Genomic DNA, 54,773 nt, shown 5'->3' on the forward strand with positions numbered 1-54,773 from the left:
TTTTGTTCCCGGCCGGGTGCCGCCTTTTACACGGCGTCCGATGCCGTGCTGCTGGTTCCGCGGACCGGCGAGTTCGTCGTCACCTTCTACGACGACACTTACCCGGGCGACTTCCGCGTCTACGTCGACCTGGCCACCGGCCACGAGTGGCGCAGGATCCAGCAGGATGTCACTGAATTCCACGTTATCGACATGGACCTCGACGTGATCCGCTCGGTGAAGCGCGGCGTCTTCGTCGACGACGAGGACGAGTTCGCCGAGCACCGGCTCCGCATGAAGTACCCTGAGACGCTGGTGCACACCATGCAGGCCGAGTGCGACGCCCTGTTCCTTACCGTCAAGGGCCAGGATGCTCCGTTTGACGGTACCGACACCAGCTGGTTTATGAAAGGACGGGCATGCGCGGAATTATCCGGGTCTACAAGCGCGACGACGAAGGAGCGCTGCTGTTCCGGGAAGCCTGGTACGACGAGGACTACAGCCAGTTCGTCATGAACCATGGCGCCGTGGGTCACCAGAGCAAGACCCAGGAAACCGACGTGCCGGACGCCGAGGCTGCCGAGCGCCTGATGGACGCCTTCGGGGCGGCCTGCGCCGAGGACGGCTACGCCGAGATTCCGGACGAGGAGCAGTACTGGGTAGTGGCGCAGTACGCACTCAAGACCCGGGAGGGCACCAGCCGCGACCGCTACCTGGAGGAAAAGGCGAAGGACGCACTTGCCGGGCACCTGGCCTGGCGCGGGCTGGGCATTGTGGACCGCTCGGAATTCAGCGACGCCAAGCTCAACATCTTCTGCCTTTGCCCGGATGTGAACAAGGCCGTGAACGCGATCAAGGTCTGCATCCGTGGCGAGGACCTGGACTTCACCAAGCTGAGCATTGGAGCCGCCCCGTTCAGCGACCCCTCGGCCCTTAAGCTCAAGCATTCACCCAAGCAGGTGGCCGGCTTCACCCTCTAAAGCAGTTCAAGCACCTAACGCAGTCGAAGCACAAGGGAAGGCAGAACATCATGACAAAGAAGTCAGCTCGTACGGGCCGCACGCCGCTTCCGCGGGGCCTCGCCTCGCCCGACCGCAGGATCCTCGCCCACTCCGGTGTGGAGTCCCTTGAGCAGCTGGCTCAGTTCGGCCGGCGCCAGCTGGCGGCGCTCCCGGGCATATGCCCGCGGACCCTCGCCCAGCTCCAGGATGCCCTGGAGGAGCACGGTCTGGAGTTCGCCACCGCCTGAGGGGTACCTCCAGCAGAAGGCCGGAAAGGCGGGCCGCGAAAGCTGCCCGCCGGGGTCGTTATAGGGTGATTCCATGACTGAATACCGCCGTCTTGGAAAATCCGGACTGACCGTCTCCGTCGTGGGCCTCGGCTGCAACAACCTCGGCCGGGCCAACACGGTGACCGAATCGCAGGAGGGGACGGACGCCGTCGTGCATGCCGCCCTCGACGCCGGGGTGACGCTCTTCGACGTCGCCGACACCTACGGCCGTGAACCGGGGCTCAGCGAAACGATGCTCGGCAAGGCGCTGGGGGCCAGGCGGGACGACGTCGTGGTGGCCACCAAGTTCGGCATGGACATGCGCGGAGCCAACGGCGAGGACTTCGGCGCCCGCGGTTCGCGCCGCTATGTCATCCGCGCCGCGGAGGCCTCCCTGCGCCGGCTCGGCACCGACTACATCGACCTGTACCAGTTCCACACGCCCGACCCCCTGACGCCGATCGAGGAGACCCTCGACGCGCTGAACGACCTCGTCACCAGCGGCAAAGTGCGCTACATCGGCCACTCAAACCGCGCCGGCTGGCAGATCGCCGAGGCTGAATACGTGGCCCGCGCCCGCGGCGGGGCCCGGTTTGTCTCCGCGCAGAACCACTACAACCTCCTGGACCGTCGCGCCGAGCAGGAGGTCACCCCGGCTGCCGAGGCGTACGGGCTGGGCGTGCTGCCCTACTTCCCGCTGGCCAACGGTCTCCTGACCGGCAAGTACGCGCAGGGTCAGGCACCGGAAGGATCACGTCTCAGCCACACTCGGACCAACCTGGTGCACGACGCCGACTGGCAGCAGCTGAAGGCGTTCAGCGCCTTCGCCGCCGCCCGCGACCTGACTGAAGTGCAGGTGGCCTTCTCCTGGCTCGCGGCGCAGCCCTCGGTCAGCAGCGTGATTGCCGGCGCTACGCGTCCGGAGCAGGTCCGGCAGAATGCCGGGGCGGTGGCCTGGGTGCCGGACCGGGCCGAACTTGACGAACTGGATGTCATTTTCCCGCAGACCCCCAAGGTGGCCCTGTTCTGATGCCGTCCATCCTCATGGATGTTGACACCGGGATCGATGACGCCCTCGCGCTGGTCTATCTGCTGTCCCGGCCGGAGGTCCGGCTAGAGGCCATCACCTGCACGGCGGGCAATGTGGGCGCCCGCCAGGTGGCACTGAACAACCTCGCCCTGCTCGAACTCTGCGGCCGGGCCGGCATCGAAGTCGCCGTGGGCGCCGAGGTGCCCCTGGAGATTCCGCTGGTCACCACCGAGGAAACGCACGGCCCGCAGGGGATCGGCTATGCCGAGCTCCCGCCGCCGAAGCAGGGAATTTCATCGCGGCATGCCGTCGACGTCTGGGTGGAAACGGCCCGGGCACGCCCGGGTGAGGTCACCGGGCTCATCACCGGGCCGCTGACCAACTTCGCGCTGGCGCTGAGGGCGGAGCCGGACCTTCCCAAACTGCTCAAGGGATTGGTCATCATGGGCGGCTGCTTCAACTACCAGGGCAACACCACGCCGACGGCGGAGTGGAACGTTTCCGTGGACCCGCACGCGGCCGCGGAGGTCTTCGCCGCATACAGCGGCCTACCGGAGGGCCGCCTTCCGGTGGTGTGCGCCCTCGAGACCACGGAACGCATCGAGCTGCGGCCCGAGCACCTGCAGCGGCTCGCCGAGGCCGCCGGAGCCGAACCGGAACTCGTGCTGCCCGGACAGCCGGAAGGCCAGCGCAGCGGCTCGGGCAACCCGCTCGTGGCGTGCCTCTCGGACGCCATCCGCTTCTACATGGAGTTCCACCGGCTCTATGACCAGGGGTACATCGCGCACATGCATGACGCGTTCGCAGCAGCTGCGGCCATCGAACGCACCCCGTTCGGCACGCGGCCGGCTACCGTGCACGTCGAAACGGAGGCGCCCCGCCTGGTGGGGACCACCGTTGCCGACTTCCGGGGCATCTGGAAGGAGCCGTTCAATGCCAGGATCGTCACCTCAAACGATCCCGACCAGTGCTTCGACGAACTGATCTCCTCCGTGGGCAGGCTGGCGGCTGCAGTGGGGGAACGGCCCCTCTGACCGGAGCGTAGCTAGTCGCGCCCCCGGGTCGGTAGGATGGTAGCCGCGCCAAGGTGACATAGGCGCCTGCTTCCGCGCACGCGGGAGATCACGCCGCGGGTGCGGAACCCGCCGTTTTCAGCCTAAGGATCCACCATGTCACAGCAGTCGCTTACGCTTCCTCCCACGGACCGGAAAGCCGTCCGCCGTCGGAGGCTCCTCGAACTGCTCGGCGCCGCGTCCATCGCCGCCACCTTCATCTTCCTGGTCCTCACCCAGCCTGCCGACATTGCAGGCGGGCCCGGCAGCGTTTCCTCCCTCGTCGCACTGGGCGGCTTCCTTCTTGGCGCCCTGCTGCTGATCGTGGGCGTGCTCCCCACCCTGCCCACGTCCACCGTGGTGCTCATTCCGGTGGCCCTTGTCCTGAACATCGTGCTGGGACAGCTCATGGGCACCAGCGGCCTGCCGTTCTACCTCGACTCCATCGGCACCGTGCTCATCGCCGTCCTGGCCGGACCTGCGGCCGGCGCCGCCACCGGTGCCCTCAGCAGCATCGTATGGTCGTTCTTCAACCCCACGGTCCTGCCCTTCGCGGCCGGCGCCGCGCTGATCGGCTTCCTGGCCGGTGTCGCCGCACGGTACGGGCTGTTCCGCCGGTTCTACCTGGCCCCGGTTTCCGGCTTCGTCACCGGAATCGTCGCCGGCGTGGTGTCCGCGCCGATCGCGACGTTTGTCTTCGGCGGCACCTCAGGGGTGGGCACCGGCGCGATCGTCAGCGCCTTCCGGGCCATGGGCGACACGCTGCTGGCCGCCGTCACCAAACAGGCACTGATCTCCGATCCCATGGACAAGGCCATCGTCTTCGCCATTGCGGCCATGCTGGTCTACGCCCTGCCGCGGCGCACCACGTTCCAGTTCCCGTTCGTCCGCCGCTTCCGCGTCCTGGCCGGCAAGGAGCCGGCCGGGCGGAATTCCTGACCACCGGGGATTCCTGACCAGGTGGCCGCACGCCTCAATCCGCTGACCGCGCTGACGGCTGCCGCCGCAGTTCTGGTCATTACGACGGCGGCCTCCAGTTGGGCGGTATCCCTCACCGTGGCAGTCGGCGCAGTGCTGCTCGCCGCCGCCGCGGGCATCGTGCGGCGGGTTCTCCTGGCCGCGGCAGTCATCGTTGTCCCCTTCTGGCTTTCGCTGCTGGTGATCCACGGCCTTTTCTTCCCTGAAGGGCGCACGGCGCTGGCCAGCTGGGGCCCGGCCCGGGTCACGGCTGAGGGGCTGACCTTCGCCCTGGAAATGGGGCTCCGCACCGCCGCCTTCGTCCTGGTGCTGATGGTGTTCTCCTTCAGTGTCAGAATCCCCGAGCTGGTTGCCGCCCTGACTGCCCGCCGTGTCCCGCCGCAGGTCGGGTACGTGCTGGCCTCCACCCTGCTGCTTGCCCCGCTGGTCGCCGCGCGGCTGGACAAGGTCCGCCAGGCGCAGGAGTCGCGCGGACTCGTGGTGGGACGGGGAATTGGCAGCCGGCTTGCGGCCATCCGGCTGCAGATGGTTCCGCTGGTGCTGGGCCTGGTTCACGACGCCGGCATCCGGGCACAGTCCCTCGACGCGAGGGGGTTCAGGAGCACCGGCCCCCGGACCAGCTTCACGCAGGTCCGCGATTCAGCCGCGCAGGCAACCTTCCGCGTTTTCGCGATCCTGCTTGCCCTGGCGGCGGTGGGCTGGCGCATCGCTGAATCGCTACCGGCCGGGTCCCTGTCCGCGTGGTTCCTTTCAGGGGCTGGCGGCGGATGATCGCGGACAGGACTGCCGCAACCACGCTGCTGGCCTCCATCGCTTCGTTTTCTTACCACGGCGATCCCAGCCCCGCGCTTCGCGGAGTGGAGGTAGCCGCCTCGCCCGGCACGCTGACGGCGGTGCTGGGCGGATCCGGCAGCGGAAAATCCACGCTGGGACGGCTCCTTGGTGCCTGGCTGCTCGGCGGCCGGGACGGAACGCTGGCGGGAAGCCTGCAACTGGAGGTGGCCGGGCATCCGGCAGGCAGCGCTCCGTTGCGCTTTACCGGAGCGCCGGATGATCCGCGGATCGATCCGGGGGCGTGGGCCCGGCACGTCGGCTACGTGCCGCAGGATGCGGCGGCGATGCTGTCCGCGGTCCGCGGAACCGTGGAGGAGGAGCTCGCCTTCAGCCTGGAAAACCGCGGAGTTCCCCGCGCCGGCATGGTGCGGACCGTCGCCGATATTGCCCGCCGGACCGGACTCGACGGGCTCCTGCAGCGGGATCCGGCAACGCTGTCCGGCGGCGAGCTCCGCCGCTTGGCTGTTGGCTGCGCCGTGGTGGACGGTCCTGGCATCCTTGTCCTCGACGAGCCGCTTGAGTCCCTCGACCAGGCCGGTGTCCGGACCGTTGTGGAGCTGGTCCATGCCGAGCTGGCCCGGGGTACCGCGGTTGTGGTGCTGAGCCAGCACGCCGACGCGCTGATCCGCGCGGCGGAGCGCTGGCTGGTACTGAAGGGCGGGGAGGAGACGGCCGCGGGACCACCCGCCCGGATCCTGCAGGGAGGTGCGCCGGCTGAATCCGGCGTCGTCATTACGTCCCCTGAAGTCGTCATCCCGTCCGCTGACCGGGAGCCCGAGCCGGATCCGATGCCGGCGCCGCCTCCGGTGGTGACGCTACCCGTGGCGGGGGCTGCTGCCGTTAGAACTAAAGCGGCTTTGGAGTTGGCGGGTGTGGCCTTCGGGTTCGGGGGACGGTCCGGCAGTTCGGGTAAGGAGGGCAGCCTGCTTTTGGAGGACGTGGACCTGCAGGTGATGCCCGGGGAAATCCTGGCCATTACCGGGCCCAACGGTGCCGGCAAGTCCACGTTGCTCCGGCTCCTCAACGGCCTCCACCGGCCGCTGCGCGGTGACGTCCGCGTGGCGGACGAGTCCATTGCCGGTGTTCCCACAGGGCTGGTGGCCCGCCGCCTGGGGCTCCTCTTCCAGCACCCGCATGACCAGCTGTTCGAGCGCACGGTGCTCCGCGAGGTGCTGTTCGGGCTGGACCGCATCTTCGGCACCGGGGCGCCGGAACGCGCCCAAGCAGCCTTGGCCGCCGTCGGCCTTGGGGACAGCGGAAACGTGCACCCGCATGAGTTGCCGGCGTCCGGCCAGCGGCTACTTGCCCTCGCCACAGTCCTGGCGCGCGAACCGTCGGTGCTCGCGCTTGATGAACCCACAGTTGCGCTGGACGCCCACGGCCTGGAGCGGCTCACGGACGCCGTCTCAGCGGCAGCCGGCCGCGGCGCCGCCGTCGTGATGGTCACGCACGACCTCAGGTTCGCCAAGACGCATGCCCACCGGCTGCTCAGGCTAGACGGCGGCCGGCTCCGGCAGTTCTGACCGCGCCTGCGGCCCCGAGGCCGGTGTCAGAGAGATGGACGGACAAGCCAACGTTTCGGGCGGCTCTAATGCCGGTCAGGAACGGGATGCCACTCCCGGCGGCAGGAACCGGGTGCCGTTGACGCGCTCCGAGGCTCCCACCCTGTCGAGGTAGGGGGTGATTCCGCCCAGGAACATCGGCCAGCCGGCGCCCAGGATCATGCACAGGTCGATGTCCTCGGGCCCCGCCACCACGCCCTCCTCGAGCATCAGCCCGATCTCCTCGGCCAGGGCGTCCTGGGTCCGGCGCAGCACTTCCTCTGCGGTTGACGAAGTGTTGCCGAAGGACATCAGCGCAGAGGTGGCGGCAGGAATCTCCTGCCCGCCGTCCGCTGCCGTGGACCACAGGGATCTGACCTTGTTGTCGACCAGTTTCTGCAGGTTCTGGGAGACCGGGAAGCGGTCGCCGAAGGCCGCATGCAGAGATTCCTGTACGCTCTGGGCAACGGGCAATCCCACCATGGCGAGGAGGGTGAACGGGGTCATGGGGAGACCCATGGGGCGCAGCGCGGCATCCGCAACGTCGGCTGGCGTACCCTCGTCGAAGGCGGCTGTGACTTCGCCCATGAGCCGCAGCAGGATGCGGTTGACCACGAATGCGGGGGCGTCCTTGACCAGGACGGCGGTCTTTTTCAGGCCCCTGGCGAGTTCGAAGGCGGTGGCGAGCACCGCGTCGTCGGTCTTCGGTGCCCGGACAATTTCGAGCAGCGGCATGACGGCCACGGGATTGAAGAAGTGGAAGCCCACGAGCCGCTCGGGATACCGCAGGTCTGCGGCCATGGCTGTCACGGACAGTGAGGAGGTGTTCGTGGCCAGGATGCACTCCGGTGAGACGATGGCCTCGAGCTCGGCAAACACCTGCTTCTTGATGTTCAGTTCCTCGAACACGGCCTCAATGACGAAGTCGGCGTCCGCGAACGGTTCCTTGGAAACGGACCCTGTCACGAGCGCCTTGGCTGCAGTGGCGACGTCTGTGGCCAGCCGGCCCTTCGCCACCAGCTTGTCCACTTCGCTGTGGACGTAGCCAATGCCCTTGTCCACACGGTCCTGGTCGATGTCTGTCAGGACCACGGGAACCCCGAGCTGGCGCGCGAACAGCAGGGCAAGCTGGCTGGCCATGAGGCCGGCGCCCACCACGCCAATCTTTGTGACTGGTCTGGCGAGCTCGCGGCCGGGAGCGCCCGCGGGCCGCTTGGCCCGTTTCTGCACGAGATCCAGGAAAGCGTAGACGGTTGCACGGAACTCGTCGGTCTGTATTAGGCCTGCCAGCGTTTCGCATTCGAGCGCGGCAGACTCGGCCTGGGTCATGGTGCGGTTGGCTGCCATGATGTTCAGCACCTCGGCCGGCGCCGGGGAGGCATTGGACGTTTTGGTTTCGACGTAGGCGCGGCCGGCGGCCACGGCGTCCGCCCAGCGGGCGGCAACAGCGGGGTCGGCGGGATCGACGGCGGCGGGCCGTTCCGGTACTGCATGAGAAAGTGCGCCGCTAGCGACAATGCCAGCAGCCCAGGCGACGGACTGCGCCAGGAAATCCTCCGGCTCGAACAGCGCATCCGCAATGCCGAGCTTGAAGGCTTCGGGGCCGGACAGCGTGCGGTTGTTGTTCAGTGCGTTCTCGATCATCACTTTCACCGCGTTCTCCGGCCCGATCAGCCGCGGCAGAAGGTACACGCCGCCCCACCCGGGCACCAACCCTAGGAAGGCCTCGGGGAGTGCCAGCGCCCCGGCGCCGGCAGACACCGTGCGGTAGGTGGACTGCAGGGCGATCTCCAGTCCGCCGCCGAGAGCCACGCCGTTGATGAAGGCGAAGCTGGGAACGCCCAGGTTCGCCAGCATGGCGTAGACCTCGTGACCCAGCTGCGCCATCCACAGACCGTGCTCGCGCTCCTGCAGCTTCGTGACCGCGGACAGATCTGCCCCGGCAACGAAGAAGTTCGGCTTGCCCGTCACGGCTACCGCCGCGATCTCGCCCGCGGCCGCCCGCTCGCGCAGCCGTTCGAGGACGGTGCCGAGTTCAACGAGGGTATTGGGGCCAAGCGTCGTGGGCTTGGAAGGGCCCAGCCCGTTGTCCAGCGTGATCAAGGCCAAGACGCCCGGGCTGGCAAGGCCTTCTGCGGCAGGGAGTTCGATGTCCTGCACGGAGGAATGGGTGACCGCCTCATCCGGAAAGAGATCGGCAAGTTTGCGGAAATCTGCGGCGCTCATTCTGTTGGCTCCTCATTGAGACGGGGTATCGATGGAGCCAACGTTACTCGCGAGTAACATTGGCTGCAACCAGTAGAGGCCCCTACAGGGCGCGGACGGCGTGGATGATCGACGGCGGCGGCCCCGGACTCGAGCCCGCCCTTGAGGCAGACTACTCCTGTGGAAAGGGCGGTGGCCTTTTACGCTGCTGTGACTGATGCCCAGTGGGGCCATGGATCCACCGGCAGTGGTCCGTGCAGGTCGTGGTTTGGGCCAGTGGGGTGGTTCCCAGTCCTGTTGTTCGCTGGGGTAGGCCCGGCCTGTGGGTGAGATCCAGCCCGGTGGTGTGTGGCAGGTTGCCTCGGTGGGTCTCCACGCTGTGGAGTTTTCAGACCGTGGTGCTTGGGCAGGGTTGGCCGAGGTTGCTGATGCCGGTGGTCGCGCCGTCGGACCAGGCCAGAAAGTGGTACTGGTCCATCGGAAATGATGTGACAGCGCAGGAGAACCGCCAGGGGTGGGGGAGCAGCGTCATTAAGAGGCTGGGGGAGGATCTCCGTACTGAATTCCCAGAGATGAAGGGATTCTCGCCGAGGAACCTTCAGTACATGACGGCTTTTGCCAAGGCTGGGCGGTGGCACCAATTGCGCAACAGGCTGTTGCGCAGTTGCCATTGGGGGCACATAACGGTCTTGCTCGACAAGCTTTCCGAGCCTGAGGACAGAGAGTGGTACGTCTCTGCCGCTGTCGAGTACGGATGGTCCAGCAATGTGCTGATGAACATGATCATGAACAACACCATGGAGCGGACCGGCGCGGCTCCCTCCAATTTTGCGCAACGACTTGTTGCGCAGGATACCGAGCTCGCGCACAGGTCGCCGAAGACTCCTACAACTTTGAGTTTCTTGGCCTCTCCGGCGAAGTTGCCGAACGGGACCTGGAGAACGCGCTCACCAGCAGGATCACCGAAACCCTCCGAGAGCTAGGCCCCGGATTCGCTTTTGTTGGGCCTGATCCCCTTCCCGGGGTCAGGGCGGAGATGCGCCGATGTTCACCCACCTGATGGACCAACTGAAGATCAACCGTGCCGGTCCGGGCGGGCCACGAACCCGCCCGGACCGTGTCGGCGGTGACAAAGCCTACTCATCCCGTGCGATCCGGCCCCACCTCCGCGACCGCGGCATCGTGGCGGTCATCCCGCAAACCCTCCGATCAGATCGGCCACGGAAAACGACGCGGCTCCACCGGCGGCCGACCTCCGGCCTTCGACAAAGAGGACCTACAAGGGCCGCAACGTCGTCGAACGGAACTTCAGCATCTTCAAGCAGTGGCGCGCGTTGGCAACGCGCTACGACAAACTCGCACTCACCTACCGCGGCGGGGCCGTTCTGCGGGCAATCAGCATCTGGCTGACAGCTTCAGGAGACACACCTTAGGCGTCGATCACCAAGTCGGTTCGCGCGGTGGAGCAGCAGGGCAGGAACTTGCCTGCATCGATCTCCCGTTTCCGGATTCCGCCCTGGTGGTTCATCTCGATCTCGCCGGAAAGCTTGACGACCTTGCAGGAGCCGCACATGCCTTCCTTGCAGTTCGCGCCGATCCTGACGCCGGCACGCTGGGCCGCCCCGAGGATGTGTTCGTCGGGGTCGATCCGCACGTTGAGGCCGGTGCGGGTGAAGGAAAGGGTGAGGCTTCCTGTTCCGACGGTGTCGAAGCTCGAGGCGTCGGGGGTCCCGGCATCCGGCCCGACGTCCGGACGGCCGTCGGGGCGGGGGACGTCCGGGTCGACGGTTTCCAGCGGCAGCCCCGTGGCCTTCAGGGTCCCCTCGGCGTCGTAGCCTGGTTCGTAGAGCCCGAACGCGGTTGGCTGGCTTTCATAGTAGTCCTCGGCGGAATCGGCGATTTCCTCGGCGATTTCCTCTGCAATGTCCGCTGCAAGCGCGAGCTCTGCCTGGTATTCAAGGAGCGTTTGGCGGTCTCCCGTGAAGAATTCCATGTAGATGGAGGTGTCGTCGACGCCGACCTTCTTGAGGAGCTCGGTGGCGGTGTTCAGGTAACCCTCCGGGCCGCAGGCATAGACCTGGCGGCCGTTGGCATCGGGGGCAACCTCGTCGAGCATGGCCGCCGTCAGCCTTCCGCTGAGCCATTCCCACCCTTCAGGCTTGCTCCGGTCACCCAGGGAGTAGAAGACCTTGACGCGCGAGTCCACGGAGGCGATGTAGGCCAGCTCCTGGTGGAAGGCATATCCTCCGGCTTCCGCTCCGTGGTAGAGCACCACCACATCGGCCTGTCCGGGCAGGGAGTGGATGGTCCGCACCATCGACATGATGGGGGTGATGCCTGCGCCGGCGGCCAGCAAGAGGTACCGTGCCCGGCGGTCCGCGTCGGGGAGGTGGAATGCCCCGACCGGTCCGAGCATCTCGAGGACGGTGCCGGGTTTGACGTTTTCGTGCACCCAGGGTGAGACGAGTCCAGTGGGGTCGCGTTTGACTGTGATGTTGAAGGTCCACGGCTGGGTGGGCGAACTGGACAGCGAGTAGCTGCGGTCCACCGGATCCTGGTCCTCGCCGTTCACGGGAAAGGCGACGTTCACGTACTGGCCCGCACGGAACGCCAGCGGCGCACCATCGCAGCGGCGGAACACGAAGGTCATCATGCCGCCTGCCTCGGGAACGGTCTCGACGCATTCGGCCATGAACTCCTGCGGATGCCAGGGGCCCAATGCGTGGGCGGCGCGGGCGGGTCCCTCGGTGCTGCCCATCACCCTGTTCCACGGCATCTCAAGACCGCGAATGCGCTGTGGTTCCTGGATTGCCGTCTCGGTGCGGAGTTCAATCATGCCAAGTGCTCCTGCACTCGCTGCACGTACCAGTTGATGAATGCCTCGACCTGGTATTCGCTCTTCATGTAGGGGCCGGGCTGGTAGGCGGGGCTGCCGGCGCCCTTCTGGCACAGCTCCACGAAGGCCTTGTCCTGCAGATTGGTCTGCTTCCAGGTGTAGGTGAGTTTGTCCAGATCGTAGTCGACGCCTTCCTCGGCGTCGTCAGCTACCAGCCAGGTGGTGCGTACGAGGGTCTGGTGTTCGTTGATGGGAAAGACGCCGAATGTGATGACGTGGTCCCCCAGGAAGTGGAACCAGCTGTTGGGCTGCAGGTGCATCGAGCAGCGGCCAAGGCGGAAGTCCCGCAAGTCACCCAGCAGTTTCTTGGAAAGCCTGCGCCCATCAGGGGAGAACGATTCGCCTTCACCGTCGAGCGATTCCCGTGAGATCCGGATTCCCGCGATGCGCGTGTCAAGCTCCTCGACGACCTCGTAGGGAAGGCCATAGCGGCGGCAACGCTCCTCGAGCGAGGACTGTGCTTCCTTGTTGCGGTCCCACACTTCCTCGAGATGGGCCGGGACCAGGCCCTCGGTCAGGCCCCAGGTGGGGAATAGGGAGCAGGCGAGCTCAGGGTGGCCGTCGCAGTGGTAGCACTCACGGTTGTTCTCCATGACGAGCTTCCAGTTGCCCTCCTCGATGATGTTCTGCTGGTAGGCGATTTTCGTCTTCGCCAGATCGTGGGGCGCGAGGTAGGGCTCAAAGATCTTTGAGGTTTCGTCGAAGTCCGTCGGCGGCTGATCAGCAATGCAGACGAAGATAAGTCCGGCGACCTCGCGGCCGTGGGCGCGTTTGAGGCCGAAGCAACTCTTGTCGAACTTCGTTTCCCCCGGTGCCGAGGCATGGATCAGATCGCCGGTGGGGGAGTAGGTCCAGGAGTGGTAGCCGCATACCAGGTTTCCGGTTGATCCCGCGGATTCAGTCAGGACGCGGGCACCGCGGTGGCGGCATACGTTGTGCAGGACGTTCACGCCGCCGTCGTCGTTGCGCAGCACGATCAGGGAGTAGGGCCCATAGTCGACCGTGACGTAGTCGCCCGGCTCCGGCAGCTCAGCGGTGCTGGCGGCGAAGATCCAGTGCTGGCCAAAAATGGCCTCCATGTCGATTTTGAAAATCGTCGGGTCCGTGTAGAAGGGGGCGTCGAGGGAATATCCCGTGCGCCGGGACGCAAACAACTCAGTGATCTCTGCCAGCTGCTCTGCAGGCAATGATGAAGCGAGTTTTCCGCGTGAATTGAGGGGCACGTTCACTGAAGTAGTCATGTGTTTCCTCCCGGGGGGCTGGGTAGTGTGCAAATCGTGGCGATGACGGGTTTAGTGGGGCAACCGGCGTGTCGAGAACTTGTAGTCGTGCGATTAGAGGATCGATGTGCAAGCGCACGAACTAGGAAAAGCCATGGATAGCGGTAGCGACTCCCATATCTCCGTCCTCAAGTGCTTCCTACGCAACAGCAATCAGGATACGCAACAGAGTGACTCATGCCACGCCTGTTGTCAAGCTCTTAAAGATGCGGCGCAAGACGACAGAACAGCGCAGGTCATCGAGGTTGCCGGCCGGACGTCCACGCTGTGCACCACCACGGTGGCCCCCATCCCGAGCGAACCGCAATAACTCGGTCACTTCCGGTCTGGCCAGGTCCCTACCGGAGGCCTTGTCTGTGAGAGGTGACCAAATCCGTCAGTGTCATTGTGTGGATCCCGGCGGTCCTGCTTATTCCCGGTGTCCTGCTGGGCCGCAAGAAATTCCCGAATACAGCGGGCGCGCCTGGTGGACGATGCGGCAGAACTCGGCCCCAGGTTTTGGCATTGTCGGCGGGGCAATGACCTAACCCGAACCAAACGCTGCCAAGACCCATCCGGGACCTGAACCGTCCCGGGTTTGATGCCGCTATCTTCCGTGAGAAGGATAGTGATTATGCCCAAGCAGTTCCCGCCCAAAGTCCGTGACCGTGCAGTGCCGCCTAAGCGTCCTCACCAGTGGAGTCACGACCGCTCTCAGGGACGAGCGCGTCTTATATCCCTAGGGATTTGAGGCACAGAGGTTTTGAGACAGTGACTTGGATGGGAGTGCCGACTGGCGGATCTGACCTCGTCTTCTTGAGTCGCGGTTGTCCTACTGTTACCTGGCCTCCGGGAAGACGAGGACCGGGCGCTGGATTTGGTGGATTAGGGATATGGGAACAGAGCCTTCGAGGGTCCTGTCCAGCCAGGCCAGGGTTCCTGGGCGGCCGCCACCGACGATAAGCAGGGCTGCGTTGGTGTTTTTGGCCAGGCGGTTGAGGGCTTTGGGCACCTTGCCGTTGAGCACGCGGAATGACCAGGTGTCCCCGGGTTTCCCGAGAATGGCTTCAAGCCTCCGTTCCATATGTTCGGAGGGGAATTGTGCTTCTTCATTGATGCTGGGATCCAGGGAAAGGGCTGTGAGTTGTTGCGCCGGCGCCCATTCCGTGAGGTAGCTGGCCGGGTCGACAAACGCACAGATGAGGTGTCCGCCCAGGGCAGCGGCCAGCCCCGCAGCGGCCCGGATCAGGTGCTCGGAGGCATCCCATTCGGTGCCCAGGATGACGGGTCCGTCAGGCCATTGCTTACCGGACATGGGAGCTTCTCATTCGGAAGACAACGGTAAGGAGCAGTGCACTTCCGGAGGCAGCGGCCATGACATAAGCCATGGCGGTAAAGGAGCCGAGCCAAGCAGCTATCGCCGGGCCTGCTGTGGGGCGAGGGCGGTGACGATGGTGAGGGGAGCGGCGAAAATCCCTTGAAGGGCGCCGAGGCTGGTTGTTCCCCACCGGTCCGCGACGATGGTGGCTTGCAGCAGTGTCTGACAGCCCCGTACGGCGCCGGCAATCATGCCGACAGCGATAAGCAGGGGCACCGGTCCTGGCAGGAGCGCAAGCAGAAGGAGGGCACCTGTCGCTGTTCCGGTGACGACCGTGATGCGGCCCGTGGCGGGGATGGTGGCGAAGAGTAGGCGGCCGGCGACTTGTCCTGCCCCGACGAGTCCAAGGCCAAGGGCCGCCAAGGTGTAACCGGCTCCCTTTTCCATGAGTAGCGGGATGATATTCAGCGTCACGGTATACAGGCCGAGGCACAGCAGGACCATGAGGGCCTGCAGGCCAAGGAATCCACGGCTGCACCGGACGCGGCGGCCCCGTGCCTTGTCCCCGGTCAGCTGGGCAGGGTGGCTGACCTGGTGCCAGGACCGGTTGAGGTATCGTGCGTGCAGCGGCACGGTCACCGCACCGAGCAGGCCGGCGAGGGCGAGGAAGGCTGCCCGCCACCCGATAGCGCTGCACAGGGCCGCAGTGACCGGCGCGAAAATAGTGGACGCGAATCCTGCCACGAGGGTCAGGATGGTCAGCGGACGCCCCCGGGCCGGGCCGTACCAGCGGTTGATGACGGTGAACGCCGGCTGGTAGAGCACCGCTGCCTGCGCGGTTCCGGCCAGCAGCCAGGCCGCTGCGAAGACGGCCAGGTTCGGTGCCAGCCCGACCAGGACCAGTGCCAGGACACCGACCAGGGCACCGACGATCATCAGGTTCCGCGGGCCGGTCCGGTCCAGGATCCTGCCGACGGTGATCCCGGCCGCCGCGGACACCACCAGCCCTGCGGAAAAGGCCCCCGTGACGAGGGCCGGGTCCCAGCCGGTGTCATCACTGATGGGCCGGACCGCTGCCAATAACGTGTAGTAGAGCACACCCCAACTGATGGTCTGCGTGATGCACAGCGCGGCGAGTCCGCCGCGCGGTGCACCCTCCGCGACCAGTGTTTGTGACGGTGCCGGGGCGGACATGGCTAGTTCCCGGTGAGCTCCGTGTAGAGCGCCTGGACCCGGGCTTTGATGTCGTCCCGGACCAGGCGCATCCGCTCCATGCCCTCGATCCCGCGTTCGGAGGGCTCGTCCGTTTCCCAGGCCTCGAAGCGCTTGCCCTCGACCGGTTCGAGCTTGGCCTCGGTACCCAGGACAATGACGGCGTCCACCGTGTCCAGGACTTCACCGGTGACAGGTTTGGGGTATTCGCCGGTGACGTTGATGCCCAGTTCGGTCAGGGACTCCACCGCCTGCGGGTTCAGGGACTTCGCCGGCTTGGTGCCGGCGGAATAGACGGCAATGGCATCTCCTGCAAGGTCGCGCATGAGTCCCGCGGCGAGCTGGGACTTGCCGCCGTTCTTGCTGCAGACGAACAATACCGACGGTGTCTTTTCCTGGTTCATGAGCGGGTTGTTTCCTTTTCGAGTGAGACGGCGGGACGCGATGCGGCGAGGGTTAGGCGTCGCTGGTGCCGGAGCGGCCATGGGCAAGCCCGGTGGGAAATCCGACCAGCACAGGTTCGGGTGCCGCGCAGCAGCCGGCCTCGGCAGGAACTGCTCCGGCTACTGTCGAGGTGGTGGCGGGGACGTCGCAGCTGGTGCCGGCGTCGGTTGAGCAGACGCCGGTTTCGGGGAGCTCGAGGTGGACGGTGTCGGCTGCTTCCTGGTCGCCGGCGAGGGCGGCGGCGACGGAGCGGACCTGTTCGTACCCGGTGGCCAGCAGGAAGGTGGGGGCGCGGCCGTAGGACTTCATCCCGACGATATAGAAGTCTTTGTCCGGGTGGGCCAGGAGTTTGGCGCCGTGCGGCGGGACGGTGCCGCAGGAGTGGAATTCCGGGTCGATGAGCGGGCCCAGCTCCATCGGCGCTTCGACGGCGGGGTCCAGGTTGAGGCGGAGCTCGCGCAGGATGTCCAGATCGGGCCGGAAACCGGTGCAGGGCACCAGGACGTCGGCCTCAAGGGTCCGGCCATCGACCGCGCCCACAGTGAGCCCGGAGTCGAGGGATTTGAGCGAGCTGATGCCGAAGCCGGTGTGCAGTCCAATTTTTCCGGCTTCCACGAGCCGGCGGACCCGGCCGCCGAGCTGGCCGCGGGCGGGCAGCCCGTCCAGGTCGCCGCCGCCGTAGACTTTCGCGGCCGAGTCGCCGCGGACGGCCCAGAGAATCCGGGTGTCCGGCTCCTCTTTGGCGAGGTCGGCGAGGTTGATCAGGGTGTTGGCGGCGGAGTGCCCGGCACCGACGACCAGGACGCGGCGGCCGGCAAAGGCGGCACGGTCCCGGCCGGTAACGTCGGGCAGCGGCGCGGAGATCCTGTCCTGTGCTGCGTCTTCGCCGATGGCGGCAAGTCCTGAGGTGCCCAGCGGGTTGCGGGTGGACCAGGTGCCGGAGGCGTCGATGACCGCTGCGACAGTGTGGTCGCGGGTTTCGCCATCGGCGTGTTCGACCCGGACGGTGAAGGGTGTGGTGTCGCGGCCCTTGATGTGGGTCTTGTCCATTCCCTGCCGGGTTACGGCAGTGACGCGCGCGCCGGTCTGCAGACGCGAGGCGATCTGGTGAAGAGCCGCCACCGGGGTCAGGTAGTTATCGATCAGCTCCCCGCCGTAGGGCAGTGCGGTTGGACGTGGCGCTTCCCAGCCAGTGGCTTCGAGGAGGCGCACGGCTGCGGCGTCCGTGTTGAACCGCCACGGGGAAAATAGACGAATGTGGCGCCACTGTTCAACGGCGGCCCCGGGCGAGGTGCCGGCTTCAAAGATCAGCGGTTCCAGGCCCCGTTCGAGCAGGTGGGCCGCGGCGGCCAGGCCGACCGGGCCGGCGCCGATCACGGCGACCGGGAAGTTCTTGGCTGAATCCATGGTGCCCTCTTTCATCCGTTCTGGTGATGCGGTTTGGTCCGGCCGGCCCGTGTGGGGCCGGCAGGACCCTGGAGAGTGGGTTAGCAGCAGTCCTCGTCGCAGCAACCTGAGTCGCCGCAGCATCCGTTGGTCATCGCGCTCACCCCCTCCCTGTTCCCGGTTTAGGCGTGGCTGGGTTCTTCGACTAACGCGGTAGCGATGCTGTCCGCATCATCGACGGCGGCGAGGTAGCGTTCGGCGTCCAGGGCGGCCGCGCAGCCGGTTCCGGCGGCGGTGATTGCCTGGCGGTAGCGGTGGTCCACCGCGTCGCCGCAGGCGAAGACGCCGGAGAGGTTGGTGACCGTGGTGGGGGCATCGACCTTGATGTAGCCGTCATCGTCCAGATCCACCTGCCCGGCCACCAGCTCGGTGCGCGGAAGGTGGCCGATGGCGACAAAGATGCCGGTGGCGGCCTGCTCGCGGGTCTCGCCGGTGAGAGTATCGGTGATGGTGACGCCGGTGACTTTGGTGTCGCCGTGGATGCCGGTGATCGCGGAGTTCCAGGCGAAGCTGATCTTGGGGTTGTCCTTGGCCCGCTGTGCCATGATGCGGGAGGCCCGCAGCTCGTCCTTGCGGACAACGACGGTGACAGACTTCGCGAACCGGGTCAGGAAGGTCGCTTCCTCCATCGCGGAGTCGCCGCCGCCGACGACGATGATGTCCTGTTCGCGGAAGAAGAAACCGTCGCAGGTGGCGCACCAGGACACGCCGTGGCCGCTGAGCTTCTTTTCCTCCGGGAGGCCAAGTTCCTTGTAGGCGGAGCCGGTGGCCAGGATGACCGCCGGGGCCTGGTGGGTTTCACCGCCCCCGGTGACCACGGTCTTCAGGTGACCGGACAGCTGGACTTCGGTGACGTCATCGAACACGACCTTGGCGCCGAACTTTTCGGCCTGTTCCTGCAGCCCGTCCATCAGCTCCGGGCCCTGAATCCCGTCGGGGAAGCCGGGGAAGTTTTCCACCTCGGTGGTGTTCATCAGGGCACCGCCGGCGGTGACCGAGCCGGCCAGCACCAGCGGCTGCAAACCGGCGCGGGCGGCGTAGATGGCGGCGGTGTACCCGGCGGGGCCGGAGCCGATGATGATCAGCTGTTCGTTGCTCATGGGCGTGTTCCTTAAGAGTTTCGGGTTACTTGGCGGCCGGGATCAGGGAGTCGATCAGGCCCTCGATGCGGGTCTTGATCTCGTCACGGATGGGGCGGACGGACTCGACGCCCTTACCGGCGGGGTCTTCCAGGACCCAGTCCTCATAGCGCTTGCCCGGGAAATAGGGGCACTCGTCGCCGCAGCCCATGGTGATCACCACGTCCGACTCTTTGACCGCCTCGGTGGTGAGGACCTTGGGAACCTCGGCGGACATGTCGATGCCGACCTCAGCCATGGCCTCCACGGCGGCGGGATTGATCTTGTCAGCGGGCTGGGACCCGGCGGAGCGGACCTCGATCTGGCCCTTGCCCAACGTGGTCAGGAACGCGGCGGCCATCTGGGAACGGCCGGCGTTGTGGACGCAGACGAACAGGACGGAGGGCTTCTTGGCGGTTTCGGTGGTGCTCACGATGTTTCTCCTGGAATCGGTTAGTGATGTGTGGACTGCATGGCTCCGGTGACGCTCGCTAACCGAACATTGATGATGATCGATATAGCGAGTATCGGGCCATACATTGATGAATGTCAATATGGATGGCTGGTGCGCCGTTGGGTCAGGCGGCGCTGAGGCGGGGCACGAGGCCGGTGATGCGGTGGGCGATGTCATCAAAGGCTCGATCAAAGGCCTCCTTTGTTCCCGCGCGTAGGGGGTCGGCAACGGACCAGTGGATCCCGCGAATCTCGGGCAGTTCCTCGTGGGCGTTGTCGCAGACGGTCACGACAAAGTCGGCCGCTGCCGCCACATCATCCAGGGACCGGGGGGCCACGTCGGGCAGGTCCAGGCCGTGGCGGCGGGCGGCGTCGACCGCGCCGGGCGCGATGCGGTCGGCCGGGTGCGTTCCGGCCGAGGCCGACGGGATGCTGCTGACCTGACGCCACAGGGCAGCGGCCAGCTGGGAGCGGGCGCTGTTGCGGGTGCAGACGAACAGGACGCGGCTGGCGTTCTGCACCACTCCGGGCACCAGTCCATCCAAGGCGCCGGCTGCAAGCCGGAAGTAGCTGCGGCGCTTGTCCGCTTCGGACCGGTGCCGGGTCGCCAGGCCGGCGTCTTCCAGGGTTCGGAGGTGATGTGAAAGCAGGTTCGAGGGCATGCCCAGCTCGGACTGCAGCTCGGTGGGCGACAGGTCCCCGAGCGTCAGGAGGTCAACGATGCGCAGGCGGGCCGGATCGGCAAGAGCCGCATGCCTGGCCACCCTCGCTTGGAATGTGTCATCTGCCTCAGTTTTCATTGATTCAATTTTGACTGATTTAATTTTTTCGGTCAAGCTGGTTCCATGACTTCACACCAGCCGCCGTTGTGGCGCCGCGCCCTTGCTGAATTTCTCGGGGCCGCCTTGCTCGTTGCCATCGTCGTTGGTTCCGGGATCGCAGCCCAGCAGCTCTCACCCAATGATGTTGGCCTGCAGCTGCTCCAGAACAGCACAGCGACCGTCTTGGGCCTGACGGTGCTGATCCTGGTCTTCGGACCGGTGAGCGGCGCGCATTTCAACCCTGTCGTGTCCCTGGCCGACTGGTTCCTGGGTCGGCGCAGCGGTTCCGGCCTGAGCCTGCCGGACGTGTGCGCCTACATTGCGGCGCAGGTGGCCGGGGCGATCGGCGGCAGCGTACTGGCCAATGCCATGTTTGACGTCGGGACGTCCATCTCCGCCAAGGACCGCGCCACCACCGGGCACCTGCTTGGTGAGGTTGTCGCCACGGCGGGGCTGGTCCTCCTGATCTTCACCCTTGCCGCTACAAACCGCGGCGCCCTCGCAGCACCAGCTGTCGGTGCCTATATCGGCGCCGGGTACTGGTTCACGTCCTCGACCTCGTTCGCAAACCCCGCAGTGACCATCGGCCGGATCTTCAGCGACACCTTCGCCGGCATCGCGCCGGGTTCGGTGGCACCCTTCGTCATCGCCCAACTGATCGGCGCGGCCATCGGCCTGGGCCTGCTGCTCCTGCTGTTCCCGGCCGGCGTCCGCGCTGCGGATGAGGTCGTCATCCAGCACAGCGCCAAAGCAACCAAGCCGTAACCCTCCCACAGGCCAAACCCGCCCTCGGGCAAACATTGATGAACGTCAATATCGGGGCATAATGGAGAGATGACTTCACTGCCGCTGCTTGAACCAGCCACGGACACCGGCTGCTGCCCGCCGGCAGTGCCCAGCCTGGGCGCTGCCGAGGCGAACGACAGGGCGGCGGTCTTCAAAGCCCTTGCCGACCCGAACCGGCTTCGGCTGCTGTCCATCGTCAAGAGCGCCCAAGGCGGCGAAGCCTGCGTCTGCGACCTCACCGATCCACTCGATCTCACCCAGCCGACCGTGTCCCACCACCTGAAGATCCTCGTCGACGCCGGTCTGCTGCACCGCGAAAAACGCGGCACCTGGGCCTACTTCTCACTCGTCCCCGGCGCCCTGGATCGTGCCGCCGGCCTCCTGGTCAACCTGTGATCCGTACCCTGACCGTACGGGGCATTGAAGCGGGGGATTGAAAACAGGTCTGCGGGGTTTTGCTGCCAGCCTGAACGGGGTGCTTTGTGGAACCGACAAAGAACGACATCCTGGCCGGATACAGCCGGGCACGGACCGACCTTGATTACTGGCTAGCGGAGGCCAGTACTCAGGAGCTTCACGGCAAGAGCAACGGCACGAAGTGGGCCAATGAAGAGCTGCTCTTCCACATGGTTTTCGGCTACATGGTGCTCCGCGCCCTGCTTCCGCTGGTCCACCTCGTCAGCCGGCTCCCCGCACCTATCGGGAAGGCCTTCGCCGCGCTCCTGAACGCCGGAACGCGGCCCTTCGACGTCATCAATTACTGGGGCTCCAAGAGCGCAGCCCTGTACTTCAACAAGCAGCGGATGGCCCGGAAACTCGATAAAACCATCAACGCCATCACCCGCAGCCTGAAGCGCGAGAGCCCGGCGTCGCTGTCCAGGTCGATGGCATTCCCGGACCGGTGGGATCCATTCTTCGCGCCCAGCATGACGCTCAACGATGTCTACGCGTACCCGACAAAACACTTCGACTTCCATGCAGGGCAACTCAGTCTGCGCCGCCCGCAACGGTAATCCGCCTGGCCGCGCGCCTGCAATGATGAGCCCTGTGACTATCGCGAAGACAATCCTGCTGTTCATTCTTGCCGCCGCCGCGGAAATCGGCGGTGCGTGGCTGGTCTGGCAATCCGTCAGGGAAGGCAAGGACTGGTGGTGGGCCGGACTGGGCGTCATCGCCCTCGGAATTTACGGTTTCGCAGCGACATTGCAGCCGGACGCGCACTTCGGCCGGATCCTTGCCGCCTACGGGGGTGTGTTCGTCGCCGGGTCGCTGCTCTGGGGCATGGCCTTTGACGGTTTCCGGCCCGACAGGTGGGACATCGCAGGTTCTGCGATCTGCCTGCTCGGGGTCGCCGTCATCATGTTCGCGCCGCGCAACGCAGGTTGAAATACTAAATCAGTGACCTACGAGTTGAGAGTTATCCCGGACTGCCCCAACAGCATTGCTGCGCTGGAACTGTTCCGTCGCGCTCTGGCTGCCGAAAGCACAGGGGCGGACATCCGCGTGGTCGAGCTAAGCAACGAGGAGCAGGCAGAATCTCTGAACTTCCATGGTTCACCCTCCTTCATTGCCGGCGACCGCGACGTGTTTCCCTCAACCGCCGCCCCTGCTCTGACCTGCAGGGTCTACCAAACCGAGGCGGGCCTGGCCGGCCTACCCTCCCAAAAAGATCTCCAGGCGGCCCTGCGCTCGGCGCCGCGTACTTCCTAGGCAGCCCTGGTCGGGCCTTTCCGTGTGATGGGCCGGTGGAATCATCTCACCGGGCTGCACTGACTGTGACAGGTTTGAATGGCCCCGATACGTCCAACCGCGCTGGACAGCCGACAGTTCCGGGATGCTGCTGCTGATAATTTTCAGGTATGAAAAGCAAAACCATGCCGCTGCTTGCCCCTGCACAGGCAGGCCAGCAATCCCTCCCACTGGTGTTCCTTGCCGGAGCAGTCATCGGTGTCCTGGGTGGCATGATCGGCCTAGGCGGCGCGGAATTCAGGCTTCCGCTGCTCATCGGTCTCTTCGGCTTCGCCGCGCTGCAGGCCATCATCATGAACAAGGCCATGAGCCTGATCGTCGTGATCACCGCACTGCCAGCCCGGCTCCTTGCCGTCCCCCTAGGGGAATTATCACCGCACTGGTACATCGTGCTGAACCTGCTCGCAGGAAGCCTCCTGGGCGCCTGGATCGGCGCGCACTGGGCCACCAAGCTCAAGTCGAAAACACTGTTCCGCGTGATCGCGGTCCTGCTCGTACTGATCGCGGGGCTCTTGTTCGTGACCCACTTCTTCCCCGTGGACCCCCTCAGCATTCCGGCCGCCCCGCGGACCGTGTTCGGCCTCGCCGCCGGCGTCCTCATCGGCGTCGTCGCTGCCCTGATGGGAGTCGCGGGCGGAGAGCTGTTGATTCCCACAATCGTGCTGCTCTACGGGACCGACATCAAGATCGCCGGCAGCCTTTCCCTGGCAGTGTCCCTGCCGACCATGCTCGTGGCCTTCGCACGCTTCAGCAGGGACAAGAGCTTCACCGTGCTTAGCCAAAGCAAGCCCTTCCTCATCACCATGACCCTGGGATCAATCACCGGAACCATTCTTGGCGGTCTGCTCCTGGGCGCCGTACCTAACCTGGTCCTCATCCCCCTGCTCGTCCTGCTCCTACTGCTGTCATCCATCAAAGTCTGGAACCACGACTAACGCGGCCGCGACCGGGAAGAGACACGCCGACAAGGGGACCCAGCAAGGACGGTTCAAAATCGCACACGGCGGTCCCGCCGCCACTCGATGACCGAGCCTCAGTGCACGAGTTTGCTGCGATGCGGTCGAGTCGCCAGAAACAGGGCCAGAGCTGCTGCCTGCACGATAGTCAGTGTGACGGCCAAGGCGAGAATTGATTGCTGGTACAGCGCACCGATGAGAATACTGCCTGCAAGCCAGGCAACGCCGTAACAGGCCGTGAAAATGCCGTAGGCGCTGCCGCGCCGCAAGGGTGGTGCGAGTTCGGCGACGCCGGCACGCATGGTGCTTTCCTGGACGCCCATGGCAGCGCCCCAGAACATTACTCCGGTCACGGCTAGTGCCGTGTTCGTGCTGAACCCCAGCCACGGGACAACGGCCGCCAGCAGCGGGAGGACAATGAGGACCCTGAGTCCGATCCGGTCGTAAAGCCATCCCGAGACCAGAGCCGCCACGGCATCCAGCGCCATGGCAAAGGCGTAAACCACCGGGATCCAGGCAGGAGCCAAGAGCCCATTGACGACCAAATGGTAGGAGAGCAGGCCAAAGGTGGCGTAGCCGAACATCGTCACGCTGCTAAAACCCGCGTAAAGCCAAAACCTGCGCGGCAGCCCGCCGGCAACGGCTGCGGCCGCAGGCACCTGAGCTCCCTCGGAACCTCCGGCAGAGTCTGCTTCCGAAGTAACGTGATGAGCCGGCTCGTAAATAGAGGTATCCGGAACCCGCCGGCGGAGCCAGAACAGGACCAGCATCGCGGCGAGTCCGGGCACGGCAAGAAGGAGGAAGCCGGGCCCGTAGCTGCCTGACAAGGCTAGAGAGAGCCCGACCAGGAGCGGGCCAATAAACGCGCCGACCTGGTCCAGTGCCTCATGCAGTGCGAATGCCTTGCCACGGCCGACGGCGGTTCCCGCCTCGGCGAGCATTGCGTCTTTCGCCGGACTGCGCACTGCCTTGCCCAGTCGCTCGGCGAGCACGAACACGCAAGCAACCCAAAGGGCATCCGTGATTCCCAGCAACGGCACGGACAGGGCGGTAAGACCGTATCCAGTCACTGCCAGCGCCCAACGCAGCCTCGGCCGGTCCGCCAAGCGGCCAAAGACCAAACGCAGGACCAGAGCCACAGCTTCACCGGCACCACTGATCACGCTGATCAACAGCGCCGAGGCACCAAGAAGGCCAAGGAACGGTCCCGTGACGCTCCTCGCACCCTCATAAACCACGTCCATGAGAGCACTGACAAGGCCGAAGACGAAAATGAAGCGAAACGCGGTCAACGGCTGCGCGGTCGCCGGTCGCGCAGGAGGGGACATGGGGTTCGTCATTCGCTGCGCTTCCTGTAGTTCGTCCGTCTATCGTGCTCCGAGCTGGCCCTCCTTCAAAATCCGCAGAACGACCCGGTCTCACACCTCGTTCATTCCAACCGGGGCAGGATATAGCCGTCACACTGGTGCCCAAAAAGGTTGACAGTCACCGCACCACGCCTCTTTGCGAGGCACCAATCCCTATTAACCCGGTCGCCCGGGGGAAGCAAGACTCTACCCTTTTCATCGCCAGGTGCGTGTCCCCCAAATTAAAGGAGGCCGTCTCACAACCCTTGGGGTACGAGACGTCTCACCGAGTGAATAATCGCTTCGACGGCACTGGTCCGCTTTCCGTGGAACGGCGCAAGTTGGACGACAGCCGGCGATTCTCGTGACTATGTCGCATAACCTTCTGGTTGAATCGGTGTATTCATCGTTAGTTATGCGACACATCGGAGCAGCCTGTGGTGAGACTTATCGGTTATGCCCGCGTTTCCACGCGGCAGCAGTCGACCGACCGGTAGCAGGCGGACCTTCTGGCCGTCGGCGTCAGACGCGATGACCTCTATGTGGATCACGGTGTGTCTGGAGCGCGAGCTTCACGGCCGCAATTCGATCGAGCCCTCGACGCGCTGATTGAAGGCGACACCCTGGTCATCACGACGCTGGACCGGCTCGGACGGTCCACCCAGAACATGCTTGCCTTCGCCGACGAACTCCGCGGCCGAGGCGCGGGCCTGCGCGTCCTGAACCTTGGCGGTGGCGACGTGGACACCGCGACACCCATGGGGTCGATGCTGTTCACGATCATGGCCGCTCTCGCCCAAATGGAACACGAGATCAAATGCGAACGCGTTACCGATTCCATCAGCAAACGCAGAGAAGCCGGAAGGGACTTGGCGGCCGGCCTCGCGGGGCTTACAAGCTAGTCGAGTCGCTTATCTTGCCGTAGTTTCGTTATGAGGACTGTGTGTTTTGGTGCCATTCTCAAAGGATGCTCGCATTCTTTTCATGCTTGCCAGCGTGGTGGTCGGCTGCCGCTGGTCGAACCGGGCGGTACAGCCGGGGCGATCGGCCGGTCCGCTGTCCGCAAGGACGTCACCCTGGTCGGGCCCGGGCTGCCATTGTCGAGAATCCAGAAGGTCGGCTAAGGGACGTCACCCTCCCGCCGTCGGCCCTATCCACGCGCTGAAGTTGCCTCCTGTTCCTCCGCCGCCGCTATCGTCGTCCTTGCCACATCTGCGGCAGCGCTTATATAGGCCCCCGTCTTCAGCATGTTCGACATGCCAATCGTGCCGAATGTTCAGCTTGCACAGCAGGGCCTGGATCATGGCAGCCTCCGATTCAAATCGCAGTGCTCTGTACCTCTAATGATGGCCTCGGCACCGCCCAGGGGAAACGGCAATCATGGCCCATAAGCACCAGGAGAAGAAGGAACCAATAAGGCTTAGACCTGCTGCGCCTATCCGGGGACGCTGAAAAAGCTTTTCGGGTTGTCAGCGCCAAGGATGTCGTGGGGGAAGACGATGGCGTCCACCGGCCGAGTGTCCACGAACAGGACAGCGACCGCCCGGGAGTGGACGACGGTGCAGCGGGTGAGGTCTTCCACCCAGGACTGGATCCCGGTGTACTCCTCGACGAACAAACCGTCCCCCAGCAGCCCCCGCTCCTCGAGCAGGTCATAGACATGATTCCAAGCGAAATCCATCAGTTCATGGATCGCCGCCTCAACCGTTGGAGCCGTCATAAGACCATGGTGCTCCCGGGCACTGACAGGATTGCGGAGCCAATCGGTGTGTCCTGCAAGGATGCATGGCCTGCTCAACGGAGATGTTAAAAACCTCACAGACCTCGGCGCTCAACGATCCTTCCGAACCGCACGAAAACCAGCGTGGCAGTCGACGTTTCTACCCCGAAATTCCGGCAATAATCCTCATCAACCCCAACAGGCAGGCAAGATAGCCGCGGATCCCCACTTAGAACGACACCAAGCGGTCACAGAGCGCTGGCAAGGTGCGGACGATGTCCCAACCGGACGGTTCGAAAACCGCCATCTTGAACTGCGATTTGACCGCCATTCGCCGTTAGCAGTCACAGGGTTACTTCCTTCTTTTTTCTCGCCCGGCAAAGGGCTCTCAGCCAGCGTGACCATGCCGTCTAAATACGGGATGCTTCCTCGGTGCCGGGTACGCGGAATTACACGGTGTTCGAGCAGTAACTTGGAGTGCAGGGCCGGGCGGCGAAGGCGCCTGCCGATACCAGGGCGCCTCCCCCCAGCCGCCCCCGGCCCGGCACTCCCACCAGGCCAATGGAACGTCTAATGCACCTCATGTCGCCTAAAATACTGCCATGCCTACACGTGTTCACGAGTTTGTCTGGCCTGATCGCGTCGTCATCGGCACCGTCGGCGTTCCGGGCGCGCGCACGTTCTATCTGCAGGTACGCACAGGGACGCAAATTGTTTCTGTCGCTCTGGAGAAGCAGCAATCCGCTCTGCTCGCCGAGAAAATTGACGAGATTCTCGATCAGCTCATCACCGTCGAAGGCAACCGCTTCAGTGTTCCCACCGGGACTCCCATCGAATTGGTCGACAATGATCCACTCGAGGCAGTTGAGGAGCAGTTTCGAACCGGCGCAATGAGCCTAGGTTGGGATCCGACGACGGCGCATGTGGTCATAGAGGCTTACCCCATCACCGATGTAGCCGCGGGTGACAGCGGCGAATCCCTTGATCAGGACGGCGATGAAGTGCCCGAAATGCTGTTGGTGCGGATGCCGGTAGGCGCCGCTCGCGCATTCGCGAAGCGCACACGTGAGGTAGTAGATGCCGGACGTCCCATATGCACGCTCTGCGGTCACCCCGTAGACGCCGACGGACATATCTGCACTCCTCCCGAGGTCTGATGCCGACGGCGAACGGTCGAGAGTCGTGGGCTGCGCTTTTGCAAATCCTGCGGGAAATTGCGGTGGGCTGATTCAACCACCTGCAGAACCTAGAAACTCGTACGGCGAGATGGCCTACCCAGCGAGCCGGGCGACCGGATTGATTGCTGAAGTTTCAGCAGCGTAAGGGATGTCTTGCGGGCAAACCGAGTCCTTCTCCAAATTCTGCTCTTCTTATGACCCCCGCGTCTGAAGTCGACTTCCGGTGACTGCTCATAAAGCGGGGTTCACAGGGACGCTGGGAGCGCGAAGAATGACTTCTAGCCCATCGTCCTGACGGTCTGGCGCCGACGGCGGGAGGCTATGGGCCATCCCGGAACCGCCTAACGGTTCGCGGCTCGTCCCATCAACGCAGATAAGGAGATCGCCATACCGAGCTCGTCACGTACATCTCCTTCTAGACCACAGGCCGCCGGAGCCCCAGATGGGGTAGCAGTACGGGTAGCGATCATGGGAGCCGCAACTTTTCAGGAGGGATCACAGTGACCATTCCACCACTTCCGGAATCTGAGCCCTTTCCGTCGGAACCGGGGCCGGCCGCCCCTGGCTCGCCGGACCCTTCGTCACCGGAACCTGGGTCTCCGGACCCGACGTCTCCTGATCCCGGTCCTGTTCCTGGCCCATTGCCGGAGCCGGGCCCGCGGCCGGAAGAGCCGGACCCCAGACGCAGGAAACAAGAACATCACGCTGCAGGCCGCCTCTGACAGCCTGCACGTCTGGCCCACGGCGCTGTCCCGGCTGGAACGCGGAATAACCCGCGACGACGACTTCTACCAACGCTACGAAGACTGGGTCAACTCCCCATCCGCCGAAGCCGCTAAGACGCTCCCTGGATTGCGCATCCGGCCCGCTGCTGGCCTGACGCCGTAGACAAACTGCGATGGGCCCGGCCCCGCCGCCCCTGCATTAATGACCGGGGGAGGCTCTGGGGTCAAGGGCGGCCGCAGGCCGTCGCGCAGCGATCGGCAGACCCTTGAGGCCGGAGCAGTCGACCCCGGACACCTGCACGACGCCGGCAGCGCCGAGCCCGTTGACACCAATAGGAGCATCAGTAAAGCCGGTCTTGGGCCTGCCCGGAACCCCACACAGAACCCGCCGCACGGCGCCGGGCCGGAGGCAAGCCCGTAGGGGAAACGCGACCTACGCGGAGGCTTCCTTCGGCTCCCTGGCTTCCTTCGGCGGAAGCGGCTGCGGGTTGAGGAACGCCGCGGTGATCAGCGGCGCCACCAGGGCCACCTGCCACGGCCGGGCACCCAGCCCGCGCAGTTCCTCGGCGATGGCGGCCTCGGTGATGTCCTCGGGCGGCCGCCACGCGACGCGGCGAAGGTAGTCCGGGGTCAGCAGGTTTTCGAGCGGGAGCTTGAGTTCGTCCGCCTTTTCCTGCAGCAGCGGCCTGGCGGTCTGCAGCCTCTCGGCCGCGGGAAGGTCGCGGTCGGCCCAGACCCGCGGCGGCGGCGGGGCGTTAGTGGGCAGGTGGAGCGGGGGAAGGTCTTCGAGCGCCCGGGCCGCAGCGATGCACCGCAGCCAGCGGGGGGCCTCCCGCTGGGCGGCCCGGCCGTGGAATCCCTTGGTGCTGAGCAGTTGCGGTACCGTCGTCGGCATCGCCTTGGCTGCGGCGACGAGGGCAGAGTCGGGGATGAGACGTCCCGGGGCGACATCGCGCTTTTGGGCCAGGGCGTCGCGTTCCAGCCACAGCTCCCGCACCGCGGCCAGCTGGCGGCGGTCCCTGATCTGGTGGAGCCCGGACGTCTTGCGCCAGGGGTCAACCCGGGGTGCTGCGAGCCCGGCGGACAGGATCGCGGCGAACTCTTGCTCGGCGTACTCGAGTTTTCCGTCCGCTTCGAGCAGTTCTATAAGTTCCTCGCGCAGTTCAGTCAGGACTTCGACGTCGAGCGCGGCGTACCGGAGCCATGGTTCCGGCAGGGGCCGGGTTGACCAGTCCGCTGCCGAGTGTTCCTTGGCGAGTCCGAAACCGAGCAGCTGCTCGATCACGGCAGCGAGGCCGACGCGGGGAAGGCCGGCCAGACGTGCTGCAAGTTCAGTGTCGAAAAGCTTGTCCGGCCACATACCCAGCTCGGACAGGCAGGGCAGGTCCTGGCTGGCGGCGTGCAGGATCCATTCGACGCCCTGCAGGGCATCGTTGATGATGCGCAGGTCCCCGAACGGCTCGGGGTCGATCAGCCATGTTCCGGAACCTTCCCGGCGGATTTGGACGAGGAACGCGCGCTGCCCGTAGCGGAAGCCCGAGGCCCGTTCTGCATCAACACCGGCCGGGCCCGTGCCCGCGGCGATTGCGGCGGCGCAGCGTTGCAGCCCCGCCTGGGTTTCGATGACCAAAGGGACGCCGTCGCGGGGCGAATCGAGATCGATGACAACGGGGACCAGGCTGTCAAAGCCCTCCACCGTTATGTGGGGTGTGTTTTCAGCAGCCGGAGCGCCAGCTGTGGTGTTATCCGAATTTTGAGCGGTCATGATGTCCCTAGTTTACCGGCAGCAGGCCCGAGGGACGTTCCGGGCAGGTTTATGCCCCGCCGGGTCTGTTCCGGAACGGGACCCGCGCCGGAACCGGAGCCGGGACTGGAACGGCCCGCGCCGCCGTCGGAAATGACGGCGGCGCGGTGTAAATGCCTCAGCGATCATGCCCCGGAGCCCAGGCGAAAAGGGCCTGGCATAGAGGGTCCAGGCGAAGCAGGCTCAGGCGAGGAGGCCTTCACCGATGAAGCCGCCCTGCTTGGCGCCCGGCGGCACGGCGAAGAGGCCGGAACCCGTGTGCTTGAGGTATTCCAGTGCGAGCACGTCCTCCTTGGCCATGGTCATCTGCATGGGCACGTAGTGCGTCCGCGGGTCCTTGACGAACGCAATGAAGAACAGCCCCGCGTCGAGGTGGCCCAGCCCGTCCGAGCCATCGGTGTAGTTGTAGCCGCGGCGGAGCATCCGCACGCCGTCGTTCTGGTCCGCGTGGGCCAGACGGACGTGGGAGTCCATGGCGATGAGGGGCTCGCCGTCGTTGCCCTTGATGGCGAAGTCGGGGGCGGTGAACTCCTTGCCGCCCGACAGCGGTGCGCCTTCTCCCTTGGTCCGGCCGATCAGGCCTTCCTGTTCGCGAAGCGAGGTGCGGTCCCAGATCTCGATGTGCATCCGGATGCGCCGGGCCACCAGGTAGCTGCCGCCCTCCATCCAAGCTTCGCCTGCATGGGATCCGGCGCCGGCCCACACGTGCTCGTCGAGCAGGGCGGCGTCCTCGGCCTTGAGGTTGTTGGTCCCGTCCTTGAAGCCGAAGAGGTTGCGCGGGGTCTGCTGCGCCCGCGACGTTGACGAGGTGCGGCCGAAGCCCAGCTGGGACCAGCGGACACGGGCCTTGCCGAAGCCGATCCGGGCCAGGTTGCGGATGGCGTGCACGGCCACCTGGGGGTCGTCGGCGCATGCCTGCACCACGATGTCGCCGCCTGTGCGGGCCGGCTCCAGTGCGTCGCCGGGGAAGTGCGGCAGATCGACCAGGGCATCCGGCCGCTTTCCGTCGAGGCCAAAGCGGGCCTTGCCGTCCTTTTCGAACAGCGAGGCGCCGAAGCCAAAGGTGATGGTGAGCCGGCCAGCGTCGAGGTCCAGCGCCTCGCCGGTGTCCTCCGGCGGTGCGTCATACGGGCCGTCGACGGCGCCGGTGGCTCCGGTGGTCCGGCCGGCGGTCATGGCGTCCGCGGCAGCGGTCCAGTCCTTGAGGAGTTGGATGAGCGCCGCACGGTCGTCGGTGCTGACGTCGAAGGCCGCCATGTGCAGGCGGTCCTGGGCCGCCGTGGTGATCCCCGCCTGCCGGTCGCCGAAGAAGGGTATGACGGAATCGTTGGCGGCCGGCGGCGCCGCAGCGGCCGCCAGGGTGTCGTGGCCGAGCAGGCCTGCGGCGATTCCCGCCGCCGCTCCCGCGCCGCCCACGCCGGCCAGTCCCAGAAGTCCGCGCCGGGACAGCCGGCGGTTGGCGCCGTCGGAGGTCTCCGGCGGCGCTCCGGAAGTGTTGGGTTGCGTGTTGGCGGGCGGCTGCTGGTTGCCGCCGAAGGGGCAGCCGCTCACAGCACCACTGCCGCGGTGAGCTTGGACAGCGGCTCGCCGAGGGCGTCCACCAGGGCGCTGAGCCGCTGGATCTCGTCGTTGCCCAGCTCGTTGTAGTAGGCAAAGCCGTCGCCCTGGGCGTGCTTCTTCAGCTCAGCCTGCAGGGCGCTGAACTTGGCGTCGAGGTCCGTGGCCAGCGCGGCGTCCTTCTGCTGCAGGGCGGGCTTGAGGTTCTCGAACGCGATCCGTGCGCCGTCGACGTTGGCCTGGAAGTCCCAGAGATCAGTGTGCGACCAGATTTCCTCCTCGCCGGTGACCTTGCCGCGCGCCACCTCATCCAGCAGTTCCTTGGCGCCGTTGCCGAGCTTGTCCGCGCTCAGCTCCACGGTGCGGGTGCGGGTGCTGAGTTCCTCCGTGTCGGCCACCAGCTGCGTGGCGATTGCAGAGCGCTCAGCTGCGGTCAGCGCCTTGTATCCCGCCGGCGGGAACAGGTCCTTCTCGGCCCGGTGCCAGCCGGTCCACTTCTGTCCCGGTTCGAGGTCCGCCTCACGGGCGTCGAGCCGGGGATCGAGATCCCCGAAGGATTCGGCCACGGGTTCGATCCGTTCCCAGTGCATGCGGGTGGCGGCGTACAGGCTCTTGGCCTTGGCTGCGTCACCTGCGGCGTAGGCCGTGGCGAATTCCTTGGTTCCGGCCACCAGCTGCTCGGTCTGGTCCTTGACGTAGGCCGTGTACTGGGTGACTCCGGTGTCCACGAGCTTCTGGAAATCGGCGTCCACAGTTGCCTGCTTGCCCGAGTCCTGGACGGTGAAGTCCGCGCGGATGCCGTCACCCTTCATCCCCGGCTTGCAGGCGGTGATGTAGTTGCCTGCCGGCGCGGTAAGCACCAGGTTGCGGGTGATGCCCGGGCCGATGTTTTCCACTTCGGCGACGATCCGCAGGCCGTCTTCGGCGAGCACGTAGAACTCGGTGACCTCGGCGCCGTCGTTCTTCACGGCGAAGGTGAGGGTTCCGCTGGGGGCTTCCGCGGCGGAGACCTTGCACTCGGCATCGGTACTGGTCACCTGGATGGGCCCGCCGGTGGCGGACGCGTTGGCGCTGGCGTTTTCGGTGCAGGATGCGAGGGCCAGCGGGAGGACGGCCGTGGCTGCCACGACGGCGAGGCGGGCACCGGCAGTCCGGCGGGTTTTGGGCGAAGAGAAGCCGGGCATGTGAATTCCTTGGGGGGTTTGGGGATGCGGCGGGTGTTGGGGGTGCAGCGGGGTGCGGAGTTCGGTTGGAGACAGGCGTTGCCGGTCAGGAGGCGACGGCGGCAGTTGCGGCAGGGGCTTCCGCCCGCCGCAGCCGCGGGCGGGAGTTGGCGCGGAGGTAGAAGAACATGACAGGGATGGCGTACAGGACCCAGGCGGCTGCTTCCAGCCACGTCGTGGCGGGGGAGAAGTTCAGGGTCCCCTTCAGCAGGGTGCCGTACCAGGACGACGGCGGGACCGCGGCTGAGACGTCGAAGGCAAGGCTGTGCAGCCCCGGCAGGATGCCGGCCTCCTGCAGGTCGTGGACGCCGTAGGCGAGGACGCCGCCGGCGATGACCACCAGGGCGACGCCGGTCCAGGTGAAGAAGCGGGACAGGTTGACCTTCAGGACGCCGCGGTGCAGGAGGTAGCCGAGTCCGGCAGCCACGGCGAGGCCCAGGAGGGCGCCGAACAGAGGGGTTCCGGATTCCCCACTGGCCTGGGCTGCGGCCCACAGGAACAGCGCCGTCTCCAGGCCTTCCCGGCCGACGGCCAGAGCCGCGACAACCACCAGGCCCCAGGCAGCGCCGTCGGCCACGCCGTCGACGCGGGAGCGCAGTTCGCTGCCGAGCGTGCGGGCGGTGCGCGCCATCCAGAAGACCATCCAGGTGACCAATCCGACGGCGATGATGGACAGGCCGCCGCCGATCGCTTCCTGTGCTTCGAAGGTCAGTCCCCGCGGGCCGAAGGTCAGCAGGGCGCCGAAACCGACGGACACGGCGACAGCGATTCCCACGCCCGCCCACAGCCGGGGGAGCAGCGCGCGCCGGCCGCTCTTGGTCAGGTAGGCCATCAACAGGACGATGATGAGCGTCGCCTCGAGGCCCTCCCGGAGCCCGATGAGGAAGTTGGCTGTCATGTAAAGCACCTTCTGCCAGGGGGAGCTCGTCTTAGGCTCACCTAAGCACGGGACTTTACACGGCGAAGGCGATTAGGCAAAAGAATCGTGCCGTAATTGCCGGAGAAATTACTCCATCGGTTTGGGCAGCGCTATATGGGAGTCCTAGTTGCGGCGCCTTCGGGGGAGCGCGGAGACGCCCTCGGGCAGCGGCGGGAGGCCGGCGAAGGTGCACACCATGTCCGACCACGCCTCGAGGTGCGCCTGGACGTCGGCGCCGGCCGGGGTCCACGAGGCGCGCAGTTCAATGTCGATCGAGGCGGGCCGGTCCGCCAGCGTTCCGAAGCTTTCGGACAGCACCCGCGTGGCGGTGCCGCCAGCCGCGCGGTAGGGGGCGTGGTGGGTTTCGAGGGCTTCTACGAGCCATGTCCACGCCACCGAGCCCAGCATCTCATCGTTGCCCATCTCGGCGTCGAGCTGGGCCCGGATGTAGGTGACGATCCGGAATTCGCCATCCCACACCGCGGAGCCGTCGGGGTCGTGCAGCAGGATGAAGCGCCCCGTGGCGAGCTCCTCACCGTCGTCGTCGGCATCACCACCGGCGGAGGCTCCGGCGGCCGCCGAGCGGGCCAGCGCCATGGCCGCCGGCCCGTGAACCGGTGAACGGTCCCGGTCGCTGCCAGCCCTGCCGCTGGGAACGATGACCTCGGCGCCGAGGGCCACAGCGAATGGCGCCAGCCGGGCGGGCGCCGGGATCTCGTCGAGGCGCAGTTCGCTGCGGCAGCGTGCTTTGCGGAGCGTTCCCAGCGCATACAGAAAATTCGCGGGAACCTGGGCAAGTGCGTTCACAATCGCAGGGTACGCAATGGAAACCGCCAATTCCGGCAGGCTCGCCGCCTGCTACGCAATCCCGCGCATGTTACTGCGCCGCCGGCGAGGACCCGTGCCGGGCGAGTTCGTCCCTGATCGCTGCCACGAAGGCATCCACGTCCTCCTCGCTGGTGTCGAAGGAACACATCCAGCGGACCTCGCGGGTGGCTTCATTCCAGTCGTAGAAGCGGAAGGACTCCCGGAGCCTGTCCGCCACCCCAGCGGGCAAAACCGCAAAGACGCCGTTGGACTCAGTTTTCTGGGTGGGCTCCACGCCGTCAATCGCGTCCACCGCGGCGCGCAGCCTCGCGGCCATGGCGTTCGCGTGGCCGGCCGAACGAAGCCACAGATCCCCCTCGAGCAGGGCGATGAACTGCGCGGACATGAACCGCATCTTGGAGGCCAGCTGCATGTTCATCTTCCGCAGGAAGAGCAGCCCCTGGGCGGCATCGGGGTTCAATGCCACCACCACCTCGCCGAACAGCAGCCCATTCTTGGTTCCGCCGAACGACAGGATGTCCACGCCGGCGTCGCGCGTGAAGGCCCGCAGCGGAACGCCCAGGTGCGCCGCGGCGTTGGCCAGGCGCGCCCCGTCCATATGCAGCTTCATGCCTTTGGCGTGGACGTGCTCGGCGATCGCCCGCACTTCATCCACCGTGTAGCAGGTGCCCAGTTCAGTGGTCTGGGTGATGGAGACGGCCAGCGGCTGGGCGCGGTGCTCGTCGCCCCAGCCCCACGCTTCGCGGTCGATGAGCTCCGGCGTCAGCTTGCCGTCCGGCGTGTGCACCTGCAGCAGCTTCATGCCGCCCACGCGCTCCGGGGCGCCGTTCTCATCCATGTTGATGTGGGCCGTGGACGCGCAGACCACCGCACCCCAGCGCGGGAGGAGGGACTGCAGGGACAGCACGTTGGCGCCCGTGCCGTTGAAGACCGGGAAGCATTCGATTCCCGGCCCGAAATGCTCCTCCATCAGATCCTGCAGGCGGGCTGTGTAGGCGTCCTCGCCATAGGAGACCTGGTGCCCCTCGTTGGCGGCGGCCAGCGCGGCCAGCACCTCGGGGTGCACCCCCGAGTAGTTGTCCGAGGCAAAGCCGCGCACCGACGCGTCGTGCAGCCTGGACATGGTGCCGCTGCCGGCAGTTTCAACCGTTGTTGTCATCTCTTTGGTCACGCTTTCAGTCTAGGTAGTTGCGGCGCTCTGCGTACTCGCAGCGGCGACGGGCACCGGGGCCAGCAGCAGCCGCTGCCCGTTCAGTTCCGCGGCCGGCCGGCTGAAGAGTTCGACGGCGGCCGCAGCCAGCTGCTCGACGTCCGTGTAGCCGGGAAACTTCCGTTCGGGCTGACTGCTGCGCATTCTGGCGTCCACCAGCGCCTTCACCACGAAAACGACGGCGGCACCGTGCTGGCCGCCGTGCCCTTGGGCGTCCTGGCGGAAGCCCTCGGCCACTGCCATGGTCCACGCTTCAGCGGCGGCCTTGGCCGCCACGTAGCTGGCGACGCCGGCGGCGGGACTGCCCACCGCCGTCGAGGACACCATGGCAAAACGCCCGCAGGGCGAGGCGGCGAGGTCGTCGTAGAAGGCTCGGGTGACGTTCCGGAGCGTCGTGACGGCGCTGCGTTCCAGGAAATCCCAGTCCTCATCGGTCTGGTCCGTGATGCCCTGCGCGCCGCGCCAGCCGCCCACCAGATGGATGACGCCGTCGATCTTTCCGGCAGTGCGCGCGAGCTCTTGCTGCAGTTCCCGCACTGCCGCGTGGTCGGCGAGGTCGCACACCAACGGCGTGGCGCCCCCGGCGGTTTCTGCGGCCTCCTCGATGCGTGCCTTGTCCGATCCCACCGTGAAGACGGCAAATCCGGCCTGCAGCAGTGCACGGGCGGCCGCGATTCCCGACGGTCCGCTGCCGCCCGTGACCAGCACGCGCAGTGGCTTGCCGCCGCTCACACTGCCGTCGTCCAGGTTGGCGCTGCTCATGATGCGGTCGCTCATGCGGCTGTTGCGGCCGGGCCGGTCGCCTGCTGGGCAGGGTACGGCGTCTGGGCAGGGTCCGAGGAGCCGGTGATCCCTGCGGTGGATTCGATGACGGGGCGCATCTTCTTTTCCAGGGCCTCGTAGAACATGGACAGCGGGAATTCGTCATCCAAGACCTGGTCGGTGAGGCCCCGCGGCGGCCCGTCGAGGGGGAGGGCGCCTGCTCCCTTCGCCCACACTGATGCCGGGTTCGGTGTGACGGTGCCCGAGATCAGCTCATAGGCCGCCAGCCAGTGGGCGGTCTTGGGCCGGTCGATGGAGCGCCAGTAGAGCTCCTCGATCCGGGCACCCAGCTCCACCACGACGCCGGCGACATGTTCCCAGTCGATGGTCAGCCGGCTGTCGGTCCAGTGGAGGACGCGGTGCTGGTGCAGCCACGCGAAGAGCAGCTGGCCGCCGAGCCCGTCGTAGTTGCGCACCCGGCTGCCGGTGATGGCAAACCGGAAGATGCGGTCGAAAATGACGGCGTACTGCACGAGTTTGGCATGCCGGCGTGCTTCCGGATCCGCTGCTTCGTCCTTTTCGATCTTCACGGATTCCCGGAAGGCCGTCAGGTCGCAGCGCAGCTCCTCGAGGGAGTACAGGAAGAACGGCATTCGCTGTTTGATCATGAAGGGATCGAACGGCAGGTCCCCGCGCATGTGGGTGCGGTCATGGATCAGGTCCCACATGACGAAGGTCTTTTCGGTAAGTTCCTGGTCCTCAAGGAGTTCAGCGGCTCCCGCCGGCAGCTCCAGCGAAGTGATGTCGGCCGCGGCCCGGAGGACGCGACGGAAGCGTGCTGCCTCACGGTCTGCGAAAATGGCGCCCCAGGTGAACCGGGGCGTCGCGCGCACTCCCACCGTTTCGGGGAACAGCACGGCAGAGTTGGTGTCGTACCCGGGAGTGAAGTCAATGAACCGGATGGGCACGAACTGCCGGTTCGAGTAGTCGCACTGTTCCAGGCCTGCAATGAAGTCGGGCCACACGACGTCGATGAGGACGGCCTCCACGAGCCGGCTGCTGCTGCCGTTCTGCGTGTACATGGGGAAAACCACCAGGTGCTGCAGGCCGTTCTCGCGGTCCGCCTGCGGCTGGAACGCGAGCAGGGAGTCCAGGAAGTCCGGTACGCCAAACCCTTCCTCGGCCCATCGGCCAAAGTCTCGGCACAGCAGGTCCAGGTAGAGGGCGTCATGGGGGAACGCCGGTGCCAGCGCCTCGATGGCGCTGACAAGGGCGTCGACGTGGCCGAGCGCTGCAGCATGGCTGCCCTGGTCGGGGATGGAGCCGTCCTGTACCTGCAGCACCCGCAGGGCAATGGCCGCGGCCTTGAGGCGCTGCCATTCCGGGTGTTCTGCGGTGATTCGGGCTGGTGCTGTGTGTACGGTTACGGTCATCGCTGGCCTCGCCTTTCGGGTTTCTGAGCTTCAACGCCGAGCGTAGCAAGCGGACAGGTTTCCTAATCGGTCAAAGGCGTGAGCATAAGAAACTGTAGGGCTCGTGACCGTCCGAAGAGCCGCTAGGCGCAGCGCCCGGCAGTCTCAGGCCCCGGTGTCGTCGGCGGCCGGAACCAGCTTGAGTGAAATGGAGTTGATACAGTAACGCTGGTCCGTCGGGGTCCCGTAGCCCTCGCCCTCGAAGACGTGTCCGAGGTGCGAATCGCAGTTGGCGCACCGGACCTCGACGCGTTCCATGCCCAGGGTCCGGTCGTGGATGTACCGCACCCGATCTTCGGCGAGGGGCGCCCAGAATGACGGCCAGCCGCAGTGCGAATCGAACTTCTCCTTGCTGGTGAAGAGCTCGGTCCCGCACGCGCGGCAGTTGTAGGCGCCGGCGGTGTGGGTGTCCCAGTATTCGCCGGTGTAAGGGCGTTCCGTGCCGGCCTGGCGCAGCACGTGGTATTCCTCCGGCGTCAGTTCGCGGCGCCAGTCGTCGTCGGACCGGCCGGCGGCAGGAGTAGCGGCGGTGTTGGTGAGGTCGGATTTCTCAGGAGTGCTCATAACCGGACCAACGCTCAGGAGTCCCCGATAAATCCCGAGCCCGCGTATAGATGCAGCACCGGGAGGCCCAGCTTGTCCTGTGCCCTGTTGGCCCAGTCGGTATGGAAGGTGTCTGACACCGCATGCGGCCTCGTGATGACGACGGCCTGGGCGGCGCCAAGCTCCTTGACCTTGGCCACGAGGCCGTTGACGGCGCCGCCGTCCACCACCTCGCCTGCAACGCCGCCGCCGATGCCTTCCAAGGCGCTGACCGAGGTGGCCAGCGTGGCGTCTGCCGCTGCCCGTTCTTCCGTGGGGTCCGGGGCATGGGCCGTCAGCTCGCGGAAGGCCTTGGCAATGTCCAGCATCGAAAGGTTCTCGAGGAAGTCCACCAGCAGATGCCGTTCAGTATTGGCCGGCACCAGCACAACCAGGGGCGCGTCACCTCCGTCCACCAGGCGTTCGATGTTTACGCGGTCGTCCGCACCCAGCGGCTCTTCAGTCAGAATGACGATTGGATCGCTCATGGCATCAGCCTAGTCCCGCCCGCCAGTGCCCGCATGCATTTGGACTGCAGGCATTTGGCCAGCATCCATTTGGCCGCGAATGTGCCGGACGGGGCCGGATCGGCCAAGATGGGAGGCATGGATTCCGCGCAGGCTGCTTTGACTATCCCAGCTACTACCCAGGGCAACGCGATGACTCTGAGGGCGAAGTGGACCCTCGGGGGAGTCATAGCCGGCGGCACGGCCGCTGCCCTGCTTGGTGCCGGGTCGTCCGCCCTGGCGCTCTACTTCGCCCGCCGCGTCCTGACCCCCACCCGCGTGCGGGCGGCAGACCAGGAAGTCCTGGCGGTCATCCGGGAGGGCAGGCAACTGCAGGTCATCCTCGCGGCCACGTCGGAGACAACACATGACGGAACGTACAGCCTCTTCTTCGACGCCGGTGCCGGGCATGCCCGCATCGGCAGGATCGTGTCCTATTCCCCCGCCGAGCGCACGGTGCTGCGCGAGGTGGAAGCGGTCTACAGCGGCAACCTGGAAACTGCAGGGCGCGCCTGGTGGGGAGGTGCCACGTACCAGCATCCCTCCGATGTCGGTCTGGCGTCCGAAGACGTCGACATTGAGGTTGAGGGCGGAAGTGCCCCTGGCTGGCTGATCCCGGGCGATGCCGGCGCCGAGACCTGGGCCGTTATGGTCCACGGGCGCGGGGCAACCCGGCAGGAGTGCCTCCGTGGGGCGCGGGTGGCCCACGAACTCGGACTGCCCAATCTCCTGGTTTCCTACCGGAACGACGGCCTGGCGCCGGCAGCATTCGATGGCCGGTACGGGCTGGGTTCCACGGAGTGGCGGGACATCGACGCCGCCATCGCCTTCGCCCTTGCCCGCGGTGCCCGGGACGTTGTGCTTTTCGGCTGGTCCATGGGAGGGGCCATCTGCCTGCAGACGGCGGACCTCTCGCAGCACCGGCATGTCATCCGGGCCATGGTCCTGGATGCGCCGGTCATCGACTGGGTCAATGTGCTGGCCCACCACGCGGAGCTGAACCGGATCCCGTCGGCCGTTGGCCGGTACGGCCAGCTGATGATGGGGCACAAGGTGGGCCGCAGGCTCACCGGGCTCGCTGCGCCCGTGGACCTGAAATCAATGGACTGGGTGTCACGTGCCGTTGAACTCAGGACGCCGACGCTCATCATCCACAGCCTGGACGACGAATATGTTCCTTACCAGCCCTCGGCCCTGCTCGCCGAAAAGAACCCGGAAATGGTCACGTTCGAGCCGTTCGAGGGGGCGCGGCATGCCAAGGAATGGAACGCAGATCCGGTCCGCTGGGAAGCGCTGGTCCGGGCGTGGCTGCAGCAGCAGCTGGCGCCGCGCCGCAATCCCGGCCAGCCGGAACCTGTTCAGCCTGCCTGAGAGCCTGTTCCGATCGCGGCGGTGACGGCCTTGGTGAGGCGCACAAGCTCGCGGGGATCCAGTTCGATGTCCAGGCCGCGCCGGCCGCCGGACACCAGGATCGTGTCCAAGGTGAGGGCGGTTTCGTCGATGACCGTGGGGGAGGGCTGCCGCTGTCCCAGGGGCGAAATTCCGCCCAGGACGTAGCCGGTGCGCCGTTCAGCCGCGGCCGGGTCCGCCATGGCGGCCTTCTTGCTGCCCAGCGCCGCAGCTATCGCTTTGAGGTCCAGGCTTCCGCTGACAGGCACGACGCCGACCGCCAGTTTGCCGTCGACCTCCACCATGAGCGTCTTGAAGACCCTTGCCGGATCGATCCCCAGGACCTCGGCTGCCTCCATGCCGTAACTTGCCGTGGACGGATCATGGCGGTACGGGTGCAGGTTAAAGGAAACGCCTGCCGCAGCCAGTACGGCTGTGGCAGGCGTTCCCTGCGACGTGTTCTTGCGCGCCATCCGGGGTCCGGTTCCTAGGCGTGGAGCCGGGCCGCGGCGGCCACCTTGCGCTTGATGCGCCCGAGCATCGCGGTCATGCCCCGCATGCGCAGCGGCGTGATGGCGCGGGTCAGGCCGAGCAGCTCCGGCATGTCGTCGGGAACAGCCAGGATTTCCTCCGCGGTGAGGCCGTCCAGTCCTTCATGGAGCACACCGGCGAAACCACGGGTGGTGGGGGCCTCCGGCGGTGCCTTGAAGAACAGCCGGAAGGCGGGGGACCCGCCGTCGTTCTTTTCCGTCTCAATGGTGAGGAAAAGCGGCGACTGGCATTCCACCACTTGCTCCAGAAGCTCAGGGTGGTCGTTCAGGCGCTCCGGAAGATCCGGCAGGCCGCGGGAAAACTCCAGCAGGAGCTGCAGCCGCTCCGGCTCGCTCAGTGCCTGGAAGTCGTCGACAATCTCCGCCAGGGCGGTGGGAAGTGCTTGAGTACTCATCACTTCCAGCTTACGCAGGTTGTCCCCGTCCGCCGCTTTTTTACGGACGATTTACCTCGCGGCAACTGCCGGGACTGAGCCGCGTTCCGCGCCCTTGGCAATCGGGACGCGCACGGCGTTGCCCCACTCCGTCCAGGAACCGTCGTAGTTGCGGACGGTTTCGAAGCCGAGGAGGAACTTGAGTGCAAACCAGGTGTGGCTGGAGCGTTCGCCAATGCGGCAGTAGGCCACGACGTCGTCGCCCTCGGTGAGTCCGGCCTCGCCGAGGTACAGCGCCTCGAGCTCGGCGCGGCTGCGGTAGGTGCCGTCTTCTGCTGCTGCCCGTGCCCACGGAATCGACGCGGCGGTGGGAATGTGGCCGCCGCGAAGCGCGCCTTCCTCGGGGTAGGCGGGCATGTGGGTGCGCTGGCCCGTGTATTCCTCGGGTGAACGGACGTCGATCAGCGGCTTGCCAAGGTGGGCGAGTACGTCTTCCTTGAAAGCGCGGATGGGGGCGTCGTTGCGCTCCACCACGGGGTAGTCCGCCACGGCCGGCGAGGGAATGTCGGTGGTCAGTGCACGGCCTTCGGCGATCCACTTGTCGCGGCCGCCGTCGAGCAGCCGGACATCCTCGTGGCCGAACAGGCTGAAGACCCAGAGGGCGTAGGCGGCCCACCAGTTGGACTTGTCGCCGTAGATGACAACGGTGGCGTCGCGGGAAATGCCCTTCGCAGCGGCCAGGGCGGCGAACGCCTTGCCCTCCACGTAGTCACGGGTCACTTCGTCGTTCAGGTCGGTGTGCCAGTCGATCTTGACCGCGCCGGGAATGTGGCCGGTTTCGTAGAGCAGGACGTCTTCATCGGACTCCACCACGACCAGCTTGCCGTCGTTAAGGGCGCCGGCGTCGATGGCCGCGGCCAGCCACTCGGTGGAAACGAGCCGCTCCGGGTGCGCGTAGGCGGCGAACTTCTCGTTCTGTTCAACGGGGTAGGACATGCGTATGGCCTTTCACTGAAACGGTCAGGTCAGACCGCCGGGGGACGGCGGGTCACTGCTCCAACACTAGCCACGGGCCGGTACGAATGCTCCTGTGTGTTAACAGGACGACATGTGTGTGCTTGCTCACGGCGTCGCCGGCAGCAAGGCGTTGCCCGCAGGGCGGACGGCCAATGCCGGTATCCTTGCTGGGGACAAATCACCAGCAGAATGGACCACCTTGGTACAGATCGAAAAGCTCGCCACCCGTACGCCGGCGGTGTCGGTGGATGAGCTCCTCAAAGGTTTCTACCCATCGCCCAGGTTCGGGCAGGTGTCCTTTGCAAGTTACCGGCCCGATCCGAAGCAGCCGAGCCAGGCGCAGGCAGTGAATGCGCTGGAGGCATTTGCCGGAGGCGTCGGTGCCGGGAACGGCGGGGGGCTGTTCAAGAAGCTCTTTGGCAAGAAGGACACGACCCGCGCCGGCATTTACCTCGACGGCGGATTCGGCGTCGGGAAAACCCACCTGCTGGCATCACTCTGGCACGCTGCCCCCGGGCCCAAGGCCTTTGGCACCTTTGTGGAATACACCAACCTGGTGGGTGCCCTGTCCTTCCGGAAGACCGTCGACGCACTGAGCTCCTACAAGCTTGTGTGCATCGACGAGTTTGAACTGGACGATCCGGGCGACACGGTCCTGATGTCCCGCCTCATGCGGGAACTGGCCGACGCCGGCGTGAAGCTCGCGGCCACCTCCAACACCCTGCCCGGTTCGCTGGGCGACGGCCGCTTCGCCGCCGTGGATTTCCAGCGTGAGATCCAGGTCCTGGCGGACCAGTTCGATGTCATCCGGGTCGACGGCGAGGACTTCCGCCACCGCGGCCTGCCGGCCGCGCCGGCACCGCTGCGGAACAGCGAACTCCACGCCCACATGAAAGCGGAGTTCGACGGCAAGACCGTAGCCGAGGATGACTTCGGCACCCTCATCTCACACCTCGCGGGCGTCCATCCGAGCCGCTACCGCAAGCTGCTTGACGGTGTGGACGGCGTCGTCTGGCGGGACGTGGAAACCATCACCGAACAGGCAGTGGCGCTGAGGTTTGTGGTGCTCGCCGACCGGCTATACGACAAGGACGTTCCGATCCTGGCCAGCGGCGTGCCGTTCGACAAGCTGTTCACCGAGGAAATGATGAACGGTGGCTATATGAAGAAGTACTTCAGGGCGGTCTCGCGGCTTACAGCGCTGGCCCGGGAGGGCCAGAACCACGAGCCCTCGTAGAAACGGGCTCTGTTAGACAGGCAAGTCTTCTTTCGGGAACGCGAAAGGTGCCGGCGCCGCCTCTCGGCGGGACCGGCACCTTTTTGACGTTTAGGGGCGAAGCCCGGTAAGTCCTGGCTACGGAGCCTTCTCAGCCGGCGGCACGTTGTCCGCCGGTCCCTGGGCAGGCCTCTCGTTGGCTTTGTCAACGAGAGTGGAAGCGCCAGTCTGGACCTTATCGACCTGGCTGGTGTATTTGCCGCCCGTCTTGGAGTCGACAAAATCACCTGCTTTGGTGATGCCGTCCTTGATGGACTGCTCGTTGCCGCGGATCAGACCCTGAGCTTTGCCCTTTAGATCGTCAAGTAAACCCACGAGCACCTCCCTTCAATCGCGGAGCCAGTTCGCTCCTCCGCATTCGATCCTAGCGCCGAAGGCCGTGCCTGCCAAGGCGTTCTTGACAGAATTTGTCAAACGGCATGAGGGCAAGAAAAAAGCAGCTCCGGAGAGCTGCTCTGTTTCGTGGGCGATACTGGGATCGAACCAGTGACCTCTTCCGTGTCAGGGAAGCGCGCTACCGCTGCGCCAATCGCCCGGAGCCGGTGGACACCGGCGGTATTCCTGGGTTCGGATCCTATGGATCAAGAGAGCGGACGACGAGATTCGAACTCGCGACATCCACCTTGGCAAGGTGGTGCTCTACCAGCTGAGCTACGTCCGCATTTCGGAGCCGTGATTCCTTGCCGTATTTGGCAGTTCGTCGCGTTCCAACGAGTAAGAACTCTATAGGAGGTTCCTGGAAACTCCAAATCGAGGACCAGCGGCGTGGCCGGGGAAGCCCTACTTCCTTGAATTCTAGGGAAATTCTTGAATTACAGGGGTGTAGTTTCCAATGCCTGGAGTGGCTGGCTTCGCCACGGGTGCTGGCCTCGGGTGTTCCTGGACTCCTTGCTCCGCTGACCTTTTCCCTGGATCAGCACGCCGATTTCCATTAACCCGCGATCGTCCGCTAGCATTCAAATGCATCGGGGCGATTGGCGCAGTGGTAGCGCGCTTCGTTCACACCGAAGAGGTCACTGGTTCGAACCCAGTATCGCCCACCGATGGAAAGTCCGTTCAGCCCAGGAGATAGAACTGGGAGGGGCGGGCTTTTCTGTTTCCGCTCTGTTTCCGCACCGAAGTTTCGGTATTCGCATTACTGTCTGACCCCCGTGAAAGAGTCTCACCATGACCGCTCCACTCCTCGCCCACGCCACGGAATATGGCCGCATGTACGCCCGCTCCACCACGGAGCAGTTCACGGTTCCCTCCATTACCACCGTCATTGGGCAGCAGCCCCACGGACTGGACGGCTGGTTTGGCTATATGGGTGCCAGCAGCCTGGCCAAGGATCCCTCGCTGCCGGAGATCCTTGGCAGCCCCGCAAGGGTACGGCAGGCGGTGAACCGTGCGGCCAAGGCGGCCGAAACCTACCGGGACGAGGCCGCGCAGCGCGGGGACCGGGTGCACAACTACTGCGAGCAGGTGGCGCTGCGCGCTCTCGGCCGACCCCACCAGATGAAGGAAGCCCGTGACGCGCTGGCCTCCAACGGCGAGGAAGCCTTTGCCGCCCGCTTCGATGAGTGGTGGGAGTTGTTCCGGGTGGAGCCGATCGCCCCGGAGATCACCGTGTGGAACAAGACGGTGGGATATGCAGGAACACTGGACCTCGTCGCGAGGATCAACGGACGGACCTGCCTCATCGACTACAAGACCAAGGGCACAACGCGTGACGGGCAGGTCAAGCCCTTGGACGACAAGGTGGTCATGCAGCTTGTTGCCGGCATGAAGGCGGAGGAAAGCCTGGTGGATCCTGTGGCAGGGGAGTGGGAGCCATGGCAGCACGGCGATACCCCCGTCCTGCTCGCCGTCGCCATCGGCGAAACCGAGGTGCGGCCTGTCCGCGCCAATCCGGAAGTCCTGAAGCACCACTGGTGGAAGTTCTGTGCCCTGCGGAGGGTGTGGGAAATGTCCGCGGACACCGTCAGCGCCGGACCCGCACTGCTGCCGCTGGCACCGCCTGTGTACTCCTGAGAGCCACTAAACTGGACTGGATCCGTCTACCCGTTCACCGTGAGGAAATGACTGCACATGGCAATTCTGAATATCCGTATCATCGGCGATCCCGTGCTTCGCACGGTTGCCGACCCTGTCACGGATTTCGGGCCCGAGCTGGCCAGGCTCGTTGCCGACATGACCGAAACGATGGAGGACGTGGAGGGTGCAGGCCTTGCCGCGCCACAGATCGGAGTCAGCCTTAGGGTATTCACCTACAGGATCGGCGGCGTTGAAGGCCACGTCATCAACCCGGTGCTGGAAAACAGCGAAGACTTCCAGGCGGACGAAGTTGAGGGTTGCCTCTCCATCCCCGGCCTGGGATTCCCGGTCCGCCGCTACCGCAGCACCCGCGTGACCGGCGTCGACATCAACGGCAACCCCGTCTCGGTGGAGGCGGAGGGCATGCTTGCCCGCTGCTTCCAGCACGAAACCGACCACCTGGACGGCATCCTCTTCACTGACCGGCTCGAAGGCGAGGACCGTAAGGCCGCCCTGCGCTCCATCCGCAACGCCAACTACGACTCCATCACCGAGCAGACCACCGCCAAGCGCGCCAAGACCGTCGGCTCCAGTTTCGGCGGCGGCAGCTTCGGCGCTGCCGGATGAGGGTCCTCTTCGCCGGAACGCCGTCCGTAGCTGTCCCCTCGCTGGATGCACTGGTGGCCGCCGGCTTCGAAATCGTCGCGGTGCTGACCCGGCCGGACGCGTCGGTGGGACGCAAGCGCGTGCTCACGCCGTCGCCCGTTGCTGCCCGGGCGGCCGAGCTCGGCATCGACGTCATCCACGCGTCCCGGGTGGACGCCGCCGTCACCGAACGGATCGCTGAAGCCCGTCCCGACGTAGCGGCGATCGTGGCCTACGGCGGGCTTGTGCCCCGGGCGGCCCTGGACATTCCGCAGCACGGCTGGATCAACCTGCACTTCTCACTGCTGCCGGCCTGGCGCGGTGCGGCTCCCGTGCAGCGGGCCGTCATCGCGGGTGACGCCATCACCGGGGCCGTGACTTTCCAGCTCGAGGAGGGGCTCGACACGGGCCCTGTCATCGGCACGCTGACCGAAGCGGTCGGCCCGGAGGACACCTCCGGGGCATTGCTCGAACGGCTGTCCCACAGTGGCGCCGTCCTGCTCGCCCAGACGCTGTCCGCCGTCGGGTCCGGTGCGGCGTCGCCCCGTCCCCAGCAGGGCGAAGTGACCCTCGCCCCCAAGCTCACTCTCGACGACGGCCGCATTGAATGGTCGGAGCCGGCCCTGTCCGTGGGCCGCCGTGCGCGCGGCGTGACGCCCGAACCGGGAGCTTGGACCACCCTTAATGGCCAGCGGCTGAAGCTTGAGCCGGTGCGGCTGCGTCCCGACGTCACGGATGTTAGGCCGGGGCAACTGGCTTTGGCCGGCAAGAGTGTGCTGGTGGGCACGGGTTCGCACGCCGTCGAACTCACCAAGGTGCAGCCTGCCGGTAAGAAAATGATGGCCGCAGCCGACTGGGCGCGCGGCCAGGCCTCCCTCGAAAGCGTGGTATTGCAATGAGTGACTCCGGCAGAAGTTCTGACCAGCGCCGGGGCGGCGGAGGATCCACCCGCCGCAATGCGCAGGGCAGGGAGCGGAACCGCGGCCCGCAGCGCAGCTTCACCGAGAGCGCCCCGTCGCAGCGCACGCGCCGGGCGGACCCCGCCAGGCTGGTGGCCTTTGAAGTGCTGCGCGCGGTTGCGGCCGAGGACGCCTATGCCAACCTCGTGCTGCCAACGCGCATCCGGCAGCACGGCCTGGACCGGCGCGACGCCGGGTTCGCCACGGAACTGAGCTACGGTGCGCTGCGGAACCAGGGCACCTACGACGCCATCCTCGCCCGCTGCGTGGACAGGCCCCTGGACAAGCTGGATCCGGCTGTCCTGGATGCCCTGCGCATCGGGGTCCACCAGCTGGTGGCAATGCGCGTACCCGCCCACGCGGCCCTGGACCAGACGGTCGGCCTGGCGCGGGCGGTCATCGGCGCGGGTCCGTCCGCCCTGATTAATGCGGTCCTCCGGAAGGTGGCGGCACGCAGCCTGGACGAGTGGCTGGACGAACTGGTTGCGGGCGAGCAGGACGAGACCAGGGTTGCCTCCGTCCGGTACGCCCATCCCGAGTGGATTGTCCGTGCACTGCGGCAGTCGCTGGTGGCCCACGGCCGCCCGGTCGGCGAGATCAATGACCTCCTGGAAGCGGACAACGCGGCCCCCGTGGTCAACCTGGTGGCGCTTCCCGGGCTGGGAAACCTGGACGAGGCCCTGGAGAACGGAGCCGTCCCCGGCGAACTCGTGGAGGGATCCGCCCTTTCCAGCGGCGGTGACCTCGGCCGGCTGGAATCCGTCCGGTCCGGCACCACACGGGTGCAGGACGTCGGTTCCCAGCTGGTGGCCCGGGCTTTGGCCGCGGCCAGCCTCGACGCAGGGCCCAGCCTTGAGACAGGGCGGGACGAAAACGCGGCAGCTGCGGGCGCCGAAACAGGGGAGCGCGGCAATGGGGAAGCCTGGCTCGATCTTTGCGCCGGTCCCGGCGGCAAGGCAGCCCTGCTGGGCGCACTGGCGAACGAACGTGGAGCCACGCTCCTGGCCAACGAGCCCGCCCCGCATCGGGCCAAACTTGTCAGCCAGGCACTGTCCGCTGTTCCGTCGGAGGTCTGGACCGTCAGGACCGGCGATGGCCGGGACGTTGGCTCCGAGCAGCCTGCCGCCTTTGACCGTGTGCTCGTGGACGTGCCGTGCAGCGGACTCGGAGCCCTGCGCCGCCGGCCCGAATCCCGCTGGCGCCGCACGCCGAAGGACCTTGCCGATCTGGGTCCGCTGCAGCGCGAACTGCTGAACTCAGCCCTGGCGGCCGTCCGGCCCGGCGGCGTCGTGGCCTACGTGACCTGCTCACCGCACCCGGCCGAAACCACCGCTGTGGTCAGCGACGCCCTGCGGAAACGCGACGACCTGGAACTTCTGGATGCCGGGAGCGTGCTGGACGCTGTCAGCCTGGGCGGCGGCCTGGGCGCCGGGCATGAGAAGACAGCCCAGCTGTGGCCGCACGTCCACAGCACGGATGCGATGTTCCTCGCCCTCATCCGCCGCAAGCGCTGAGGTACCCGCAAGCGCGTTCCCCGCAAGCGCTGACTTCCCGATCACTGTTTCCACACCCCGGACTTCCGTCCCGCGAAAGGACCCCGCATGACGCAGTGCTGCATCAACCCCAGCATCCTCTCCGCCGACTTCGTGAACCTCGAAGCCGAGCTGCAGAAAATCAGCAACGCTGATTCCGTGCATGTGGACGTGATGGACAACCACTTTGTCCCCAACCTGACCCTGGGACTTCCCGTGGTCCAGCGGATCCAGGCGGTCAGCCCGGTTCCGCTGGACGCCCACCTCATGATTTCCGACGCCGACCGCTGGGCGCCCGGTTATGCGGACGCCGGCCTTGCTTCCGTGACGTTCCACGCCGAGGCATCAATCGCGCCGGTGAAACTGGCCAGGGAGCTGCGGGCCCGGGGTTCGAAGGCCGGGATGGCGCTGCGGCCTGCCACCGCGCTGGAGCCCTATCTGGACATGCTTTCGGAGCTGGACATGCTCCTGATCATGACGGTGGAGCCCGGCTTTGGCGGCCAGGCGTTTCTCGACCTCACGCTGCCCAAGATCCGCCGTGCCCGCGCCGCGATCGAGGGATCCGGCGTGAACGTCGCCATCCAGGTTGATGGCGGCATCACCGAGGAAACCATCGTCCGTGCCGCGGAAGCCGGGGCCAACGTCTTCGTCGCCGGGTCCGCAGTGTACGGCGCCGCGGATCCGTCCGGCGCCATCGACCGGCTGCGCAAGGCCGGCAGCCTTTAGCGTTCGGTCCACAGGAGCCCAAGCCAGGAGCCAGCCGTAGCGGCCCCGCAGGCCCGCATGACGGCCGCATGACGGTTTGTAGCGGGAATAGCCTGGGCACCGGCCGAGTTGTGTCAGAATAGCAACACACAATACGTGCTCCGGGGTCGGTGTAAGTCCGAACCGGCGGTGACAGTCCGCGACCCGCGAGCCGGTGTTTCCTTTATGGAGGCCCGGCGGACGGTTGAACTGGTGAAATTCCGGTACCGACAGTTAAAGTCTGGATGAGAGAAGCACGTACAGCTGTACTTGTGGCGTTCCAGAACGCCGCTGCGTTTCGCTGTCGTATACCCCCGGAGCAGTCTCGGCTCTTGAGGGAAGGAACGACACACGCGCATGGACATCCTGCGTTGGCTCTTCGAGGCACAGATACCCGTGGGCGGATCAGTGCTCATTCTCCGCGAAGTGCTGGGAAACATCTTCGGCCTGGCCAGTGCCCTCGGCGGCATGCGGCGCAAGGTCTGGGCCTGGCCGGTGGGCATCGCCGGCAACCTTCTTCTGCTGACGGTCTTTTTGGGCAACGTCTTCGGCTCCGCGACGCCGGCCACTCTCTGGGGCCAGGCCGGGCGGCAGGTCATGTTCATCACCGTGGCCGTCTATGGCTGGCAGCGCTGGCAGCAGAGCCGCCGTGCGTCAGGAACGTCGACGGCGATCGCACCCGCGTGGGCCAGCGCCAGGACCCGGGTGGCTCTGGTACTCGCGCTCGTGGCCGGCACCGCTGCCCTCACCCCGCTCTTCGACTCCCTGGGCTCCTACCCGCCGGTGTGGGCTGACGCCTGGACGTTTATGGGCTCGCTCCTTGCCACCTACGGCATGGCCCGAGGCTGGACCGAGTTCTGGCTGATCTGGGTTGCCGTGGACGTGGTGGGCGTTCCGCTGCTCTTCAGCGCCGGATACTTCGCCAGCGCCTTCATGTATCTTTTCTACGGCTTCTTCACCCTTGCCGGCTTCATCGTCTGGTGGCGGGCCTCCCGGGCCCAGACTCAGGCGGCCCCCTCCACCGTCAAGGTTGAGAGCGCCTTCCCGGATCCGGCGGTGTCCAAGTGACGGCTGCCCAGAAGCCGGTATCGGCCTTTACCGCCGCTGAAACAGCCGCCATGGACACAGCCCTGGAAGCCGCCCTGCAGGGCCCCCGGGGTGCCAATCCGTTGGTGGGCGCCGTCGTCGTCGGACCTGACGGAAGCCAGCTGGCGACGGGATACCACCGCGGTGCCGGCACCGCGCACGCCGAAGCCGATGCGATAGCGGCGGCGGCCAGCACCGGCGTCGACCTTCACGGGTCCACCATGGTGGTCACCCTGGAGCCGTGCAACCACGTGGGCCGCACGGGACCGTGCGCCCAAGCCATTATCGACGCCGGGATAGCGAACGTCGTGTACGCCGTCGACGACCCCCACGACCCCGCCGCGGGCGGAGCCGCCACCCTGCGGGCGGCGGGAGTCAGCGTGCGCAGCGGACTGGCCGCCGAACGTGCGCTGGAGCTGAACCGGCGCTGGTTCCAGGCCGTCGACGCCAAGCGCCCCTTCGTCACCCTGCACATCGCCCAAACCCTGGACAGCCGGATCGCGGCCGAGGACGGAACCAGCCAGTGGATCTCCAGCCCGGAGTCGCTGGCGGACAACCACGGCATCCGGAGCCGGATCGACGCCATCCTGGTTGGAACGCAGACCGTGCTCGTGGACAACCCCCGCCTGACAGCCCGCGACGCCAACGGTGACGCCACCGGAAAGCAGCCGCTGCGCGCCGTTATGGGACTTCGCGACGTACCTGAAGAGGCCGCCGTGCGCGGCGACGACGGCAACGTCCTGCACCTGCCCACACGGGACCCGCACGAGGCCCTGGCCATGCTGTTCGCCGCGGGCACCCGGCACGTCATGGTGGAGGGTGGATCGAGGATCCTCAGCGCCTTCCTGGCCGAGGGCCTCGTGGATGAACTCATCGTCTACCTGGCCCCCACGCTGCTGGGTTCCGGTACGCCGGCCCTCAACGGCCTCGGCATCGGAACGCTGGCGGAGGCGCAGCGCTGGGAATGGGATGCCGCGTCCGGCGGCGCGGTCCAGTTCCTCGGCAGGGATCTTCGCCTGCACCTGCGCCCGGAGGAAGCGGCCGTATCCCAGGACTTGCCCGCAGCGGCACAGGCAACATCAACACAATCGACATCAACACAATCATCGTCAACCGATTCACTACCTGTCCGCACAGCAGCGGGCACAGCCATGGGAGGCTACTGATGTTCACCGGAATTATCGCCGAACAGGGAAAGGTCCTGTCCGTGGACCGGAACGGGGACTCAAGCGCAACGCTGCGCCTGCACGCCCCCGGAACCGCTGACGGGCTCCCGCTGGGCGGCTCCATCGCCGTCAACGGCGTCTGCCTCACCGCCACGGCCATCGACGGCAAGGACTTCAGCGTCGACGTCATGGGCGAAACCCTCATCCGCAGCACCATCGGCGAGCTTGCGGCGGGCGACCCCGTCAACCTGGAACGCTGCGTCCCCGCCGGCGGGCGCCTTGACGGCCACGTGGTCCAGGGCCACGTGGACGGCGTCGGCGAACTGCTCGAACGCGAGCCGCAGGGAAACTGGGAACGGCTCCGGTTCGGCGTGCCCCAGCGGCTTGCGCGCTACATCGCGGAAAAGGGGTCCATCGCCATCGACGGCGTCTCCCTCACCATCACCGAGGTCAGCCCGGCAGCCGAGGCGGCGCCGTGGTTCGAGGTGGGGCTTATCCCCACGACCCTGGCCGACACTGGCCTTGGAGCCAAGCCGACGGGCAGCAGGGTGAACCTCGAAGTGGACGTGCTGGCCAAGTACACCGAGCGGCTGCTTGCTTTCCGCGCTGCAGGTGCGGAATTCGCGCACGGCACGGAGTTCGGCTCGGAAGATTCGGAGGTTCAGCGGTGAACGGCACGGCAAAGCTCGACGCGGCGGTTTCCGGCGCCCTGACCTCCGTCGACCTGGCCCTGGACCCGATTGAGGACGCTGTCCGCGCCATGGCGGCCGGCCGGCCGGTCCTGGTAGTGGACAACGAGGACCGGGAGAACGAAGGCGACATTATCTTCGCCGCCCAGCACGCTACGCCGGCGCTCATGGGCTGGACCATCCGGTACAGCTCCGGCGTCATCTGCGTGCCGCTCGACGGTGCCCGGGCGGACGCGTTGGAACTGCCGCCCATGGTGGAGGTCAACCAGGATTCGAAGGGCACGGCCTACACGGTCTCCTGCGACGCCGCCACCGGCGTGAGCACCGGCATCTCCGCCACGGACCGGGCCCTGACCGCCCGCGTCATCGCCGATCCCCAGAGCGGCCCGGACACGCTGACCCGTCCCGGGCATATTTTTCCGCTGCGGGCCGTTAATGGGGGAGTGCGTGAACGCCCCGGCCACACCGAAGCGGCCGTCGACCTCTGCCGGCTCGCCGGCCTGGAGCCGGTGGGCGTGATCGCCGAAGTGGTGTACGACGACGGTGAAATGATGCGGCTGGACGGACTCCGGGTTTTCGCTGCCGAGCACGGCTGCCCCTTGATCTCGATTGAGGACCTGGTTGCCTATCTGGGAGCTGGCCACCGTGTATCTTCACAGGAGAGCAGTTTGGAAGTCAGTCCGGCCGGAGAAGGGGAAACACGATGACGGCATCTCAAGCAGTGGAACCGGGCAGCAACGGCCGGTCGCCGCATCCGGTGAGCAAAGGACCTGTGGTGCAGCTGCCCACGGCGTTCGGTAGTTTCGTGTCGCAGGCCTGGACGGACCTGGTGACCGGCGCCGAACACCTGGCCGTCAGCTCCCCGAATCCGCCCAGGGACGGGAAGGCGCCCCTGGTGCGCCTGCATTCGGAATGCCTCACAGGCGATGTTTTTGGCTCCTACCGCTGCGACTGCGGCGAGCAGCTCGCCTACGCCCTGGAGCTGATCGCCGAGAACGGCGGCACGCTGCTGTACCTGCGCGGCCAGGAAGGCCGGGGGATCGGGCTGGCCAACAAGATCAAGGCCTACGCCCTGCAGGAGGCCGGGTTCGACACCGTCGAGGCCAACGAACAGCTGGGACTGCCCGTGGATGCCCGCTGCTACAAGGCTGCGGCGCAGATCCTGGCCGAGATGGGCCTGCACGAGATCCGGCTGCTGAGCAACAACCCGGACAAGCAGAACCGCCTGGCCACGGCCGGCGTGAAGGTCGTCGAGATGGTGCCCACAGAAGTGCCGTCCCGCGAACAGAACCTCCGGTACCTGCAGACCAAGAAGGACCGCATGGACCACCTGCTGACCCTCGACACCGAGACCGCGGGCATGCCCCGCACCGGCACTGACACTTTTGACCTCGAACAAGACTGAACGGATTACGAAGACTTTATGAGCGGACACGGCGCACCCCAGATTGACCTCACCACCCTCGACCCCGCTGAAACCTCGCAGTTAAAGCTGGCGATCGTGGCGGCAAGCTGGCACACGCAGATCATGGACGGCCTCCTCGACGGCGCCCTGCGGGCTGCCAAGGACGCCGGCATCAACGAGCCGACGGTGCTGCGCGTACCTGGCAGTTTTGAGCTTCCGGTCGCTGCCGCGCGGCTGGCACCGCACTTTGACGCCGTCGTCGCCCTCGGCGTCGTCATCCGCGGCGGGACGCCGCACTTTGACTACGTCTGCCAGGCCGCGACGTCGGGACTTACCGACGTGAGCGTCAACACCGGCGTGCCCGTGGGGTTCGGGGTGCTCACCTGCGACACCGAAGAGCAGGGGCTGGACCGGGCAGGACTGCCCGGTTCGTCGGAGGACAAGGGGCATGAGGCCGTTACGGCCGCATTGTCCACGGCGCTGTTGCTCAAGAACTACTGAGACGGCTGGCGGGGGATGCGGGCTTGTGTCATCGCTCACATCCCCGCCGTCATGGAACTGCCCGACAGGCGGGCCCCCGCCCCGAGCAAGTAGGCTGGAGGGCGTGAAGAATTTCGAGACGCTGTTCGCAGAACTGAGCGAGAAGGCAGCGACCCGCCCCGAGGGCTCCCGTACCGTTGCTGAATTGGAGTCGGGAATCCACGGCATCGGCAAGAAAGTCGTGGAGGAAGCGGCCGAAGTCTGG

At 66.1% G+C, this 54,773-nt stretch carries 56 protein-coding genes, 3 tRNA genes, 2 pseudogenes and 1 riboswitch (2 of these 62 cut by a window edge); of the genes and pseudogenes, 33 read left to right on the forward strand and 28 right to left on the reverse strand.

Annotated elements, in window-relative coordinates; translation table 11 throughout:
* From CXZ05_RS13115 to CXZ05_RS13150, 8 genes and pseudogenes are all read left to right on the forward strand, one after another.
* Window positions 1-399: pseudogene (locus CXZ05_RS13115) on the forward strand (DUF402 domain-containing protein) (its annotated part extends 144 nt beyond the left edge of the window); the annotation flags it as partial.
* Entirely contained in the window at window positions 399-959 is a 561-nt protein-coding gene (locus CXZ05_RS13120) for a hypothetical protein (protein WP_102973044.1), read from the forward strand. The pseudogene CXZ05_RS13115 and the gene CXZ05_RS13120, both read left to right, overlap by 1 nt.
* 50 nt (window positions 960-1,009) lie before the next feature.
* The gene (locus CXZ05_RS13125; protein WP_102973045.1) at window positions 1,010-1,228 is read left to right on the forward strand and encodes a hypothetical protein; all 219 of its coding nucleotides are present in this window, start codon (window positions 1,010-1,012) and stop codon (window positions 1,226-1,228) included.
* A 73-nt stretch (window positions 1,229-1,301) separates the two neighbouring features.
* Window positions 1,302-2,279, forward strand: coding sequence for an aldo/keto reductase (locus CXZ05_RS13130; protein ID WP_102973046.1), 978 nt, complete (start codon window positions 1,302-1,304; stop codon window positions 2,277-2,279).
* Window positions 2,279-3,313 carry a nucleoside hydrolase gene (locus tag CXZ05_RS13135; protein ID WP_102973047.1) on the forward strand — a complete coding sequence of 345 codons (1,035 nt, stop codon included), beginning with the start codon at window positions 2,279-2,281 and terminating at the stop codon, window positions 3,311-3,313. Before CXZ05_RS13130 ends, CXZ05_RS13135 begins: the two co-directional genes overlap by 1 nt.
* 135 nt (window positions 3,314-3,448) lie before the next feature.
* A complete protein-coding gene (locus CXZ05_RS13140) occupies window positions 3,449-4,270 on the forward strand; it encodes a glycosyl transferase family 9 (protein WP_102973048.1) in 822 nt (273 codons plus the stop codon).
* Window positions 4,271-4,291: 21 nt separating this feature from the next.
* Window positions 4,292-5,080, forward strand: coding sequence for an energy-coupling factor transporter transmembrane protein EcfT (locus tag CXZ05_RS13145; protein ID WP_102973049.1), 789 nt, complete (start codon window positions 4,292-4,294; stop codon window positions 5,078-5,080).
* Window positions 5,050-6,666 carry an ABC transporter ATP-binding protein gene (locus tag CXZ05_RS13150; protein WP_308411003.1) on the forward strand — a complete coding sequence of 539 codons (1,617 nt, stop codon included), beginning with the start codon at window positions 5,050-5,052 and terminating at the stop codon, window positions 6,664-6,666. Before CXZ05_RS13145 ends, CXZ05_RS13150 begins: the two co-directional genes overlap by 31 nt.
* Before the next feature lie 75 nt (window positions 6,667-6,741).
* Here the strand turns inward: CXZ05_RS13150 and CXZ05_RS13155 are convergent, their stop codons facing one another.
* The gene (locus CXZ05_RS13155; RefSeq protein ID WP_102973051.1) at window positions 6,742-8,910 is read right to left on the reverse strand and encodes a 3-hydroxyacyl-CoA dehydrogenase NAD-binding domain-containing protein; all 2,169 of its coding nucleotides are present in this window, start codon (window positions 8,908-8,910) and stop codon (window positions 6,742-6,744) included.
* A 407-nt stretch (window positions 8,911-9,317) separates the two neighbouring features.
* Between CXZ05_RS13155 and CXZ05_RS23415 the strand changes: the two are divergent.
* Both CXZ05_RS23415 and CXZ05_RS23420 read left to right on the forward strand, forming a co-directional pair.
* Window positions 9,318-9,635, forward strand: a pseudogene (locus CXZ05_RS23415) (DUF1016 N-terminal domain-containing protein); the annotation flags it as partial.
* Between the two features lie 8 nt (window positions 9,636-9,643).
* Window positions 9,644-9,949 carry a DUF1016 domain-containing protein gene (locus tag CXZ05_RS23420; protein ID WP_258006584.1) on the forward strand — a complete coding sequence of 102 codons (306 nt, stop codon included), beginning with the start codon at window positions 9,644-9,646 and terminating at the stop codon, window positions 9,947-9,949.
* 369 nt (window positions 9,950-10,318) lie between these two features.
* On the opposite strand, the gene CXZ05_RS13170 is transcribed toward CXZ05_RS23420, so the two are convergent.
* From CXZ05_RS13170 to CXZ05_RS13220, 9 genes are all read right to left on the reverse strand, one after another.
* On the reverse strand, window positions 10,319-11,725 hold the full coding sequence (locus tag CXZ05_RS13170; protein WP_102973052.1) for a ferredoxin reductase: 1,407 nt from the start codon (window positions 11,723-11,725) through the stop codon (window positions 10,319-10,321).
* Window positions 11,722-13,026 (reverse strand): SRPBCC family protein, encoded by a 1,305-nt coding sequence (locus CXZ05_RS13175; protein ID WP_102973053.1) that lies wholly within the window; start codon window positions 13,024-13,026, stop codon window positions 11,722-11,724. The genes CXZ05_RS13170 and CXZ05_RS13175 overlap by 4 nt, the downstream gene beginning before the upstream one ends.
* An 856-nt stretch (window positions 13,027-13,882) precedes the next feature.
* Window positions 13,883-14,359, reverse strand: a complete 477-nt coding sequence (locus CXZ05_RS13190) for a universal stress protein (RefSeq protein ID WP_102973054.1) — start codon at window positions 14,357-14,359, stop codon at window positions 13,883-13,885.
* 99 nt (window positions 14,360-14,458) lie between these two features.
* Window positions 14,459-15,556 (reverse strand): MFS transporter, encoded by a 1,098-nt coding sequence (locus tag CXZ05_RS13195; protein ID WP_258006579.1) that lies wholly within the window; start codon window positions 15,554-15,556, stop codon window positions 14,459-14,461.
* A gap of 2 nt (window positions 15,557-15,558) precedes the next feature.
* Window positions 15,559-15,978 carry a low molecular weight phosphatase family protein gene (locus CXZ05_RS13200; protein ID WP_102973055.1) on the reverse strand — a complete coding sequence of 140 codons (420 nt, stop codon included), beginning with the start codon at window positions 15,976-15,978 and terminating at the stop codon, window positions 15,559-15,561.
* Window positions 15,979-16,030: 52 nt separating this feature from the next.
* Complete coding sequence (locus CXZ05_RS13205) at window positions 16,031-17,425, reverse strand: FAD-dependent oxidoreductase (RefSeq protein WP_102973056.1); 1,395 nt, start codon at window positions 17,423-17,425, stop codon at window positions 16,031-16,033.
* Between the two features lie 161 nt (window positions 17,426-17,586).
* The gene (gene trxB, locus CXZ05_RS13210; RefSeq protein ID WP_102973057.1) at window positions 17,587-18,564 is read right to left on the reverse strand and encodes a thioredoxin-disulfide reductase; all 978 of its coding nucleotides are present in this window, start codon (window positions 18,562-18,564) and stop codon (window positions 17,587-17,589) included.
* Window positions 18,565-18,589: 25 nt separating this feature from the next.
* A complete protein-coding gene (locus CXZ05_RS13215) occupies window positions 18,590-19,015 on the reverse strand; it encodes an arsenate reductase ArsC (RefSeq protein WP_102973058.1) in 426 nt (141 codons plus the stop codon).
* Between the two features lie 145 nt (window positions 19,016-19,160).
* Window positions 19,161-19,835 carry a metalloregulator ArsR/SmtB family transcription factor gene (locus CXZ05_RS13220; protein WP_102973112.1) on the reverse strand — a complete coding sequence of 225 codons (675 nt, stop codon included), beginning with the start codon at window positions 19,833-19,835 and terminating at the stop codon, window positions 19,161-19,163.
* 45 nt (window positions 19,836-19,880) lie between these two features.
* On the opposite strand from CXZ05_RS13220, the gene CXZ05_RS13225 reads away from it, so the two are divergent.
* The 6 genes from CXZ05_RS13225 (at window position 19,881) to CXZ05_RS13250 (ending at window position 23,326) form a co-directional block, all read left to right on the forward strand.
* Window positions 19,881-20,621 (forward strand): MIP/aquaporin family protein, encoded by a 741-nt coding sequence (locus CXZ05_RS13225; RefSeq protein ID WP_102973059.1) that lies wholly within the window; start codon window positions 19,881-19,883, stop codon window positions 20,619-20,621.
* A gap of 69 nt (window positions 20,622-20,690) precedes the next feature.
* Window positions 20,691-21,038: a helix-turn-helix transcriptional regulator gene (locus CXZ05_RS13230; RefSeq protein ID WP_102973060.1), complete on the forward strand. Its 348-nt coding sequence runs from the start codon at window positions 20,691-20,693 to the stop codon at window positions 21,036-21,038.
* An 86-nt stretch (window positions 21,039-21,124) separates the two neighbouring features.
* On the forward strand, window positions 21,125-21,655 hold the full coding sequence (locus CXZ05_RS13235) for a DinB family protein (protein WP_102973061.1): 531 nt from the start codon (window positions 21,125-21,127) through the stop codon (window positions 21,653-21,655).
* 34 nt (window positions 21,656-21,689) lie between these two features.
* Complete coding sequence (locus tag CXZ05_RS13240; protein WP_102973062.1) at window positions 21,690-22,028, forward strand: YnfA family protein; 339 nt, start codon at window positions 21,690-21,692, stop codon at window positions 22,026-22,028.
* Window positions 22,029-22,040: 12 nt separating this feature from the next.
* Window positions 22,041-22,352 carry a hypothetical protein gene (locus CXZ05_RS13245; protein WP_102973063.1) on the forward strand — a complete coding sequence of 104 codons (312 nt, stop codon included), beginning with the start codon at window positions 22,041-22,043 and terminating at the stop codon, window positions 22,350-22,352.
* Between the two features lie 149 nt (window positions 22,353-22,501).
* A complete protein-coding gene (locus CXZ05_RS13250; RefSeq protein ID WP_219726554.1) occupies window positions 22,502-23,326 on the forward strand; it encodes a sulfite exporter TauE/SafE family protein in 825 nt (274 codons plus the stop codon).
* Window positions 23,327-23,424: 98 nt separating this feature from the next.
* On the opposite strand, the gene CXZ05_RS13255 is transcribed toward CXZ05_RS13250, so the two are convergent.
* A complete protein-coding gene (locus CXZ05_RS13255; RefSeq protein WP_258006580.1) occupies window positions 23,425-24,687 on the reverse strand; it encodes an MFS transporter in 1,263 nt (420 codons plus the stop codon).
* Window positions 24,688-25,247: 560 nt separating this feature from the next.
* On the opposite strand from CXZ05_RS13255, the gene CXZ05_RS13260 reads away from it, so the two are divergent.
* Window positions 25,248-25,595 (forward strand): recombinase family protein, encoded by a 348-nt coding sequence (locus CXZ05_RS13260; protein ID WP_374754659.1) that lies wholly within the window; start codon window positions 25,248-25,250, stop codon window positions 25,593-25,595.
* Between the two features lie 533 nt (window positions 25,596-26,128).
* Here the strand turns inward: CXZ05_RS13260 and CXZ05_RS13265 are convergent.
* Window positions 26,129-26,413, reverse strand: a complete 285-nt coding sequence (locus CXZ05_RS13265) for a hypothetical protein (protein WP_102973065.1) — start codon at window positions 26,411-26,413, stop codon at window positions 26,129-26,131.
* Window positions 26,414-27,015: 602 nt separating this feature from the next.
* Between CXZ05_RS13265 and CXZ05_RS13270 the strand changes: the two genes are divergently transcribed.
* Window positions 27,016-27,570, forward strand: a complete 555-nt coding sequence (locus CXZ05_RS13270) for a DUF3090 domain-containing protein (RefSeq protein ID WP_102973066.1) — start codon at window positions 27,016-27,018, stop codon at window positions 27,568-27,570.
* A 1,179-nt stretch (window positions 27,571-28,749) separates the two neighbouring features.
* Here CXZ05_RS13270 and CXZ05_RS13280 read toward each other — a convergent pair.
* The 10 genes from CXZ05_RS13280 to CXZ05_RS13325 all read right to left on the reverse strand — a co-directional run bounded on the left by CXZ05_RS13280 (window position 28,750) and on the right by CXZ05_RS13325 (window position 39,161).
* Window positions 28,750-30,081 (reverse strand): HRDC domain-containing protein, encoded by a 1,332-nt coding sequence (locus CXZ05_RS13280; RefSeq protein ID WP_102973067.1) that lies wholly within the window; start codon window positions 30,079-30,081, stop codon window positions 28,750-28,752.
* A 222-nt stretch (window positions 30,082-30,303) separates the two neighbouring features.
* Window positions 30,304-31,671, reverse strand: coding sequence for an iron uptake transporter deferrochelatase/peroxidase subunit (gene efeB, locus CXZ05_RS13285; protein ID WP_102973068.1), 1,368 nt, complete (start codon window positions 31,669-31,671; stop codon window positions 30,304-30,306).
* A complete protein-coding gene (gene efeO / locus CXZ05_RS13290; protein WP_102973069.1) occupies window positions 31,668-32,861 on the reverse strand; it encodes an iron uptake system protein EfeO in 1,194 nt (397 codons plus the stop codon). The genes efeB and efeO overlap by 4 nt, the downstream gene beginning before the upstream one ends.
* A gap of 85 nt (window positions 32,862-32,946) precedes the next feature.
* The gene (gene efeU / locus CXZ05_RS13295) at window positions 32,947-33,798 is read right to left on the reverse strand and encodes an iron uptake transporter permease EfeU (RefSeq protein ID WP_102973070.1); all 852 of its coding nucleotides are present in this window, start codon (window positions 33,796-33,798) and stop codon (window positions 32,947-32,949) included.
* 144 nt (window positions 33,799-33,942) lie between these two features.
* Window positions 33,943-34,629 (reverse strand): DUF3000 domain-containing protein, encoded by a 687-nt coding sequence (locus CXZ05_RS13300; RefSeq protein ID WP_102973115.1) that lies wholly within the window; start codon window positions 34,627-34,629, stop codon window positions 33,943-33,945.
* Window positions 34,630-34,696: 67 nt separating this feature from the next.
* Window positions 34,697-35,806 (reverse strand): low specificity L-threonine aldolase, encoded by a 1,110-nt coding sequence (locus CXZ05_RS13305; RefSeq protein WP_102973116.1) that lies wholly within the window; start codon window positions 35,804-35,806, stop codon window positions 34,697-34,699.
* A 21-nt stretch (window positions 35,807-35,827) separates the two neighbouring features.
* On the reverse strand, window positions 35,828-36,619 hold the full coding sequence (locus tag CXZ05_RS13310) for an SDR family oxidoreductase (protein WP_102973117.1): 792 nt from the start codon (window positions 36,617-36,619) through the stop codon (window positions 35,828-35,830).
* A gap of 11 nt (window positions 36,620-36,630) precedes the next feature.
* Window positions 36,631-38,052: a DUF6421 family protein gene (locus tag CXZ05_RS13315; RefSeq protein ID WP_102973071.1), complete on the reverse strand. Its 1,422-nt coding sequence runs from the start codon at window positions 38,050-38,052 to the stop codon at window positions 36,631-36,633.
* A gap of 144 nt (window positions 38,053-38,196) precedes the next feature.
* Window positions 38,197-38,655, reverse strand: a complete 459-nt coding sequence (msrB, locus tag CXZ05_RS13320) for a peptide-methionine (R)-S-oxide reductase MsrB (RefSeq protein ID WP_102973072.1) — start codon at window positions 38,653-38,655, stop codon at window positions 38,197-38,199.
* Window positions 38,656-38,669: 14 nt separating this feature from the next.
* A complete protein-coding gene (locus CXZ05_RS13325; RefSeq protein ID WP_102973073.1) occupies window positions 38,670-39,161 on the reverse strand; it encodes a hypothetical protein in 492 nt (163 codons plus the stop codon).
* Window positions 39,162-39,332: 171 nt separating this feature from the next.
* Here CXZ05_RS13325 and CXZ05_RS13330 point away from each other — a divergent pair, with 171 nt between their 5' ends.
* The gene (locus tag CXZ05_RS13330; RefSeq protein ID WP_258006581.1) at window positions 39,333-40,550 is read left to right on the forward strand and encodes a S9 family peptidase; all 1,218 of its coding nucleotides are present in this window, start codon (window positions 39,333-39,335) and stop codon (window positions 40,548-40,550) included.
* On the opposite strand, the gene ybaK is transcribed toward CXZ05_RS13330, so the two are convergent.
* The 3 genes from ybaK to CXZ05_RS13345 are packed head-to-tail and all read right to left on the reverse strand — an operon-like array spanning window position 40,538 to window position 42,489.
* Complete coding sequence (ybaK, locus tag CXZ05_RS13335; protein ID WP_102973074.1) at window positions 40,538-41,041, reverse strand: Cys-tRNA(Pro) deacylase; 504 nt, start codon at window positions 41,039-41,041, stop codon at window positions 40,538-40,540. The two genes, CXZ05_RS13330 and ybaK, sit on opposite strands and share 13 nt — an antisense overlap.
* Before the next feature lie 14 nt (window positions 41,042-41,055).
* Window positions 41,056-41,514, reverse strand: coding sequence for a SufE family protein (locus tag CXZ05_RS13340; RefSeq protein ID WP_180987382.1), 459 nt, complete (start codon window positions 41,512-41,514; stop codon window positions 41,056-41,058).
* Window positions 41,515-41,565: 51 nt separating this feature from the next.
* Window positions 41,566-42,489 carry a sulfurtransferase gene (locus CXZ05_RS13345; protein WP_102973076.1) on the reverse strand — a complete coding sequence of 308 codons (924 nt, stop codon included), beginning with the start codon at window positions 42,487-42,489 and terminating at the stop codon, window positions 41,566-41,568.
* 220 nt (window positions 42,490-42,709) lie between these two features.
* Here CXZ05_RS13345 and zapE point away from each other — a divergent pair, with 220 nt between their 5' ends.
* Window positions 42,710-43,747: a cell division protein ZapE gene (gene zapE / locus CXZ05_RS13350; RefSeq protein WP_102973119.1), complete on the forward strand. Its 1,038-nt coding sequence runs from the start codon at window positions 42,710-42,712 to the stop codon at window positions 43,745-43,747.
* Between the two features lie 117 nt (window positions 43,748-43,864).
* Here the strand turns inward: zapE and CXZ05_RS13355 are convergent, their stop codons facing one another.
* From CXZ05_RS13355 to CXZ05_RS13365, 3 genes are all read right to left on the reverse strand, one after another.
* Window positions 43,865-44,101: an antitoxin gene (locus CXZ05_RS13355; RefSeq protein ID WP_102973120.1), complete on the reverse strand. Its 237-nt coding sequence runs from the start codon at window positions 44,099-44,101 to the stop codon at window positions 43,865-43,867.
* Between the two features lie 148 nt (window positions 44,102-44,249).
* Window positions 44,250-44,321, reverse strand: a tRNA-Val gene (locus tag CXZ05_RS13360).
* Between the two features lie 53 nt (window positions 44,322-44,374).
* Window positions 44,375-44,447, reverse strand: a tRNA-Gly gene (locus tag CXZ05_RS13365).
* A gap of 307 nt (window positions 44,448-44,754) precedes the next feature.
* Between CXZ05_RS13365 and CXZ05_RS13370 the strand changes: the two genes are divergently transcribed.
* The 13 genes from CXZ05_RS13370 to CXZ05_RS13430 all read left to right on the forward strand — a co-directional run.
* Window positions 44,755-44,826, forward strand: a tRNA-Val gene (locus CXZ05_RS13370).
* 127 nt (window positions 44,827-44,953) lie between these two features.
* Entirely contained in the window at window positions 44,954-45,799 is an 846-nt protein-coding gene (locus CXZ05_RS13375) for a cytochrome (protein WP_102973077.1), read from the forward strand.
* A 57-nt stretch (window positions 45,800-45,856) separates the two neighbouring features.
* Window positions 45,857-46,429 carry a peptide deformylase gene (def, locus tag CXZ05_RS13380; RefSeq protein ID WP_102973078.1) on the forward strand — a complete coding sequence of 191 codons (573 nt, stop codon included), beginning with the start codon at window positions 45,857-45,859 and terminating at the stop codon, window positions 46,427-46,429.
* Complete coding sequence (gene fmt, locus CXZ05_RS13385; RefSeq protein WP_102973079.1) at window positions 46,426-47,346, forward strand: methionyl-tRNA formyltransferase; 921 nt, start codon at window positions 46,426-46,428, stop codon at window positions 47,344-47,346. Before def ends, fmt begins: the two co-directional genes overlap by 4 nt.
* Complete coding sequence (locus CXZ05_RS13390; protein WP_102973080.1) at window positions 47,343-48,920, forward strand: RsmB/NOP family class I SAM-dependent RNA methyltransferase; 1,578 nt, start codon at window positions 47,343-47,345, stop codon at window positions 48,918-48,920. The genes fmt and CXZ05_RS13390 overlap by 4 nt, the downstream gene beginning before the upstream one ends.
* An 87-nt stretch (window positions 48,921-49,007) precedes the next feature.
* Window positions 49,008-49,664, forward strand: a complete 657-nt coding sequence (gene rpe, locus CXZ05_RS13395; RefSeq protein WP_102973081.1) for a ribulose-phosphate 3-epimerase — start codon at window positions 49,008-49,010, stop codon at window positions 49,662-49,664.
* 131 nt (window positions 49,665-49,795) lie between these two features.
* Window positions 49,796-49,944: riboswitch (FMN riboswitch) on the forward strand.
* Window positions 49,945-50,039: 95 nt separating this feature from the next.
* Window positions 50,040-50,750 (forward strand): nicotinamide riboside transporter PnuC, encoded by a 711-nt coding sequence (gene pnuC, locus CXZ05_RS13400; RefSeq protein WP_102973082.1) that lies wholly within the window; start codon window positions 50,040-50,042, stop codon window positions 50,748-50,750.
* Between the two features lie 50 nt (window positions 50,751-50,800).
* Window positions 50,801-51,934, forward strand: a complete 1,134-nt coding sequence (gene ribD / locus CXZ05_RS13405) for a bifunctional diaminohydroxyphosphoribosylaminopyrimidine deaminase/5-amino-6-(5-phosphoribosylamino)uracil reductase RibD (protein WP_258006582.1) — start codon at window positions 50,801-50,803, stop codon at window positions 51,932-51,934.
* On the forward strand, window positions 51,934-52,605 hold the full coding sequence (locus CXZ05_RS13410; RefSeq protein ID WP_102973084.1) for a riboflavin synthase: 672 nt from the start codon (window positions 51,934-51,936) through the stop codon (window positions 52,603-52,605). The genes ribD and CXZ05_RS13410 overlap by 1 nt, the downstream gene beginning before the upstream one ends.
* 38 nt (window positions 52,606-52,643) lie before the next feature.
* Entirely contained in the window at window positions 52,644-53,330 is a 687-nt protein-coding gene (ribB, locus tag CXZ05_RS13415) for a 3,4-dihydroxy-2-butanone-4-phosphate synthase (RefSeq protein WP_258006585.1), read from the forward strand.
* Entirely contained in the window at window positions 53,327-54,028 is a 702-nt protein-coding gene (gene ribA, locus CXZ05_RS13420) for a GTP cyclohydrolase II (protein WP_102973086.1), read from the forward strand. The genes ribB and ribA overlap by 4 nt, the downstream gene beginning before the upstream one ends.
* Before the next feature lie 18 nt (window positions 54,029-54,046).
* A complete protein-coding gene (ribH, locus tag CXZ05_RS13425) occupies window positions 54,047-54,529 on the forward strand; it encodes a 6,7-dimethyl-8-ribityllumazine synthase (RefSeq protein ID WP_102973087.1) in 483 nt (160 codons plus the stop codon).
* A gap of 103 nt (window positions 54,530-54,632) precedes the next feature.
* Window positions 54,633-54,773, forward strand: the 5' portion of a protein-coding gene (locus CXZ05_RS13430) for a phosphoribosyl-ATP diphosphatase (protein WP_003801526.1). The gene runs 123 nt beyond the window's last position; the window shows 141 of its 264 coding nt (coding positions 1-141); it begins with the start codon at window positions 54,633-54,635; its stop codon lies beyond the right edge, outside the window.

Source organism: Arthrobacter sp. AFG20 (genome assembly GCF_002892795.1).
Lineage (GTDB): Bacteria > Actinomycetota > Actinomycetes > Actinomycetales > Micrococcaceae > Arthrobacter.

Coding starts and splice junctions, on each gene's coding strand:
- msrB (WP_102973072.1), bottom strand. CDS start 38,655: ATGAGCACTCCTGAGAAATCCGACCTCACCAACACCGCCGCTACTCCT.
- CXZ05_RS13280 (WP_102973067.1), bottom strand. CDS start 30,081: ATGACCGCTCAAAATTCGGATAACACCACAGCTGGCGCTCCGGCTGCT.
- CXZ05_RS13325 (WP_102973073.1), bottom strand. CDS start 39,161: ATGAGCGATCCAATCGTCATTCTGACTGAAGAGCCGCTGGGTGCGGAC.
- CXZ05_RS13190 (WP_102973054.1), bottom strand. CDS start 14,359: ATGTCCGGTAAGCAATGGCCTGACGGACCCGTCATCCTGGGCACCGAA.
- CXZ05_RS13195 (WP_258006579.1), bottom strand. CDS start 15,556: ATGTCCGCCCCGGCACCGTCACAAACACTGGTCGCGGAGGGTGCACCG.
- CXZ05_RS13375 (WP_102973077.1), top strand. CDS start 44,954: ATGACCGCTCCACTCCTCGCCCACGCCACGGAATATGGCCGCATGTAC.
- trxB (WP_102973057.1), bottom strand. CDS start 18,564: ATGAGCAACGAACAGCTGATCATCATCGGCTCCGGCCCCGCCGGGTAC.
- CXZ05_RS13255 (WP_258006580.1), bottom strand. CDS start 24,687: ATGACGAACCCCATGTCCCCTCCTGCGCGACCGGCGACCGCGCAGCCG.
- CXZ05_RS13250 (WP_219726554.1), top strand. CDS start 22,502: ATGAAAAGCAAAACCATGCCGCTGCTTGCCCCTGCACAGGCAGGCCAG.
- def (WP_102973078.1), top strand. CDS start 45,857: ATGGCAATTCTGAATATCCGTATCATCGGCGATCCCGTGCTTCGCACG.
- pnuC (WP_102973082.1), top strand. CDS start 50,040: ATGGACATCCTGCGTTGGCTCTTCGAGGCACAGATACCCGTGGGCGGA.
- CXZ05_RS13140 (WP_102973048.1), top strand. CDS start 3,449: ATGTCACAGCAGTCGCTTACGCTTCCTCCCACGGACCGGAAAGCCGTC.
- CXZ05_RS13305 (WP_102973116.1), bottom strand. CDS start 35,806: ATGACAACAACGGTTGAAACTGCCGGCAGCGGCACCATGTCCAGGCTG.
- CXZ05_RS13225 (WP_102973059.1), top strand. CDS start 19,881: ATGACTTCACACCAGCCGCCGTTGTGGCGCCGCGCCCTTGCTGAATTT.
- rpe (WP_102973081.1), top strand. CDS start 49,008: ATGACGCAGTGCTGCATCAACCCCAGCATCCTCTCCGCCGACTTCGTG.
- efeU (WP_102973070.1), bottom strand. CDS start 33,798: ATGACAGCCAACTTCCTCATCGGGCTCCGGGAGGGCCTCGAGGCGACG.
- CXZ05_RS13410 (WP_102973084.1), top strand. CDS start 51,934: ATGTTCACCGGAATTATCGCCGAACAGGGAAAGGTCCTGTCCGTGGAC.
- CXZ05_RS13200 (WP_102973055.1), bottom strand. CDS start 15,978: ATGAACCAGGAAAAGACACCGTCGGTATTGTTCGTCTGCAGCAAGAAC.
- CXZ05_RS23420 (WP_258006584.1), top strand. CDS start 9,644: ATGGTCCAGCAATGTGCTGATGAACATGATCATGAACAACACCATGGA.
- efeO (WP_102973069.1), bottom strand. CDS start 32,861: ATGCCCGGCTTCTCTTCGCCCAAAACCCGCCGGACTGCCGGTGCCCGC.
- CXZ05_RS13310 (WP_102973117.1), bottom strand. CDS start 36,619: ATGAGCAGCGCCAACCTGGACGACGGCAGTGTGAGCGGCGGCAAGCCA.
- CXZ05_RS13135 (WP_102973047.1), top strand. CDS start 2,279: ATGCCGTCCATCCTCATGGATGTTGACACCGGGATCGATGACGCCCTC.
- CXZ05_RS13125 (WP_102973045.1), top strand. CDS start 1,010: ATGACAAAGAAGTCAGCTCGTACGGGCCGCACGCCGCTTCCGCGGGGC.
- CXZ05_RS13315 (WP_102973071.1), bottom strand. CDS start 38,052: ATGACCGTAACCGTACACACAGCACCAGCCCGAATCACCGCAGAACAC.
- ybaK (WP_102973074.1), bottom strand. CDS start 41,041: ATGGCGCGCAAGAACACGTCGCAGGGAACGCCTGCCACAGCCGTACTG.
- CXZ05_RS13155 (WP_102973051.1), bottom strand. CDS start 8,910: ATGAGCGCCGCAGATTTCCGCAAACTTGCCGATCTCTTTCCGGATGAG.
- CXZ05_RS13175 (WP_102973053.1), bottom strand. CDS start 13,026: ATGACTACTTCAGTGAACGTGCCCCTCAATTCACGCGGAAAACTCGCT.
- CXZ05_RS13220 (WP_102973112.1), bottom strand. CDS start 19,835: ATGAAAACTGAGGCAGATGACACATTCCAAGCGAGGGTGGCCAGGCAT.
- CXZ05_RS13390 (WP_102973080.1), top strand. CDS start 47,343: ATGAGTGACTCCGGCAGAAGTTCTGACCAGCGCCGGGGCGGCGGAGGA.
- CXZ05_RS13130 (WP_102973046.1), top strand. CDS start 1,302: ATGACTGAATACCGCCGTCTTGGAAAATCCGGACTGACCGTCTCCGTC.
- fmt (WP_102973079.1), top strand. CDS start 46,426: ATGAGGGTCCTCTTCGCCGGAACGCCGTCCGTAGCTGTCCCCTCGCTG.
- CXZ05_RS13340 (WP_180987382.1), bottom strand. CDS start 41,514: ATGAGTACTCAAGCACTTCCCACCGCCCTGGCGGAGATTGTCGACGAC.
- CXZ05_RS13265 (WP_102973065.1), bottom strand. CDS start 26,413: ATGACGGCTCCAACGGTTGAGGCGGCGATCCATGAACTGATGGATTTC.
- ribD (WP_258006582.1), top strand. CDS start 50,801: ATGGACACAGCCCTGGAAGCCGCCCTGCAGGGCCCCCGGGGTGCCAAT.
- CXZ05_RS13170 (WP_102973052.1), bottom strand. CDS start 11,725: ATGATTGAACTCCGCACCGAGACGGCAATCCAGGAACCACAGCGCATT.
- CXZ05_RS13330 (WP_258006581.1), top strand. CDS start 39,333: ATGACTCTGAGGGCGAAGTGGACCCTCGGGGGAGTCATAGCCGGCGGC.
- CXZ05_RS13345 (WP_102973076.1), bottom strand. CDS start 42,489: ATGTCCTACCCCGTTGAACAGAACGAGAAGTTCGCCGCCTACGCGCAC.
- CXZ05_RS13205 (WP_102973056.1), bottom strand. CDS start 17,425: ATGGATTCAGCCAAGAACTTCCCGGTCGCCGTGATCGGCGCCGGCCCG.
- ribH (WP_102973087.1), top strand. CDS start 54,047: ATGAGCGGACACGGCGCACCCCAGATTGACCTCACCACCCTCGACCCC.
- ribA (WP_102973086.1), top strand. CDS start 53,327: ATGACGGCATCTCAAGCAGTGGAACCGGGCAGCAACGGCCGGTCGCCG.
- CXZ05_RS13120 (WP_102973044.1), top strand. CDS start 399: ATGCGCGGAATTATCCGGGTCTACAAGCGCGACGACGAAGGAGCGCTG.
- CXZ05_RS13270 (WP_102973066.1), top strand. CDS start 27,016: ATGCCTACACGTGTTCACGAGTTTGTCTGGCCTGATCGCGTCGTCATC.
- CXZ05_RS13230 (WP_102973060.1), top strand. CDS start 20,691: ATGACTTCACTGCCGCTGCTTGAACCAGCCACGGACACCGGCTGCTGC.